The sequence below is a fragment of the Corynebacterium otitidis ATCC 51513 genome, assembly GCF_000296405.1.
Classification (GTDB): domain Bacteria; phylum Actinomycetota; class Actinomycetes; order Mycobacteriales; family Mycobacteriaceae; genus Corynebacterium; species Corynebacterium otitidis.
Genome location: NZ_JH815193.1, coordinates 442,286 through 484,532 on the forward strand (window position 1 = coordinate 442,286; position 42,247 = coordinate 484,532).

Sequence of the window (42,247 nt, forward strand, 5' to 3'; positions counted from 1 at the left end):
CCTCCAGCTTCGGCGCACCCGACTGCCAACCATCGGCCTCCGGGTCCTGATCCTCAACAACCGGCTCGTAAACCGGATCCAGCTGCTCACCGATCTCCGCGAACTCGGGGAGCGCGGGCTTCGCGGCGATGCTCACCGAGCCATTCGCCGCGGGCGCCTCGCCGCCGTCGAGGACGACGGGCAGCTCCACGCCGCCGTCGGGGAGCTCCGCGTCCTCGCCGGCGGTGACGGTGACGACGCCGGTCTCCGGGTCGATCGTGGCAGTAATGCCCTCGGGGTTGTCAGCGCCGCCCTTGAAGGTCGCGACCGTCGGGTCGTCCTCGGAGACCTCGAAGCCCTCGGGGAGCTCGTCGCCGAAGCGGAAGGTCTGATCCTCGCGCGGCTCGGCGGGCTTGCCGCTGAGCGCCTCGAGAGTCGGCTCGACCTTCGCCTCGCGCTCCTTGTCCTCGGGGCCGAAGCTCACCTCGTCGTAGGAGATGGACACCGGGTCGGCGACGACGAACGAGTCGGCGGCGACGATGTTGCCGGCGGCGTCGCGCAGCTGGGCGGTGTAGACGTCGCCGTCCTTGGCGTCCTCGGGCACGGGGAACGACGCGCACTCGCCGAGGTCCTCGGGCGTGACGTCCTCGCAGGTCTGCAGCTCGTCGCCGTTGGGGCCGACCCACACGATGGTGCTCTGCAGCGGGGTGGGCTGGCCGGAGAGCTCGAGCTTCGCGGTGTCGCCCGGGCGGGCCGGGTTGTCCTCGGTGTCGTGGTTGACGATGTCGAGCACCGACTCGTTAAAGGGCACGACCGCGAAGTTGACGTTGTGCCAGCGCTGGAACGGCTTACCGGCCAGCCCGGCGTTGTTCTTGGCGGGGTCGACGGCGGGCGACCACTGAAGGTTGCGCCGCGCGTTCTGGAAGACCGGCTGGGTGAACGTGCTGTAGGCGGGCACGACCTCGCCGGCGGGGTTCTCCACCCACAGGTAGAGGTAGTCCTGGTTGTAGTCGCGGTCGTCCGGGAAGCGCAGCGTGTACCGGCCGTCCTCGGCGACCGGCGCCACGACGGTGGCGGAGATGTATTCGGGGTGCTCCTCGAGGAGCTCCTTCGTCGCGGCGGCCTGCTCCTCGGGCGGGAGGCTCTCGACGGCCTCCTTGTACGCTTCAACACCCTCGTCGGTGAGGGTGCTGCCCCACACGTGGAAGCCGGTGGCCGGGGTGTCGCCGGAGTAGGTCGCGCCGCTGAAGAGCTGGCGCTCGTTGCCGTGCTCGTGCCACACGCGGCCGGAGACCGAGTACAGGGCGTTGTCGTCGTAGTGCGTGGCGGGGTTGCCGAGCGGGCCCTCATCGTCGCGGATGGGCTCCTCGTGGCGCACGTAGTCGCCGGGGCGCTAGTAGAGCCACACGCCGGTGCGCTGCAGGTTCGAACCGGTCAGCGCGAACTCGCCGAGGCCCTCGCCGGAGCCCGAGGCGAAGGTGTAGGGCAGGTAGCCGCCCGCGGCGCGCAGCTGGACGAGCTCGTTGCCCGTGGCCGGGTTGACGGTGGGCTCGACCCAGATCCGGTAGCGCTGGTTGGAGTGCGCCAGGAAGCGGTGCTCGTTGCCGTCGGCGTCCGTCCAGACGGGCAGCTTGAACGCGTAGGTGCCAGGACCGCCGGAGCCGGCGGCGCCCGGCAGGTCGTGGGTCTCCGCGGAGTACACCGGGGAGACCGCGCCGTCCTTGTCGATCCACTGCGCGTAGACCGTCGTGCCCTCCGGGACCGGCTCAAAGGAGTCGTAGGTCGGGGTGAGCTGCCCGCCGCCCTTAGGCGTGACGATCTGGGCGCGCCCCGAGATCACCCGCGCGCCCTGCTCCTCGGCGGCGTTGGAGAGCTGCGTGGCGTTGGTGATCGCGCCGCTGGCAATGGCGTCGGCGTCGATGATCTCGCGGCCCTGCGGGGCCGCGTTCTCCGACTGGCCGGCCTCCTGGGCGACGGCGCTGGGGACGAGGGGGCTGTTAGGCAGGACCACCGCGCCGCTGGCGGCCACGGCGATCGCCACGCTGCCGCCGAGCAGCGCCCGGCGCCAGGCCGGGTTAGACCCGGAAATACGAGAAGACATAGACAGATAGCCTCACTAACTACGTGGAACAGTGCGTGCCCGAGGACCCCGGCGCGGGCGGCAGGCCTCGGCAGCCTGCGTCCCCGACGCGTGCAACGACGCGGACACTGCAGCATAAGATAGCTTTAAGCGCTGGCCACAACAACGCCATACGGCACTCACAGTTAACTGCCAGATCAGCGCGCTTTCCTTGGCAGTGCTTATATATTTGTTTGCATAGAAACTATTCGCGGCGTACGCGAGCCCGTCACCCCGCATCAGGGGATAAATGCACAGCGACGCGGCGCCCGAAGGAACCGGTGTCCTCGAGGCGCCGCGTCGTGTCTTAGTTGCCCAGGCTCGCGCCCGGGCCGCGGCTGAGGGGCTAGCGCTCTCCGCCGCTGTTCCCGTCGTCGCGGTCGGAAGCCTTTCCGGACTCCGCCTTCGGCGACTCGGTGTCCTTACCGCCCTGCTCGACGGGGCCGGTCGCCCCAAACGAGAAGCCGCGGGCCGGCTCCTCGGGCGACGGCGTAGCGGCCTCGTCGTCGCGCCCGGTCCACTCGCGGTCGACCTGCTCTGCGCCGGGGCCCGCAAGCGGCGTGTCGCCCACCGGCGGGGTCTGGGTGCGCTGGGAGTTGGCGATGAGGTCGCGGGCCTCCTCGGCGTTCGCCGGGGCGCAGAGCACGTCGTAGCGCCCGGCGACGATCGTCGTCGCCGAGGTGAAGTCGCGCTTGCCCTGGCTCATGCCGTAGGGGATCGCGGAGAAGATGAGCCCGAAGATCACGCCGATAACAACGCCGACGACGAGCGGGCCGAGGATGAAGCCGGGGCTAAACAGGGAAAGCAGAAGCCCGACGAAGAGGCCGAAGATCCCGCCGGAGAGCGCCCCGCCGCCGAGGACCTTCGGCCAGGTGAGCCGGCCGGTGACGTTCTCGACCTGGAGGAGGTCGACGCCGACGATGGTGAGCTGTTCGACGGGGAAGCCCCGGTCGGAGAGCATGTCGACGGCCTGCTGGGCCTCGGCGTAGGTGTGGAAGCTGCCGACCGGCCAGCCGCTGGGGCGCTGCCGTTCCGCGGCGGCCTGCTGGGCCGCGACCGCGTCGCGGCCGCCCTGGGGTCCGTAATTAGGGTTCGCCATAGCGCTTGGTGCCACAACTCCTCTCGTCATCGCCGCCCTCCCCCTCCCCCATCGGTGTGGTGGCGAGGGGGTGGGCGGCGCGGCGCGTCGCCGCGCCGTCCACTAGGTCTTTCTTATTTCTTCTCTCGCCACGATACCGGCGCCCGCCCCGCCCCGTCGACGGGCGAGCGCCGCGAGCCGAAAACCCTATCGCCCCGTCTCACCGGGCGTCGGCTCGGGCCTGACGGTTGTCGTGGCCCCAGGAAACTTAAGGAATGTACTCGGGCCGCGGGCCGTACTAGGTTGAGTGCCATATGGCTAGCATCGACGAGTCGACCGTCAGGGAGGCGCTCTCCCGTGTCAACGACCCCGAGCTCGGCAGGCCGGTCACCGAGCTGGGGATGATCCCCGAGGTCCGCGTCTCGGGCGCGGACGTGACCGTGAAGCTCCTGCTCACCATCGCGGGCTGCCCGATGAAGGACACACTCAATACCAACGTGCGCGCCGCGGTCGAGGACCTCGAGGGCGTCGGCGAGGTCACCATCGAGACCGGGGTGATGAGCGACGAGCAGCGCCGCGAGCTGCGCACCAAGCTGCGCGGCCCCGAGCCGGAGATCCCCTTCGCCAAGCCAGACTCCACCACCCGGGTCTTCGCGGTGGCCTCCGGGAAGGGCGGGGTCGGCAAGTCCTCGGTGACGGCGAACCTCGCGCTCTCGCTCGCTTCCCGCGGCCTCGAGGTGGGCATTCTCGACGCCGATATCTACGGCCACTCCATCCCGGGACTGCTCGGCTCGGACCAGCCGCCGACGGTGATGGAGGAGGACATGATCCTCCCGCCGATCGCCCACGGCGTGCATTTCATCTCGGTGGGGCAGTTCGTCGAGGGCAACGCGCCGATCGTGTGGCGCGGCCCGATGCTCCACCGCGCGATCCAGCAGTTCCTCACCGACGTGTTCTGGGGCAGCCTGGACGTGCTGCTGCTCGACCTACCGCCGGGCACGGGCGACGTGGCGATCTCGGTGGCGCAGCTCATCCCGAATGCCGAGCTCGTCATCGTCACCACCCCGCAGAGCGCCGCCGCGGAGGTCGCCGAGCGGGCCGGCTCGCTCGCGCAGCAGACCCGCCAGCGCATCGCCGGCGTCGTGGAGAACATGTCCGCGATGCGCCTGCCGGACGGCACGACGCTCGACGTGTTCGGCTCCGGCGGCGGGGAGACCGTCGCCGAGCGCCTCGGGGTGCTCACCGGCGGGGACGTGCCGCTGCTCGGCCGGGTCCCGCTCGACCCGGCGCTGCGCATCCACGGCGACACCGGCACCCCGGTCGTCGCCTCCGAGCCGGACTCCCCGGCAGCCCAGGAGCTGCGCGCGATCGCCGACAAGCTCGCGGTGCGCCGCGACTCGCTCGCCGGCCGTCCGCTCGGCGTCACGCCCAACTAGCAGACAGCGAATAAACTCTCCCCGGCCCACCGGCCGGGGAGTTCGTCTTATCCGCTCCGCCGGCACGCCCGGGCGGCGCTTCCCGGGGCGCGGCTACCAGATGGCGTCCCAGTCGACGCCGCCCCCGCCGAGCGCCAGCCGGGCGCGGCCCTGCTGGGCGCCCCGAGCCTGAGCGGCGGGCGCCTCGCCCGCGGCGGAATTCTCGCGCCCGGGGCGGGCGGCGACCCCGGCATCGGAGTCCGCGCGCCGCGCCTCGGCGGCGCGGGGGCCGGCGCCCTTCATCGGGCTGGGCGTGCGCTCCTCGCTCCCGGAGCGGCGCGCCTGGCGGTTCTTCGCGCGGTAGGCCTCGCCGGCGGTGTCGCCGGCCATGATGCGCCGGGGATCGAAGTCGTCGAGGGCGGACTCATCGCCCTCGAAGAGGGCCTGGGTGAGCGCCGCGCGCGGGCCCATGCGCTGCCAGCGCGCCACCTCGGCGATGGGCTTGCGCAGCTCGTCGAATTCCTCGCCGAGGGAGCCGTCGAGCTCCGCGCGGGCGTTGCGGATCGCGCCGCGGGCCGCGTGCACCGCGGCCTGGATGTTCTTTACGAGCTCGGGCAGGCGCTCGGGCCCGATGACGATCGCCGCGATGACGACGCACACGAGGATCTCGCCCCACCCGATATTGCTGAACACGGGGCCTAGCCTATCGCTCGCGCCCTCGTAGCGCCGCATCCCCGCCGGCCCTTTCTGGGGCGGCCGGCAGACCCGGGCTGGGCCTAGTGGCGCATCATCCGCACGAGCGTCTCAATAAGGTCGGTGAGCGAGTTCGACCGGGCGGTCGGCGTGGCCTCGGCGCCCGGGCCCGGGCCCGGCGGCTGCGAGCCCATCTTCTTCAGCCTGGCGACGAGCTCGCTGGGGGCGCGCACGTCGTCGTTGCAGGAGTGGACGATATCGGCCGCACCCCACTGGGAGGACACCTCGCGGCGGCACTCCTCGCAGCGGGCGAGGTGATAGGCGGCCCGGCGCATCGCCCTGGGGCTGAGCTCGTGGTCGACAAACGCCGCGACCGCCTCGAGGCTTAGGTGCTCCACCGAGGCGAAGGTTTCGGCCTGCCTGTCCGACGCCCGGTCCGGCATCTCACACCGCCTCCCTCGCTCGCGCCGCGGGCGGGGCCGCGGCGCCTGTGGTCTCTTTCGCCTGTCGCCCTGTCAACGGGCGAGGGCCGCGCGCGGTTCCACGGGGCGGGAGGCAGACCGGCCGGGCGCGGGGTTTAGCGCTGGGAGACGGGCAGCAGCGCGTGGGCGTCGGCGCTGTTTTCGGCTGCGGCGTTGACCGCGGCGCGCAGCTGGCTGCGGGCCCGGTGGATGCGGGAGCGCACCGTGCCCATCTTCACCCCGAGGGTGTCGGCGATGTCCTCGTAGCTCATGCCCACGACGTCGCAGAGCACGAGCACGACGCGGAACTCGGCGCTCATCTCGTCGAGCGCCTCCTGGAGCACGGGGTGGAGGTTGTTGGCCTGGAAGGCCTGCTCGGGCGTGGGCTCGCTGCCCGGCACCCGGTCGTAGTCCTCGGGCAGGGCCTCCATCCGGATGGTCTGGCGGTGGCGCACCATGTCCAAAAACAGGTTGGTGGTGATGCGGTGCAGCCAGCCGCGGAAGCTGCCCGGCTTGTAGGTCTTCAGCGAGCGGAAGACGCGCATGAACGTCTCCTGGGTGAGGTCCTCGGCGTCGTGCTTGTTGCCCGAGAGCCGAAACGCGAGCCGGTAGACCCCGTCGGCGTGCTCCGCGACGAGGCTCTCCCAGTCGGGCATCTCGCCGCGGCCGGCGTCGAAGTCGTCCGTGCCGCCGGCGCCCGCGGCGTCCTCCCCCGCCTCGGGGGCGGGGCTGGCCTCGCGCTCGTTGGAACTCATACGCCACTATCGTGCCAGGCCGCGCTTCCCGGTTCCACCCGGTGACCAGTTATTATTCTGTGAGTCCGCTGAGACTTTCGCCGCCGCGCCTCGGCCGCGGCGCGCCCCGAAACTTCTATGCTGGGGCCCGTGACTGACAAAGCTAGTGATTCGTTGGCGGACTTCGTCGCGGCGCGCCCCGCCGCGGTCGGCGACGAGGAGGCCCTAGGCCTCGCGCGCCAAGAGGCCGAGGAGCTGGGCCTCGCGCTGCCCGACGAGCAGACCGGCCGGCTGCTCGCGACGCTCGCGGCGGCGGGCAGCCACCCCGACTCCTCCGGCGCGATCGCCGTGACCCCAGCCGCCGGCGTGGTGAGCCTCTACCTGCTGCGCGGGCTCGCCGAGGGGCTGACGGTCACCGGCATCGACCCCGAGGCCGAGCACAAGCGCCAGGCCGCGCTCGCGCTCAAGCGCGCGGGCTACCGCCCCGGCGCGGGCCGCTTCCTCACCTCCCAGCCGCTCGACGTGCTCGGCCGGATGGCCGAGGGCTCCTACCAGCTCGTCTACCTCGACGTCGATCCCAGAGACGCCTCCGCGCTGCTCGCCGCGGCGTGGCCGCTGCTCTCCCCCGGCGGCTCGCTCGTCGTCGCCGACCTCCTGCTCGACGGCACCGTCGCGCAAGCCTCCCGCACCGACCGGGTCACGGCCGCGGCGCGCGCCGCGATCGAGGAGGCCGAGGAGCTCGGCCGCGCCACCGGCGACGGCCCCGCTCCCGCGGTCGTCACCCACCTGCCCCTCGGCGCGGGCATGACGGTGGTGACCAGGCGCTAGCCGAAGGATAGCCGCGCTGAGCTGCGGCTTCTGCGAGCAGTCGCCGCTTGGGGCAACAATGGCGGGGCACGCCCGGCCGGCGCCTACCGGCCCGCGGCCCGGGCGACTCAAGCCCCAAGCACCCGACGATTGGTTTTCGACACAACAGGACCGGAGGAGAGAGACACCCCCATGGACGAGCCCCAGCCGACGACCCGGTTCCGCCCCGAGCTCCACATGATCCCGGAGCGGGGCGTGCTCAACGCCCCGGCCACGGTCGTCGTCGACGGGGCCACGTGGCACCTCTTCCACCAGTACCAGCCGGAGCTCGGCGCGCCGTCCCGGTGGGGCCACCAGGCCTCCGAGCAGAACCCCTTCGACTGGGAGGAGCTCGACGACGTGCTCGCCCCCGAGGACGGGGAGGACTCCCTGCGCGCCGGCGCGGGCGTCGTTGACGGCTCGGGCGTGAACCTCTACTTCACCTCCGTGCGGGGCGGCTCGCGGGAGGTGCACCTCGCCCGGATCGACGACCTCGCCGAGACGACCCTCGACCTCCAGTCCGAGGAGCTCGCCCTCGACCCCGGGGTGCTCCGCGAGGGCCCGGTCGTGACCGACGCCGCCGGCGAGGCCGAGAGCCTGCGCAACTTCCGCTCCCCCTGCGTCGTGCCGGCCTGGCGCGACGAGGACGAGCGTGCCGCCGGCCACGACGGCTGGCTCATGCTCGCCGTCGCGGACAACACCTCCGGGCCCAGGCTCGTCATCCTCGAGAGCCCCGACGGGCGCGACTTCACGCTGACCGGGGTGTTGTCCTTCACCGGCAAGGACAGCGGGCTGGAGAACGAGCACGCGGTCGTGAGCCCCAGGCTCGTTAGGCTCCGCGACGAGGTCGACGGCGGGATCCGCGACATCCTCTTGGTCAACCTCGAGCGCGACGGGGTGGACGTCTCCGGCTACCTGGTCGGCACGCTCAGCGGCGCGGAGTTCACCGTCGAGCAGCCCTTCCGCCGCATCGACCACGGCCACGACTTCACCCGGCCGCGCAACACGCACATCGCCGGGCGCGAGTTCAACGGCGGCAGCGTCTACGACACCGCCATCATCGTCGGGCTCATGGGCGGCGTGGGAAGGCTCGACGACCCGTCCAAGCACCCCTCCCTGAAGGCCGAGGGCTGGGCCAACGCCATCTCCATGCCCAGGCTCTTAAGCCTCCAGGGCGGGCTGGTCTACCAGACCCCCGTGCCGGGCATCTTGAGCGCCGTGAGCGACTCCAACCGGGCGCGCTCGTGGACCGGGCTCGCGGAGATCCCCGCCGACGGCGAGTCCTCGCTGACCCTCGACATCCTCGACAGCGAGGGCGAGGTCGCAGCCCGGGTCACCCACCGCGGCGACCGCCTCGAGCTGGACCGCTCGATGAACCCCTACCACGAGGGCTCCGAGCCCGCGGCCGCGAGCCTCGAGGAGGCCGACAGCGACTCGCTCACCGTCATCGTCGACGGCAAGACCGTCGAGATCTTCGCCGACTCCGGCCAGGTGACGATGGCCAGCCGCGTCTACATCGAGGGCGGCTGCTCCGGGCTGCGCCCCGCCACGACCGGCAACGCCGAGGTCGCCAACGAGATCACCCGCGCCGGCAGCGAAGCATAAGAAAAACCCCGGGGAGGCGCCTGCACGCCGATCCCCGGGGGGTCAAGAGGGCGCCCGCCGCGGGCGCCCTTTTTTCAGGGCCTCGTCCGGCTAGTAGGACCCGAACTCGCTGCCCGCGATGCCGGTGAACAACCCGGTGATAACGCTCGCTCCGGTGATGAGCAGCAACAGCCCGATAACCAGCGGGATCGCGCCCATGACGATGCCGAGGATCGCGAGGTCGCGGCGCTGGTAGGGCCCGTCGATGTGCGCGGCGCGGCGCAGCCCGAGGATGCCCAAAACGAGCGCGGCGAGCGCCACGCCCAGCGACGGCAGGATGCCGATCAGCGTGAGCTGCAGGATCGGCCCGGCGATGCCCAGCACCGCCGAGGCGAGCGCCACGCCGTTCTTGTGCGGCCCGGCGAGCACGACCGGGAGGAAGGGCTGCGCCTGGCCGCCGTTCGCGGCGCTCAGCTCGTGGCCGAGCGGGATCCCGCCGCCGGTGGGCTCCTGCGGGGCCGCCGCGTAGGCCGCCTGCTCCTGGCCCCCGCCCTGCGCGGGCTGCTGCGGAGCGGGCTGCTGCTGCCCCGCCTGCGCGGACTGCTGGGACGCGGCGGACTGCTGCCCGCCCGGCTGCTGGGAGTGGCGCGCACCCCCGGAGCGGCGCGAGGACTCGCCCTCTGGGCGCTGCCCGCCCGCGGGGGCCTGCTGCGCGCGCTGCTCCTGGGCGCCGGCGCCCTGGTTGGCCGCCGGGCGGTTGCTCAGCCAGAAGTTCTCGCCGCCGGGGCTCTTCTCGTCTGCCATCCTCGGTCTCCTCCTCGGTGTCTTCATCCCCGGCCGCGGGCCGGCTCGTCTCTCATTTCCCGGCGCCCGTGTCCGGCGCCACTGCAGGCGAGCATAGCCGGGCCGCCTAGCGCGGCGGCGCCGACCGCCCCGGCGCGGCACGAAGCCCGGGGCGGCCCGGCGCCCGGGGCCGAGCGTTAGGAGGCGGGGGCGAGCCGCGTGATCGTCGCGCGAGCGGTGACGCGCATCTGCTCGGGCAGCGTCTGGATCCGCTCGTTAAGCACCCCGGGCTCGAGGTGGCGCGCCGAGGGGCTCATGCCGACCTGCGCGGCGATGGACTCCTGGTCGAGGTCCATCTCGAACTCGACGAGCTCGGGCTCGCCGATGGGGCTGAGCAGCCCCTCGGCCTGCGCGATGAGGCGCTCGACCTTGCCCTTCTCGACGTCGATGATGCCCAGCGGGTCACGCAGCTCCTTCAGGTGCCCGGGGTCCGCGGTGAGGACCACGACCTCCCCGCCGGGCTTGAGGACGCGGGCGAACTCCGCGGCGTTGCGCGGCGCGAAGATCACGGTGATCGCGTCGATGGAGTGGTCCTTGAGCGGCAGGCGCTGCCACGCGTCGGCGACGACCGCGCCGACCCTGGGGTGGCACTTGGCGAGGTGCTTCGCCGCGGGCACCGACACATCCAGCCCCACGCCGCGCGCGCCCTCGATGGAGTCGAGGGTGTGGGCGAGGTAGTAGCCGGTGCCAGCTCCCACCTCGCAGACGACGGGCCGCTCGCCGGCCTCGGGGTTCTGGTCGATGCCGTCGGCGACGGCGCCGCTCACGGCCTCGACGAAGGGCGCGAAGTGCCCGCCGGAGAGGAACGCCTCGCGGGCGAGGAGCATCTCCATGTCGTCGCCCTGGAACTTGCGGCCCCCGCCCCCGACGAGGTTGACGTAGCCCTGCCGGGCGACGTCGAAGCTGTGGCCGGTCTCGGAGACGATGCGGGAGAAGTTGTCCTCCCCGCGCAGGGCGGACCCGTCCGCGGGGTCCGCGAGCACGTCAATGACGTCGGAGAGCATTGATCGAAAGCCCCTTACTCACCTTGAGGAACGACGAAGCCAGTCGCCTGTCACGAAGCCTTAAGGATAGCTCGACTACGAGCCAGGATATGTGACACCCCTCCCGGGCCGCGGTGGGATGCGGCACAACGCCGTCGCTCTGGGTGCGGCCGGGCGGGAGGGGTGGGTTGGCGGCGGCGGGGCCTTAGGGCTCCTCGCGGAGCCTCGTGGCGCGGTTCACGGCGGTGCTATGGGCCTTGAGGATGTAGTCCATCGCCTCGTCGACGGAGTCGGTGACGAGGAAGAGGTCGGGGTCGGTCTCGTCGATCATGTTCTCCTTGACGAGCCGCTCGCGGATCCAGTCGACGAGACCGCCCCAGTACTCCTTGTCGAGGAGCACCATGGGGTAGTCGGTGACCTTGCCGGTCTGGACCATGCAGAGCACCTCGAAGAGCTCGTCTAAGGTCCCGAAGCCCCCGGGCAGGCAGATGAAGCCCTGGGTGTACTTGAGGAACATGACCTTGCGGACGAAGAAGTAGCGGAAGTTGAGCCCCAGGCCGACGTAGGGGTTGAGCTCGTCCTCGTGGGGCAGCTCGATGCCGAGCCCCACGGACTTCCCGCCGGCCTCGTAGGCGCCGCGGTTCGCGGCCTCCATGAGGCCTGGGCCGCCGCCGGTGACGACGGCGTACTTCTCCTCGGCGAGGCGCCTCCCGGCGGCGCGGCCGAGCTCGTAGTACTCGTGGCCCTCCTTGACCCGCGCGGAGCCTAAGATGCTCACCGCGCGCGGCAGGTCGGCGAGCGCGTCGAAGCCCGAGACGAACTCCGACTGGATGCGCAGGATGCGCCACGGGTCGGCGTGCATCCAGTCGTGGTCGGCGGGCAGCTCCAGGAGCCGCTGGTCGTAGGTGGACTCCTTGGTGCCCTCGCTGTCGAGGAGCACGGGGCCGCGCAGCGTGCGCCTGGCGCGGTGGCGGCGCGGGTCGTCGGATCGATGAGGGGTGGTCGTCATGGGCTCGACGCTACCGGCAGCGGCGCCGCCTGTCGCCTAGGAGGTCAGGTAGGTCGACAGCGTCTCCGACAGGCCGGTGATCTCGGATGTGGGGCACTGCTCGTCGCGCTTGTGGGCGAACCCCGGGTCGCCGCAGCCGAGGTTGACCGCCGGGATGCCGAGCTCCCCGAAGCGGGAGACGTCCGTCCAGCCGTACTTCGCGCGGAACTCCCCGCCCACCGCGTGAAGCAGCGAGGCGGCGGCCGGCTCGTCGAGGCCGGGCGCCGCGGCCCCGGAGAAGTCCTCGACGCGGACGCTCAGGCCCTCGCCGGTGGCCTCCCCGCCGGGCTCGTAGCCCGGGTGCGGCACCCCGAGAACCTCGACGAGGTGGTCCATCGCGTCGTTCGCCTCCCGGTCGGGGGCGTAGCGGAAGTTGACGAGCAGGCTCGCCTCGTCGGGGATGACGTTGGTGGCCACCCCACCCTCGATGCCGACGACGTTGAGGCCCTCCCGGTAGGTGCAGCCGCCGACCTCGACGGCCTCGCGGGGCTCGTAGTCGGCGGTTTTCGCGAGCACCGGCGCGAGGCGGTGGATGGCGTTGTCGCCGAGCCACGCGCGCGCCGAGTGGGCGCGGGTGCCCGCCGCGTCGATCTTTAGCCGGATGGAGCCCTGGCAGCCGGCCTCGACGATGCCCTCGGAGGGCTCGCCGAGCAGGGCGATGTCGCCCGCGAGCCACTCGGGGTGGGCCTCGGCGACGTGGCGCAGCCCGTTGTGGCGCGCGTCGACCTCCTCGGCCTCGTAGGCCACGAGCGTGAGGTCCCGCTTGAGGTCCTCGGAGTCGTGGAGGGCCGCGAACGCGTGCAGGTAGACCGCCAGGCCGGTCTTCATGTCGACCGCCCCGCAGCCGAAAATCGCCTCCCGGCCGGCGTCGTCGGTGATCGCGCGATGGGGAACGTTGTCGGCGATGGGCACGGTGTCGACGTGCCCGGCGAGCACGACGCGCTCCGAAAGGCCCCGGTCGGTGCGCGCGACGACGGTGTTGCCGAGCCGGCGCACCCACAGGTCCCCGCCGAGTCCGCGGAGCGCCTGCTCGATGGCGTCGGCGATCGGCCCCTCGTGGCGGGAGGGGCTGGGGATGTCGATGAGCCGCCGGGCGAGCTCCACGGGATCGGCCCGCAGGTCGAGCGGCGCGGCGTCGGTCGGAATCTGGCGCTCGGAAGTCACCCGCCCCACCCTATTCGACCCGCCTCACCCCGCGGGCGCCCGCGCAGGCCAGGGGGCTAAACTTTCTGGCCATGAACGCAACCACGACCGCCGGCACGGTCAGCCCCGCCGAGGGCAAGGGCTTAAAAACCCGCCACCTCACGATGATGGGGCTGGGCTCCGCGATCGGCGCCGGCCTCTTCCTCGGCACCGGGGTGGGGATCAGCGCGGCCGGGCCCGCGATCCTCATCGCCTACGTCATCGCGGGCGCGCTCGTCGTGCTGGTGATGCAGATGCTCGGCGAGATGGCCGCCGCCAGGCCCTCCTCGGGCTCGTTCGCCACCTACGCCCGGCAGGCCTTCGGCCACTGGGGCGGGTTCTACCTCGGCTGGCTCTACTGGTTCATGCTCATCGGCGTCATGGGCTCGGAGATGACCGGCGCCGCGGCGATCATGGGCGCGTGGTTCGACGTCGAGCCGTGGATCCCCGCGCTCATCGCCGTGGTGTTCTTCGCGGTCGTCAACTTCGCGGCCGTGCGGGGCTTCGGCGAGTTCGAGTACTGGTTCGCGATCATCAAGGTCGCGGTCATCTGCGTGTTCCTCGTCATCGGCGTGGCCCTCATCTTCGGCTGGTTGCCGGGCCACAGCTTCGTCGGCACGGAGAACTTCCTCGGCGACGGGTTCATGCCCAACGGGCTGCCCGGCCTCGCCGCGGGGCTGCTCGCCGTGGCGTTCGCGTTCGGCGGCATCGAGATCGTCACCATCGCCGCCGCCGAGTCCACCGAGCCGGGCAACTCCATCAAGCGGGCGGTGCGCGCCGTGATCTGGCGCATCGGCGTGTTCTACGTCGGCTCCGTCCTCGTCATTAGCTTCCTTTTGCCCTACGAGCAGATCGGCGACGCCGACACCGCCGCCGAGTCGCCGTTCACCATGGTGCTTGGGCTCGCCGACATCCCCGGCGCCGTCGTCATCATGGAGGCCGTCATCGTCGTGGCGCTGCTCTCCGCGTTAAACGCGCAGATCTACGCCTCCTCGCGGGTGTGCTACAACCTCGCCGTCGACCGCGACGCGCCCGGCGTCTTCCGTCGCACCAACGACGCGGGGGTGCCCATCCCCGCGGTGGTGCTCTCCATGGTCTTCGCGTTCGGCTCCGTGGCGCTGCAGTGGTGGAACCCCACCGGGCTGCTCGACTTCCTCCTTAGCGCCGTGGGCGGCTGCCTCGTCGTCGTGTGGGTCATGATCGTTTTGAGCTACCTCAAGCTCCACCCCGAGCTCGAGCGCAACGGCGAGATCGCCCAGGTGCGGATGTGGGGCTACCCGTGGCTCGCGTGGACCACGCTCATCGCGCTCGCCGCGCTCATCCTGCTCATGCTCTTCGACGCGGACGCGCGCTTCCAGCTCGTCTCCGTCGCCGGCGTGAGCGTCGTGCTGCTCGTCGCCTCGGCGATCACCCACTACGCACAGCGCAACTCGCCCGCGCCGGTCTCCCCCTCCCGCCGCGGCAGGCAGTAGGGCCTTAGCGAGTCACGGCCCCGCCCGCCCCGCGGAGCGGGCGGGCGGGCGTGCGGTAGGTTCGGGGGCATGACTTCTGCCAACGCAACAGGCCTAGCGACGATCACCCACACCGGCGAGGTCCTCGACGTGTGGTACCCCGCGCCGAAGCTCGCAGACGAGCCGGCGCGCCCCGGCACGGAGCGCCTCGATACCGCGCCCGGGCACCTCGCCGAGCTCGTCGGCGCGGACGAGGACCGCGGCGTCGCGCGCGTCGCCGTGGAGACCACCATCGGGGACCTTGACGAGGCCCCGGCGGACACCTACGACGCGTTCCTGCGCCTCCACCTGCTCTCCCACCGGCTGGTCAAGCCCCACGGCCAGAACCTCGACGGGCTGTTCGGGAAGCTCAACAACGTCGTGTGGACGAACTTCGGGCCCTGCTCGACGACCGACTTCGAGCTCGTGCGCGCGCGGCTTACGCGCCGCGGGCCGGTCACGGTCTACCTCGTCGACAAGTTCCCTCGCATGGTCGACTACGTCGTGCCCTCCGGCGTGCGCATCGGGGATGCGAACCGCGTGCGCCTCGGCGCCTACCTCGCGGAGGGCACCACCGTCATGCACGAGGGCTTCGTCAACTTCAACGCCGGCACGCTCGGCCACTCCATGGTCGAGGGCCGGATCTCCGCGGGCGTCGTCGTCGGCGACGGCTCCGACCTCGGCGGCAGCGCCTCGGTGATGGGCACGCTCTCCGGCGGCGGCAAGGAGGTCATCTCCATCGGGGAGGGCTGCCTGCTCGGCGCGAACTCGGGCGTGGGCATCTCGCTCGGCGACAACTGCGTCGTCGAGGCGGGCCTGTACGTCACCGCGGGCGCGAAGGTCGTCGCGCGCGGCGCCGTCGCCGAGGCGCTCGGCGCGACGGACGGCGACTCGGTGAAGGCGTCGCGAATCTCCGGGGTGAGCGGCGTACTGCTTCGCCGAGACTCCATCAGCGGCGCGATCGAGGCGATCCCCAACGCCACCGAGGTCACCCTCAACGCGGAGCTCCACGCGAACTAGCGCTACCGCGCCGCGGCCACTGCGCGGCGCGGCACACGAACCAGGGCCCCGGCCCGCCGCTTGGGCGGGCCGGGGCCCTTTGCGCGTCTCGTCGAATCGGTGCCGGGAGGGACTCCCCTCCCCGCCGCGGGGAGGCGGGTTTCCGGTACCCCGGCCGCGGCGCGGGTCGTGCTAGCCGCGGCGGGCGGGCTCCGCGGGGACGGGCTCGGCGGGCTCGCCGGTGCCCATCACCCCGAAGCCGGGGGTCTCGCGCTCCTTCGGGGAGACGCGCTGGAAGCGCGGGCCGCGGAACGCCCAGAGCTTGTTGATGAGGAAGTTCACCGGCGTGGAGACGAGGATGCCGATCATCGTCGCCCAGTAGAGCTTCGTGCGGATGAACGACGAGTCGTCGAACACGTCGGCCGGCAGCGCGATGGGCGAGGTGGGGTTCATGAGAAGCGTGACGACCACCTGGCTCACGACGAGGGCGCCGACGCCTGTGAGGAGGAAGGGGATGAAGCCGCGCAGCCAGCTGCGCGCCACCCGCCCGCGGAACGTCCAGCACCGGTTGATCTGGTAGTTCGAGAGGTTCGCCACGAGGAAGCCGAGGACGACGAAGACGTGGTACCAGCGCACGTTGTACTCGGTGCCAAAGAGGTTGAAGAACACGTCGTGCTCGGAGACCCCGCCGATCGCGCCGGCGAGCGTGCGGGCGGCCGCGACGACGACGAGGTTGACGATCGTCCCGGAGCCGCCGACGATGCCGAACTTCACGAACTGCCGGGAGGTGTCCACGATGCGGCTCGCCGCCTGCCCCTCAACCAAACCGGATGCGCCCCTTAAAGCTCCTCGACTGCGCTGTCGGCCGGGGCGGCGCCTCCGCAAAACGGAGCGGGGCGGCCGCCGCGCGACCGGGGCAATTTTAGTCCCGGGCGGCGCGCGCGGGGAAATCCCTCGCCGCTACTTCGCGGCGGAGAGGCGCCGGTAGGCCTCGGAGATGGCCTCGTCGGTGGCGGTCAGGGAGAAGCGCACGAAGCGCTCGCCGTCGGGGCCGTAGAAGTCGCCGGGCGCGGCGATGATCCCCAGGTCGGCGAGCCAGGAGACGGTGTCGCGGCCGCTCTCCCCGCGGGTGGCCCACAGGTAGAGCCCGCCGGTGGAGTCGGCGATCGCCAGCCCCGCCTCGCCAAGCGCGCGGGCGAGGTCGGCGCGGCGGTTGGCGTAGCGCAGCTTCTGGAGGTGCTCCTGGTCGTCGTCGTTTAGAGCTGCGACCATGGCGGCCTGGATGGGGCCGGGCACGATGAGGCCCGCGTGCTTGCGCAGCAGCCGAAGCTCGGCGATGAGCTCCTCGTCGCCGGCGAAGAAGCCCGCCCGGTAGCCCGCGAGGTTCGAGGTCTTCGACAGCGAGTGGATGGCGATGAGCCCCTCGACGCTGCCGCCGGAGACCGCCGGGTCGAGGATGGAGCGCGCGGGGCGCGACTGGTCCCAGTTGAGCCCGAGGTAGCACTCGTCGGAGGCGACGACGACGTCGTTCTCTCGCGCCCACGAGACGATCTCCTTGAGCACCTCGGGCTCCAAGACCTTGCCGGTCGGGTTCGAGGGCGAGTTGAGGTAGATGAGCCCCGCGCCCGAAAGGTCCCGCTCGTCGCGGGCGGGGTTCTCGCTGCGCACGACGTCGACGCCCGCGAGCCGGGCGCCCACCTCGTAGGTGGGATACGCCAGCGGCGGGATGATGACGGTGGCTTCCGCGAGCTCCCCGCGGCCGAGGCCCAGAAGCGTCGGCAGCCAGGCGATGGCCTCCTTGGTGCCCACCACCGGCAGCACCGCCGAGGTGCTCAAGCCCTCGACGCCGTAGCGGCGCGAGAGCGACTCGACGATCGCGTCGATGAGCTCCGGGGTGCCGGCGGTCGTGGGGTAGCCGGGCTCGGCGGCGGCCTCGGAGAGCGCGAGCTGAATGCTCGGCGCCACCGGGTCGACCGGCGAGCCCACCGAGAGGTCCACGAGGCCGTCCGGGTGGGACTTCGCGCGCTCGCGGTCCTCGGCGATCGAGTCCCACGGGAAGTCGGGCAGGGCGGCGCTCAAGCGCGAGCGGTGGTGGGTCATCGTCCTAGTCCTGGTTCTGCGGCGGCAGCTCGGCGACGAACGGCGGGTCGAAGTCCTGCGGCCCGGTCCCCTGAGCCCCGCCCGGGGAGCCGAGGTCGTCGAAGAACGCGGCGTTCGCGTCGTTGTACTCGAGCCACTCGTCGGGCACGTCGTCCTCGTAGAAGATCGCCTCGACCGGGCAGGCCGGCTCGCAGGCGCCGCAGTCGACGCACTCGTCGGGGTGGATGTAGAGCGACCGCTTGCCCTCGTAGATGCAGTCGACCGGGCACTCCTCGACGCAGGAGCGGTCCTTGACGTCGACGCAGGGCTGGGCGATGGTGTAGGTCATCTGGCTTCAGATACTCCCATCACGGAAAACTTCGAGATTCAAAAATAGGGTTCCCAGCGGCGCGACCGGGCCCTTTTTACGTGAATAAAGGCCGTGTGCCCGGCCGTGCCGTACGGACTCTCAAGTATGTCACTTGCGCGCAATCAGTGGCCAACCGCCGCCGGCGGCGCCCGCGGCGAGCAGCGCGACCGAACGGATGGAGTCGAGCAGCCAGACGTCCCCGGTCGCCAGGGGGATAAGCAGGAATCCCACGTAGACCGCGAGCCAGACGAAAAGAGGCAGCCCGGCAAGCCCCGGCCGCCGGTCCCAGAGCAGCGCCGTGCGCGTGAGCACGAGGTTAAATGAAAATGCCAGGACAACCGTGATGGGCATGGCGATGGCCGCGCCGGCGGCCTCGACGCGCAGGCCCAGGTAGATCACCTCGAGCGCGCAGGACACCGCCGCCCCGAGGCTAAGGAAGCCCAGGCCGACGGCCTTCTCCCCGCGGGAGACGTCGCGGCGCACGACCGGGCGCGGCGCGTCGTCGGCCGCGCCGTTCGGCTCCCCCGGGTCCGGGGTGGAAGAAGGGTTGCTCGCCACCGCCGCCTCGCCTCCGTCGTTTGTCGTGTTCGCCGCTTGTCGCTTTTTTGGGAGCCGCCGCGCCCCGCGGGCTAGGGGAGCCCGGCCCCGCCGGGCACCAGGCCCGCCGCCGGGTCGCCGAAGCCGTCCGCGTCTCGGGCGTCCTCGGGCAGCGGCTCGCCGGCGCCGAGGATGACGTGCTCGGCGGCGGTGATCGGCTGGGCGATGAGGTTGGAGAGCGCGTAGCAGCCCACCGCCGCGTCGCCGTTGATCGCGGCGCGCGCCGGCGTGGGGTTCGTGCGGGAGACCCGCCCGTCGGCGACCCACACCTGCGTGGGGTGGCAGCCGAGCGCCTCGATCTTGCGGGAGACGTCCTGCCGGTCGAGCGCGACGTGGAGGTCGGGCTTGTCGACGGCGTCGAGCTCCCCGTCCTCGGGGCGGCGCCAGCCCTCGGGCAGCGTGCGGATCGCCGCGGAGCCCGCATCCAAGCTCTTGCGGTCGCGCACGGTCCACAGGACACGGCGCACCGGGCGCTCGGCGACCTCCGCCATGACGAGGCGGTGGATCTGCACGTGGTCGGGGTGCCCGTAGCCGCCGCGCTCGTCGTAGGTGACGACGACGTCGGGCTCGAGCTCCTCAAAGAGCTGCTTGAGGTCCTCGGCGGCCTCGTCGTAGCGGTTGCCGAAGGCCCGCGGGTCCCTCGAGGCGGGGTCGCCGGCCATGCCCGAGTCGCGGTACTTCCCCGGCGCGCCGAGGAAGCGGCCCTTCACCCCGAGCGCCTCGTGGGAGGCCATGAGCTCGGCGATGCGGAAGCCCCCGAGCTGGTCGGCACGGTCGGCCACCAGGTTCTGGTACGGCTCGCCGATGACCTCGCCCTGCTCGCCGAGGGTGCACGTGACGACGGTGACCTCGGCGCCGCGGCGCGCAAGATGCGCGAGCAGCCCGCCCCCGGCGAGCGCCTCGTCGTCGGGGTGGGCGTGCACGGCCACGACCTTTAAGCCCTCGAGCCGAGCGTCGGGGCTGGCCGGGGCCGGGGTGGCGGAATCGTCGCTTGCGCTCATCGTCTAGTCGGGCTCCTGTTCCTTGCGCAGGATCGCGCGGTTGTTGAGAAACTCCTCGTCGAGCTCCCACTCGCCGGCGGTGCCCACCCCGTCGGGCCAGTCCTTTAAATCCTCGGCCGGGCCGTGGAGCTCGTCCCTGGCGACTTCGAGGCGCTGCTCGCCGACGATCGGTGTGTAGAGCGCCTCCTCGTCCTCGAGGCCCGCGACGAAGGCGGCGAGCTCCTCGTCTCCCATGTCGCCGGCGAGCGCGGCCATGAGCCGCTGCTGGGTGTCCTCGTCGCAGTAGCCGGTGAGGTTGCTGCCCCAGCCGTCCGCGGCGGCGGCCTCCTCGTCGTCGCCCTCGTCGCCCTCGCCGGTCTCCTCGTCGCGGCTCTTCGCCTCGAGGCGGCGCTGTTCCGGGGTGGGGCACGAGTAGGCCGAGGCGACGTCCAGCGCGGTGGGGCTCGCCACTCCCCAGGAGAGGACCGCGTCGACCTCGCCGGCGGGCAGGAGGTCCTCGACGGCCTCGGTGAAGTCGACCGAGGACACCGCGGCCGGGATGCCCTTCGCCGCCGCGAGGTCGACGATCGCGCGGGCCGCGCGGGCGGCCTCCGGGTGGCGGGGGTCCGCCGCGATGGTCAGGGGCCGCTCGACGCTCGCCGCGCCCCTTAAGGCCTCCGGGTCCGAGCCGGCCGCCCGCTCGCTGGTGCGGTTGGCGCCCGCGGGCAGCGCCAGGTCCTCGGTGCGCCCGGTCGCGAGCTTCGCGACCTCGGGGACGTCGATGAGCTCGCGCAGCTCGCGGCGCGCCGCCGCGTCCCCCACCACCGGCGAGGCCGTCGACGCCGACAGCGTGAGCATCCGCCCGGTGGTGATGGTGCGGGTCTGCGCGCCGTCGACGAGCCGGTAGGCGTCCTCGGTGGTCTGGCCGGGGGCGATGTTGACGAAGGAGAGCTGCGTGTTGCGCACCTGGTCGAGCCCGTCGACACCGTCGCCGACCTCCTGGAAGCCGATGATCTCCGTCTTGGCGGGCTCGTCGCCCCAATAGCGGTCGTTGCGGTTGAGCTCGATCGCGCCGCGCTTGGGGTCGGCATGCGCGACAAGGAACTTCCCCGCCGATGCGGGGATCTCCTCGTCCATCGCCGTGGAGAACGAGCCCGACGACACGACGTGGGAGGGCAGCAGCGGGCTGAAGAGGCGCCGCCACTCGGCGACCTTGCTCGCGAGGTCCACCTCGACGCGCCGGCCGCCCTCGCTCACGCGCACGTCGGTGATCTGCTGGTAGCCCGCGGCCGAGCGCACCCCGTTCGTGGCGCTCAAGGTGCGCCACAAAAACACGAAGTCCGCGCCCGTGATCGGGGTACCGTCGGACCACTGGGCCGAGTCGTTGATGTCGTAGACGAGCGTCTGCGCCGCGCCCTCGGAGGGCTCGACGGGGCCCGCCCAGTCGAGCAGCTCGTCGTTGAGCTCCCCGCCGACGAACGTGCGGGGGAAGACGAGCTTGCTTAAGTCGTCGAGGAAGCTCGACGTGTCGCCGACCAAGTACGGGTTGAGCCCGGTGCGCAGCGGGTCGACGCCGATGTCGATGCGGGAGCGCCCCTCGTCCTCGGTGGTCGTCATCTCCGGGGTGGAGGTCTCCTCGCTGACGGTCTCGGTGACCGTCTCCTCGGTCTCGACGACGGGCGGGGGCCCCGGGTTCGCGACGCACGCGGCGGCCAGCCCCGCGACCGCGGCGAGGGAGCCGGCGGCCGCGAGGCGGGCGGGGCGGATGGGTGACGAGATGGGGCGGTCCTTAGATGTCGGGGCTCGGGGCTACTTCTTGTTCTGCTGCTTCTTCTTCGCGGCGGCGCGGCCGCGCTCCTTGGCGTCGAGGATGACCTTACGCACCCGGAGCGTCTCGGGGGTGACCTCGACGCACTCGTCCTGCCCGCAGAACTCCATCGCCTCGTCCAGGGAGAGGGTGTGCGCCTTGGCGAGCGTCACCGTGGACTCCGCGGTCGCGGAGCGCATGTTGGTGAGCTTCTTCTCCTTGGTGATGTTGATGTCCATGTCCTCTTCGCGGTTGTTCGCGCCGACGACCATGCCCTCGTAGGCCTCCACGCCGGGCTCGACGAAGAAGGAGCCGCGGTCCGCGAGCTGCTGGAGCGCGTACTGGGTGACCTGGCCGGAGCGGTCCGCGACCAGCGAGCCGGACGGGCGGTCCTTGATCTCGCCGGCCCAGACGTCCATCCCGTCGGAGTAGGAGTTCGCGATCCCCGCGCCGCGGGTCTCGGTGAGGAAGGTGGTGCGGAAGCCGATGAGCCCGCGGGCCGGGACGCGGAACTCCATGCGGATCCAGTCGGAGCCGGGCGTGGCGTCCATCGTCTGCATCTGGCCCTTGCGCTGCGCCATGAGCTGGGTGACCGCACCCTGGTGCTCGGCGGGGGTGTCGATGACCATGATCTCGTAGGGCTCGTGGACCTTGCCGTCGATGACCTTGGTGACGACGTCGGGCTTGCCGACGGTGAGCTCGAAGCCCTCGCGGCGCATGGTCTCCACGAGCACGGAGAGCGCCATCTCGCCGCGGCCCTGCACCTCCCACGCGTCCGGCTGGTCGGTGGGCAGCACCCGCATCGACACGTTGCCGATGAGCTCCTGGTCGAGGCGCGCCTTGATCACGCGGGCGGTGAGCTTGTCGCCGCCGCCGCGGCCCGCCATGGGCGAGGTGTTCACGCCGATCGTCATGGAGATCGCCGGCTCGTCGACGGTGATCTGCGGCAGGGGCCGGGGGTTGTCCGGGTCGGTAAGCGTGTCGCCGATCATGAGATCCGGGATGCCGGAGATCGCGCCGATATCGCCGGCGATGACCTCGTCGGTCGGGACGCGCTCGAAGCCCTCGGTGCGCAAAAGCTCCGCGATCTTCACGGTCTTGATCTTCTCGTTGCCGTCCTCGTCGTGGCTCACCCACGCGACCTGCTGACCCTTCTTCAAGGAGCCGGCGTGCACGCGCACCAGGCCGATGCGGCCGAGGAAGGACGAGGAGTCGAGGTTGGTGATGTGCGCCTGCAGGTCGCCATCCAGGTCCGCGGTCGGCTCCGGCAGGACGTGGTAGATGACGTCGAAGAGGTCCTGCAGGTCGTCGGTGTCCGGCACGTTGCCGTTGCCCGGGTTCGTCGTCGAGGCCTTGCCCTCGCGCCCGGACGCGTAGAGCACCGGCAGCTCGAGGAGCTGCTCGGCGGCCTCCATCGCCTCCGGGTCCTCGAGCCCCGAGGCGAGCTCCAAGAGCAGGTCCTGGGACTCCTCGACGACCTCGTCGATGCGGGCGTCGGGCCGGTCGGTCTTGTTGACGAGGATGATGACCGGCAGCTTCGCTTCGAGCGCCTTGCCGAGCACGAAGCGGGTCTGCGGCAGCGGCCCCTCGGAGGCATCGACGAGCAGCACCACGCCGTCGACCATGGACAGGCCGCGCTCGACCTCGCCGCCGAAGTCGGCGTGGCCCGGAGTGTCGATGACGTTGATGATGAGGTCGTTGCCGTCGCGGCCGAGCCCCTTGCGCCTGATCGCCGTGTTCTTGGCGAGGATGGTGATGCCCTTTTCCTTCTCCAGGTCGCCGGAGTCCATCACCCGGTCCGAGACCTCGCCGTGGTCGCCGAACACACCGGACTGCTCGAGCATCGCGTTGACCAGGGTCGTCTTGCCGTGGTCGACGTGCGCGACGATGGCTACGTTACGGAACTCAGGCTGAGACACTACTGGGGTACTCCTCGCATCACGATCGGGATCGCTTCGTTTTATTCGCCCCCGGGCCGCGGGCGCCAGGGATGAATTCCACCCGCCCCGGGTTTAAGCCGCCTGTATCCTACTCCCCCGCCCCAGCTCACGCACCCCGGCCGGGACCCCGCGGCGAGCGCGCGGCGCACCGGCGGCGGCCGCTCGGCGGCCGGCCGGTAAACGACTCGCGACCGGCGCGCGGGGCGCGCCGCTCTCGGCTACCGTCAGCCGGGTGAGCACCACCGCCCCCTCCCCCGGGACCGACTCGCCCCCGCCCCGGGCGCCGCGCGCCGGCCGCGGGCTCGTCGCCGCGTGGGCCTTCTACGACTGGGGCTCCGCGGCGTTCAACGCGGCGATCGTCACGTTCGTCTTCTCCGTCTACCTCACCGACACCGTAGGTAGCGAGCTCTCCTCGCCGTCGGCGGCGACGTGGCTGTCGATCTCCGTGGCGATCAGCGGCCTCATCATCGCGCTCACCGCGCCCGTCATGGGCCAGCGCGCCGACCAGCCCGGCCGCAGGTCGCGCCAGGTGGCCGTGTGGACTGCGCTCACCGTCGCGTGCATGGCCGCGATGGCGCTGGTGGGCGACGACACCGCCTACTTCTGGCTCGGCCTCGTCCTGCTCGCGGCCGGCTCCATCGCCTTCGAGTTCGCCGAGATCGGGTACTTCTCCATGCTCCCCGGGATCGCCACGCCGCAGACGGTCGGGCGGGTCTCGGGGCTCGGCTGGGGCATGGGCTACGTCGGCGGGATCGTCGTGCTCGGCATCGCGTTCGTCGGGTTCCTCGCGCCCGCCGCGGAACCCGGCCGCCACGGCATCCTCAACCTGCCCGCCGAGGGCGGGCTCAACGTGCGGGCCTTCTGCCTGCTCGCCGCGGCGTGGTTCCTTCTCTTCGCGCTGCCGCTGCTCGTCGCCGCGCGCCGCCGCGAACGCCGCCTCGCGCCGAACGAACCTCAGCGGCGGCTCGGGGTGCGCGCCTCCTACGCGGCGCTCTTCCGGGAGATCAAGGCCCTGTGGCGCGGGGACCGGCGCACCGCGCTGTTCTTCATCGCCGCGGCCGTCTACCGCGACGGGCTGGCCGGCGTGTTCGGCTTCGGGGCGGTGCTCGCCGCGACCGTGTACGGGCTCTCGCCCTCGGAGATCATCCTCTTCGGTATCGCCGGGAACGTCGCCGCCGCGGCCGGGGCGTTCGCCGCGGGCGTCCTCGACGACCGCTTCGGGCCGAAGCCGGTGATCTGCGCCTCGCTCGCGCTCATGGTCCTCGACGGTCTCGCGCTGTTCTTCATCGAGGGGCCGCCGGGTTCTGAGCCCTCGGGCTTGCGCTGTGCCTGCTCGTCGGCCCGGCCCAGTCGGCCTCCCGGACGTTTCTCGTGCGCGTCACCCCGAAGGGGCGGGAGGGCCAGTTCATCGGGCTGTACGCGACCTCAGGGCGGGCGGTGTCCTTCCTCGCGCCGGGCGCGTTCGCGCTGTTCACCGGGATCGGCGGCGACGACCGCTACGGGATCCTCGCGATCGCGCTCGTGCTCGCCGCGGGGCTCGCGGCGCTCGTGCCGCTCGCCCCGCCGGGGCGCTCCCGCTAGCGGTTGTTTTCTAGGCGCTGCCGACGAGCCCCGCGCCCGGCACCGCGTCGAGCAGCGCGCGGGTGTAGTCGGCCTCAGGGCTGGAGAACACCCGCTCGGTGGCGCCCTGCTCGACGACCTTCCCGGAGCGCATGACGACGACGTCGTCGGCGATCTCCGCGACGACGGCGAGGTCGTGCGTGATGAACAGGTAGCTTAGGCCCAGGTCGCGCTGCAGCCCCTGAAGCAGGCCCATGACCTGGTCCTGGACGACGACGTCCAGCGCTGAGACCGCCTCGTCGAGGACGATGACCTCCGGGTTTAAGGCCAGCGCGCGGGCAATCGCGATGCGCTGGCGCTGCCCGCCGGAGAGCTCGTTGGGGTAGCGCCGCGCCGTCGACGCCGGCAGCGCCACGAGGTCGAGCAGCTCGGCGACGCGCGCTCGGCGCTCCTTCTTCGTGCCCACCCGGTGCAGCTCGAGGGGCTCCTCGATGGTGCGGGCGATCGGGTAGGTCGGGTCCAGCGAGCCGTAGGGGTTCTGGAAGACGACCTGCACCCTGCGGCGCATCTCGGAGAGCCCCTTGCGGTCGAGCGAGGAGACGTCGTGCCCGCCGAGCCGCACCGTGCCCGAGGTCGGCTCGATGAGCCTCAAGATGAGGTTCGCGACGGTCGTCTTGCCCGAGCCCGACTCCCCCACCAGCGCGGTGGTCGTGCCCCGCTCGACGGAAAACGACACGTCGTCGACGGCGCGCAGCTTCTCCTTCTTGCCGCGCTTGCCGCGCACGTCGAACTCCTTGACGAGGTTCTCGACCTCGATGACCGGGGCCGGGGCCGGGGCCGACGGCTCCTCCTCGCCCTCGCCCGCGGCGGCGCGGGCCTGTGCGCGGACGCCGGCCGCCTCGAGGCTCGGGGCCGCGTCGACGAGGCGGCGGGTATAGGGGTGGCGCGGGGCGGCGAGGATCTCCCTCGAGGGGCCGGACTCGACGACCCGGCCGCGCCGCATGACCACGAGGTGGGAGGCGCGCTCCGCGGCGAGCCCGAGGTCGTGGGTGATAAAAAGCACCGCCACCCCGAGCTTGCCGGCGAGCTCCCCGATGTGGTCGAGGATCGTCTTCTGCACCGTGACGTCCAGCGCGGAGGTCGGCTCGTCGGCGATGAGCAGCTTCGGCCGCCCGGCGAGCCCCTGGGCGATGAGCGCGCGCTGGCGCATCCCGCCGGAGAACTCGTGCGGGTACTGCCGCGCGCGGCGCTTCGCGTCCGGCAGGCCCGCCTCCTCGAGCAGCTCGACGACGCGCTCGTCGGCCTCCTTGCCGCGGGCGAGCCCGTTGGCGGTGAGCGCCTCCTTGATCTGCGTGCCGATGCGCCACACGGGGTTCAGGTTGCTCATCGGGTCCTGCGGCACGAGCCCGATCTGCGTGCCGCGCAGCTCACGGAGCTGCTTCTCGCTGTAGCCCGCGATGTCCTCGCCGTTGAAGAGGATGCTCCCGCCGGTGACCTCGCCGTTCTTAGGCAACAGGCCGAGGATCGACATCGCGGTCGTCGACTTGCCCGAGCCGGACTCCCCGACGATCGCGACGGACTGGCCGGGGTAGACGGTGAGGTCCACGCCGCGCACCGCCTCGACGAGTCCGGTCGAGGAGCGGAACGAGATCGACAGGTCGCGCAGCTCGAGCAGCGGCTCGGCGGAGCGCTCGGAGTTGTGGGACATGGGTATCGCCACGCCAGCCTTCCTAGTTCTTCTTCGACTTCGGGTCGAGCGCGTCGCGCACGACGTCGGCCATCATGATGGAGCTGAGCACCGTGAGCGCCAGCGCGAGCGCCGGGTAGAACAGCACCATGGGGTCGTTGCGCAGCGAGGCCTGAGCCTGGGAGATGTCCCCGCCCCAGGACACGACGGTGCTGGGCAGCCCGATGCCGAGGAACGACAGGGTCGCCTCGGTGACGATGAAGTTGCCGAACGCGACGGTCGCGTAGACGACGACCGGGGGCAGGATGTTGGGCAGCACGTGGCTGGTGAGCACGCGGGGCTTCGACGCGCCGAGCGCGACCGCGGCGGTGACGAACTCGTCGTTCTTCACGCCCAGCACCGCGCCCCTGGTGATGCGGGCGATCTGCGGCCAGCCGAAGAGCGCGAGCACGAGCACGACGGTGAAGATCGTGCGGCTCTCGCGGAACATCTGCATGACCACGATCGCGGCGAGCACGAGCGGCACGGCGAAGAAGATGTCCGTGAGCCTGGAGAGCAGCGTGTCCCAGATGCCGCCGAGGTAGCCGGCGATCGCGCCGAGCGTCACCCCGAGCACGAGCACCGCGGCGGTGGTGAGCACGCCGACGAGCACGGAGGCCCTCGCGCCGTAGACGACGCGGGAGTAGATATCGCAGCCCTGCCGATCGAAGCCGAAGGGGTGGCCGGGCTCCGCGTCGCCGAGGCTGCGCCCCAGGTCGCAGACTGTGGGGTCCTGGGTCGCGAAGAGCTGCGGGAACGCCGCGAGCGCGAGCGCGCCCAAGATCAGGGCCGCGGCGGCCCAGAACATCGGCCGGCGGCGCAGCCTGCGCCACGCGATCCCCCACTGGGAGCGCGGCGCGGAGCCCTCGGGCACGGCGTCGACGGCGCCGAGCCCCGCCTCGTCGTGCTCGGCGACGGCGTGGGCCTGGCCGGGCAGCGGCGCGCCGGCGGCCTCGGCGGCGGACTCGGCCTCGCGGCCGGCGAAGAACTGGCCCCGGCCCCTGGGGCGCGCGGCCTCGGCGGCGTTGTTGTCCGGGGTGGTGCGATCAGACATAGCGGATCCTCGGATCTAGCACGGCGTAGAGCAGGTCGACGAGCAGGTTGGCGGCGATGTAGACGACGACGAGCACCGTGGTGAACGACACGACGGTGGTGGGCTCGCCCTTAATGATCGCCTGGTAGATCGCGCCGCCCACCCCGTTGATGCCGAAGATGCCCTCGGTGACGATGGCGCCGCCCATGAGCGCGCCTAAGTCGGCGCCTAAGAACGTGACGACGGGGATGAGCGAGTTGCGCAGCACGTGCCGAGACATCAGCCGGCCGGGGCCTAGGCCCTTGGCCTTGGCGGTGCGCACGTAGTCGGCCTCGAGGTTCTCGGCGACGGACTGGCGGGTAAGCCGCAGCACGTAGGCGAACGACAGGGCCCCGAGCACGATCGCCGGCATGAGCAGGGAGATGAAGTCCTCGTTGCTGCCCACGGTGACCGGCAGGAGCCCCCAGCGCACGCCGATGAGGAACTGCAGGACGAAGCCGATGACGAAGGAGGGCACGGCGATGACCACCAGGGAGAGCACGAGCACCGTGGAGTCGAAGATCCCGCCGCGGCGCAGCCCGGCGATGAAGCCGAAGGCGATGCCGAAGATCGCCTCGAAGACGAGCGCCATGAGCCCGAGCTTGATGGTCACGGGGAAGGCCTGGGCCATCGCCTCGCCCACCGGCTGGCCCGAGAACGTCGTCCCGAAGTCGAGCGTGAGGATGCCCTTTAAGTAGAGCAGGTACTGGACGATGAAGGGCTTGTCGAGGTTGAACTCCTCGGTGATGCGGGCCCTGGCCTGCTCGGAGAGGCCCCGATCGCCGCCCAGTGCGGCCACCGGGTCGCCGGGCATGAGGAACACCAGCGCATAGAGCAGAAGCGTCGCCCCGAGAAACACGGGGATCATCTGCAGCAGCCGCCGGCCTACGTATCTCAGCATCGCGTGGCGTCTTTCTACGCGGCGCGGGCCCGTCCGCCGCCGCGTCGGCGCCCGAAAGATGGGCGTCGGCGGCGGCGTGGCGGGCCCACGGCGCGGCGGGTGTCGGCCCCGGGGCTTTTACGCCTGGCGGCGGGCCCGGGGCGGCGGTGGGTGGGGAGTTCTAGCGCTTGACCACGTCGAAGAGGCGCGGGACGCTGTTCCAGCCGAACTGGACGTCCTCGACGGTGTCGGCCCAGCCGCCGGTGGTGTTCGAATACCACAGCGGGATGACCGGCAGGTCCTTAAGCAGGATCTCCTGGGCGCGGTTGAAGATCTCCTCGCCCTCCTCGGGCGTCTCGGCGCGCTTCGCCTCGCCGATGAGCTTGTCGAACTCCTCGTTGTCGTACTTGGAGTAGTTCGACGAGCCGGTGGCGGTGTAGAGCGGCTCGAGGAAGTTGCTCGAGAGCGGGTAGTCGCCCTGCCAGCCGGTGCGGAACGCGCCGGTCATGGAGTCGGAGTCGAGGTCGTCCTGGAAGGACTTGAAGTCCGGGTAGGGATCGCCGTGGGCGTCGATGTCGAGGTTGTTGCGCAGCTGGTTGGCCACGGCGTCGACCCAGGCCTGGTGGTCGCCGTCGGCGTTGTAGCCGATAGTGAGCTCCCCGTCGAACGTGGAGATCTCGTCGGCCTCCTCCCACAGCTCGCGGGCGCGCTCGGGGTCGAACTCGAGGACCTCGGAGCCGGGCAGGTTCTCCTCGAAGCCCGGGATGACCGGGGAGGTGAACTCCCGGGCGGGGCTGCGGGTGCCGCCGAAGATCGTCTCGGTGATGTCGTCGCGGTCGATGGCCAGGGAGATGGCCTGGCGGCGCAGCTTGCCCTCCTCGCCGTCGAAGTGCTCGAGGTAGTGCGGGATGGTCAGCGACTGGAAGATCGCGGCCGGCTGGTTGACCGAGCGGCCCTCGAGGTCGTCCTCGAACGCGGCCTGGGAGGACTCGGGGATCGTGTCGATGACGTCGAGGTTGCCCGCGAGCAGGTCGTTGTAGGCGGCATCGACCTGCGCGTAGAAGACGTACTCGACGCCGTCGTTCTTCGCCTCGCGGTCGCCGTCGTACTCGGGGTTCGGCTCGAGGCTCGCGCCCTGGTTGTGGGTCCACTCGACGAGCTGGTAGGGCCCGTTGCCCACGGGCTTCTCGCCGAAGGCCTCGATGTCCTCGAAGGCGGACTCGGGCAGCGGGTAGAACGCCGTCTGGCCGAGCCGGTCCTGGAAGTCGACCTCCGGCTCCTCGAGCTCGACGGTGAAGGTGCGGTCGTCGACGACCTTGAGGCCCTCCATTTCGTCGCCGCCCTCCTCGTAGCCGGCGATCGACTCGAAGTTGTAGGCGCCGACCAGGGCGTTCTCGACGGCGTAGTTCCACGCGTCGACGAAGCTGTTCGCCGTCACCGGGGTGCCGTCGGCGAAGGTCTCGCCCTCCTTGAGGGTGATCGTGTAGTTCTTCTGGTCCTCGGTCTCGATGGACTCGGCGACCTCGAGCTGGGTCTCGCCCTCGGCGTCGTAGTAGACGAGCCCGGCGAAGATCATCTCGACGATGCGCCCGCCGCCCACCTCGTTGGTGTTCGCGGGGATGAGCGGGTTCTGCGGCTCGGTGCCGTTGGCGGAGACGACCCCGCCGTCGGCGTTGGCGCCGCCGTCCTCCCCGCCGGAGCAGGCAGTGAGCGCCAGGGACGCCGCGGCGAGCGCCGCGACGCCCGCGCGCGTGGCTCGCCGCGCGGTGCGCGGCGCGCTGTGATCCACCATCGAGTTGTCTCCTATCCGGTTGTCTCCACGAAGGTACCTAGACACTACTGTGCGGTGGCTCATAGACAAAAATTCAGATGTTTTAACGCATATTAAGTTGCTCCAATGGGCCCGATCTCGCAGCGGGCGCACACAAAAGGCCCCGGGCGGCGCGGGGCCGCCCGGGGTTAACCCAGGGGGTAAGGAGGGGGCCGACAGCCGGCCTGCCGGCGTTAGGCCCCGAGAGAGGCGCGCGGGTTAGTTGGCCGCGTCCTTCTCCCAGCCGATCGTCTCCCTAGGCAGGACGGCGAAGGAGCTGGGGCCGAAGTTCGCGAGACCCGGCTTGAGCGCCGTGATGATCGGCCCGTTGGCGAACGGGATGAGGCCGTACTGCTCGAGGGCCTCCTTCTCGATCTCGTGGCCGGCCTCGGTCTGCTCCTCGGCGGTGGGCAGCTCGACGAGCTCGGCGATCGCCGCGTCGATCTCCTCGGAGTTGACGCCGGAGCGGTTGAGCTGCGAGTCCGAGCGGTAGATCTGCCCGATGTAGGCCACCCCGAACGGGTCGGAGGCGCTAAAGCCCATGGGGAAGATGTCGAAGTCGCGCTCGTTGGCGACCTTCGAGAAGTCCGCGGCCGGGCGCTCCTCGATCTTCACGTCGACGCCGACGTCGCGCAGGAGCTGCTGGACCGCCTGGGCAGTGGCCTTGGTGTTGGGATCGTCGCAGATGGACACGTAGCGCAGGGAGAGCTTCTCGCCGTCCTTCTCTCGGACGCCGTCGGAGCCTTCCTCCCAGCCGGCCTCGTCGAGGATCTTCTTGGACTTCTCTGCGTCGAAGCCGCCGGCCTCGGTGTAGTTGTCCTTGTACTCGTCCTGGAACGGGTACCAGATGAGCGAGCCGGGCAGCTCCTCCTCGTACTCGAGGCCGTTGTAGCGGATCTCGGCGAGCTGGGAGCGGTCGATGGCGCGGGCGACGGCCTCGCGCACGCGCACGTCGTCCAGGCCCGGTGCCTCGGAGTTCAGGGTGATGAGCGCGACGAACGCGCGGGTGGAGGTGCGCAGCTCGATCTCGTCGCCCATCTCGCGGGCCTGCGCGAGGCGGTCCTTGGTGGCGACACCGGTGGCGTCGATCTCGCCGGCGCGGAAGGCGTTGATGCTCGCCTGGTCCTCGAGCTGGCGCAGCGTCACCTTCTCGAGGCGCGCCTCGCGGCCCCACCACTTCTCGTTGCGCACGAAGGTGAAGGTTCCGGAGTTGAAGTCGGCCGAGTCGACCTTGAAGGGCCCGGCGCCCCACTCGGGGCGCAGCTGCCGGACGTAGGCCTCGGAGAAGTTCTCCGGCTCCGCGGCCTCGGGGTGGAGGACGCTGCCGTAGAGCGCGGCCCACCACGGGTAGGCGCGCTTGAAGGTGACGACGACCTGCTTGTCGCTGTCGCCGGCCTCGACGGACTCGACCTCGCTCCAGCCCTCGGTGCTGTTGACCGTGTAGGCCTCGTCCTCTCCGTTGTTGGCGCGCCACGTGGCCTGGAAGGCCTCGATATCGATCGGGGTGCCGTCGTTGAACTCGGCATCCTCGTTGAGGTCGTAGGTCACCACGGTCTTGCCGTCGACGAGCTCGTCGTCGATGTTGGTGATGTACTCGGGGTTGGGGTACGTCGTGCCGTCGCCCTCGGCCAGGAGCAGCTGGGGGTTGTACCAGTTCCAGACGTCCCTGGAGTAGGCGGTCATGTCGGCGTGGAAGACGTTCTGCTGCTCGGCGGCCTCGGCGATGGCGAGGGTGAGCTCGCCGCCGTCGGCGACGTCCTCGTAGTCGGTGACGTTCTGGTCGCCCTCGGGGCTGATCTCGAGGGTCTCGCCGGAGCCGCCGTCGGCCCCGGGGCTGCCCTCGCCGCCGTCGCCGCAGGCCGCGAGGAACAGGGCCGCGGCGGCGGTCACCGCGAGGGCGGGACGGTATGCATTTCTCATCGGTCGTGGTTCCTTTTCTAGTCCAGGTATGAGTGACCAACCTGCGCTATGAAGTTGTGCCGGCCCGAGGGGACAGGGCTGTACGGGCGCGCTATTTCAGCGGCGCCTACCGCCCCGCCTCGGGCTCGTCTGGGTGGTAGTCGAGGCGCCGGCGGGCGCGCTCCTTCTCCGGGTCGGGGATGGGGATCGCCGAGAGCAGCGCCTTGGTGTAGGGGTGCACCGGGTTATCGAAGACCGACTCGACGTCGCCGGACTCGACGAACTCGCCGCGGTACATGACCGCGACCCGGTCGGCGATGTGGCGCACGACGGAGAGATCGTGGGCGACGAAGACGAGGCTGATGCCCAGCGAGCGCTTGAGCTCGACAAGCAGGTTGATCATGCCCGCCTGGATGGAGACGTCCAGCGCCGAGACCGGCTCGTCGAGCACGATGACCGAGGGGCTGGTCGCCAGCGCCCGGGCAAGCCCGATGCGCTGGCGCTGCCCGCCGGAGAACGCACCCGGAAAGCGGTCGATCTGGTCGGGCACGAGCCCGACGAGCCGCATGAGCTCCGCGACGCGGGCGTCGACATCCCCGTCGTAGCCGAGCGAGTTGAGCGGCTCGGCGAGGATCTCCCGGACGGTCATGCGGGGGTTAAGAGAGCTCATCGGGTCCTGGAAGACGATCTGGATCCCGCGGCGCGCCGCGCGGCGCTGCCGGGCGGTCATCTCCCCGGCGTCCTCGCCGTTGAGCACGATCCTCGAGCCCTCCTGCGGCTCGAGACCCATGATCTCGAGCAGGGTGGTGCTCTTGCCCGAGCCGGACTCCCCGACGATCGCGAAGCACTCCCCCGCCCGCACGTCGAAGCTCACGTCCTTCACCGCCTCGACGGTGCCGACGCGGCGCTTGACGAGCGCGCCCTTGGTGATGGGGAACGAGCGCGAGAGGTTCTCCACCTCGAGCGTGGCTGGCCGCTCCTCGCGCGGCACGCCGGCGTACTGGTCCTCGGTGAGCTCCGGGAGGGGGTAGACGTCCTCGCCGAGGTACGTGCCGCGCACGAGCTTCTCGGAGCGCAGGCACGCCGCGCGGTGAGCCGTGCCCGCCCGCCCGGCGCCGACGTCCGCGAGCTCCGGCTCGGCCTCCCTGCACTCGGGCTTCACCATGGGGCAGCGCGCCGCGAACGGGCAGCCGGCCGGCAGGTCGACGAGCGTGGGCGGAGTGCCGGGGATCGCGACGAGAGCGTCGCCGCGCTTCTCGTCGACCCTCGGCGTCGAGTTGAGCAGCCCCACCGTGTACGGCATCTTCGGGTCGGCGAAGAGCTCGTCGACGGGCGCGTGCTCGACCGGGCGGCCGGCGTACATGACCATGACGTCGTCGGCGGTGCCGGCGACCACGCCCATGTCGTGGGTGATCATGATCGTCGCCGCGCCGGTCTCCTGCTGCGCGACCTTGAGCACGTCGAGGATCTGCGCCTGGATGGTGACGTCCAGCGCGGTGGTCGGCTCGTCGGCGATGATCACCCTGGGATCGTTGGCGATCGCCATGGCGATGACGACGCGCTGGCGCATGCCGCCGGAGAACTGGTGGGGGAAGTCGCGCAGCCGCAGCTTCGGCTCGGGGATGCCGACCAAGTCGAGGAGCTCGGCGGCGCGGTTCCACGCCTGCGACTTCGAGATCCGCTGGTGCGCGCGCAGCGCCTCGACGATCTGGGTGCCGACGTCGAAGACCGGGGTGAGCGCGGAGAGCGGGTCCTGGAAGACCATGGCGATGTCGCTGCCCCGCAGCTTGGAGAGCTCCTTGTCGCTCAGGCCCAGGATCTCGCGCCCGTCGTAGGTCACCGAGCCCTCGACGCTCGCGTAGTCGGGCAGAAGCCCCATGATCGCGAGCGAGGTGACGGACTTCCCCGAGCCGGACTCGCCGACGATGCCAAGGCTGCGGCCCGGGTAGAGGTCGAAGTCGACGCCGCGCACCGCGTTGACGATGCCCGCCTCGGAGGGGAAGGAGGCGCGCAGGTCGCGGACCTGGAGCAGCGGCTCGGGCCGGCCGGGGCGCGCGGCGCCGGCGTGCTGGGCCCGGTTCCTCGTGTCGATGGTCATGCTTGTCCTCCGGAACGAGAGTTGGGGTCGAGGGCGTCGCGCAGGCCGTCGGCGATGAACGCCATCGACACGGTGAGCAGGGTGAGGATGCCGGCCGGGAAGTAGAACTGCCAGGGCGCGGCCTGGGTGGCGTTCGCGCCGGCGGCGAGCAGGGTGCCCAGCGACACGTCGGGGAGCTTCACGCCGAGGCCGAGGAAGGACAGTGCGGTCTCGGACATGATGACCCCGACGACGCCGAGGGCGAACTGGATGATGAGCAGAGAGCCGATGTTCGGCACGAGGTGGCGCACGACGGTCCGCGGCCTAGAGACACCCATGAACCTTGCTGCGCGCACGTAGTCGTTCTGCTTAATGCTCAGCGACATCGACCAGATGACGCGGGCGGGGAACATCCACCCGAAGAGCACGAGCACGACGATGAGCAGCTTCCAGTCGCCCTGCGCGTCGCCGACGACGAGCGCGATGAGCAAAAACGTCGGGATGGCGAGGAGGAAGTGGATCGCGCCGATGACGATCTTCTCCGGCAGGCCGCCGTAGAGCGCCGCGCCGGCGCCGAGCACCGCGGAGATCACCGAGGTGCCCAGCGAGGCGAGCACGCCGATAATCAGCGAGCGGCCGAGCCCGTGGACGACCTGGGCGTAGAGGTCGTGGCCGACGTCGGTGGTGCCGAACCAGTGCTCGGCGCTCGGCGGGCTCGAGAGGTTGAGGAAGTCGGCCTCGTCGTAGGCCCAGGGGGTGAGGAACCCGCCGAAGATGGCGACGAGCGCGAGGAGGGCGAAGACCGCGAGCCCCACGACGGCCATCCGGTTGCGCATGAAGCGCCGCACGTAGAGCCGGGTCTTGCTCGTGCCGCGCCCGGCGCCCGGCAGGTCCTCGGCCACGCCGGTGGTGTCGGTGGCGCTCGGCTGGGTGCCGGTGACGACCGAGCCGGGGTCCTCGCGCAGGCCGGCGGCAGGCGCCTGGCCGGGGCCGGGCACGGCGGGCCGCGCGCCGCGGGTGTCGGTGTTGTCGCTCATGGTCTAGCTCACTCTCACTCGCGGGTCGAGGGCGACGACGACGATGTCCGCGAGAATCGCGGAGACCGCGACCATCGCCGAGCCGAAGGCGGCGACGGCGACGGCGCCGTGGACGTCGTTGCGCTGGATGGTCTGGATCGTGTACTGCCCCATGCCGTTCCAGGCGAAGATCACCTCCGTCATGACCGCGCCGGTGAAGATTCCGGGCACGGAGAACGCCACCGAGGTCGCGACGGGGATCAGCGAGGTGCGCAGCGCGTGGCGGCGGATCGCCTGGGGGCGGGTGAGCCCTTTCGCCCGCGCGGTGCGCACGTAGTCGGCGCCGAGGTTGTCGAGCAGGAGGGTGCGCTGCATCATGTGGTATCCCGCGTAGCTGATGATCACCAAAGAAATCGTCGGCAGGATGAGGTGCTGCAGCGCGTCGACGAGCCAGGCGAAGAATCCGCCGCCCGGATTGGACGAGGACCCCACCACGTAGAAGACGCGGGTGCCGGTGAGCTCGTTGATCCAGATGCCGAGCGCGACGACGATGATCGAGATGACCACCACGTGGGTGTTGATCGTCACGATCGACAGGCCCTGGAAGAACCGGTCGGCGAACTTGTACTGCCTGGCCGCCGTGTAGACGCCGAGGCCGACGCCGATGATCACGGAGAGGATCGTCGAGAGGAACAGCAGCTGCGCGGAGACCCCGATGCGGAAGCCGACCTGGTCGTTGACCGAGTCGCCCACCGGGGAGAGCCCCCAGTCCCAGTGCAACAGGACGCCCTGGATCCACGTCCACCACCGCTCGAGGAGCGGCGTGTCCGGGTGGAGGTTGCGCGGCTCGAGCAGCCTGTAGATCTCCTCCTCGGTGGGCGCGGGGTTGCGCTCCCGGTAATTCGACCTGGGTTCGAGAAACGTCGCCGCGAGGAAATAGGCGATGTTGGTAGCGAGAAAGGCAACGAGAAGCCACGTCGCCGCCTTTTTAACAACGTATTTCAACAAGCGCTACCGCCTCCGTCCGTAAATCGTCCAGATCACAGTACGACGACGTTGTGAGGTGCGAGGCGTTTTTCATGCACGAGTTGAAAAAACCTTGTGAACCCCTCCCGAGCAGCGCAAAACCCCCGGGCAAGCCCGGGGGTGGGGGGTAGCCGCGAGGGGGGCGTCAGGCGCCGAGGAAGCGGAACTCCCCGGTCGCGACGGCCACCCCGATCGCCACGGCGGGCACCGCCGCGCACGCGAGGATCGCGAGCGCGTCGCGCCACGTCATCACCGAGCGCCTGGCCCACGTGCGGGGCTGTCCCGCCCGGCCGAAGCCGCGGGCCTCCATCGCGGTGGAGAGCCGCCCGCCGCGCCTAAGCGCGAGCACGAGCAGCGCGAAGCACTGCCCCGCCGCGCGCCTGATGCGGCCCCGGTCGCCGAGGCCGCGGGCCCGGCGGGCGCGCTCCATCGCCGCCCAGTCGTCGCGGAAGAGCACGACCATCCGGGTGCCTGCCACGACGCTGATGACGAAGCGGTGCGGAAGCTTCAGCACCTGCGCGAGCGCGTCGCCGAGGTCCGTGGGGTCGATGTCGCGGATGAGCACCATGACCGGCAGCGCCACGGCGAGCACGCGCAGCACGATCGCGACGGAGAGCTCGATCGAGTTGTCGGTGACCTTCGCTAGCCCGAGCTCAAAGTAGACCTCGCCCTCGGGGCGGGCGTAGAGCATCATCGACACCCCGCCGAGCAGGGCCATGGCGAGGATCGGCCAGCTGCGCCGCGCGAGCTCGAGCCAGCCGACCCCGCAGGCCGGCGAGGCGATGAGGATCGCCGCGAGAGCCACGCTCGCCGAAACCCAGTCGACGCTAACGAGCAGCGGCACGGTGAGCACGAGGAGCCCGATGACGCGGCTCGCGGGGTTGAGCCCGGCGAACAGTCCCCTGCCGCGGCGCGCCGCCGGGGCTGGGGCCGTAGCGCTAGCTGCCTGGCTCAAGGCGCACCTCCTTGTCGCCGAGCGCCGCGCGGAACGCGCGGTCGTGGGTGATCGAGCAGACCGTCACGCCGTCGTCGGTGAGCTCCCTGATGAGCCGTGCTAGTTCCGCGAACGTGTGGTCGTCCTGCCCGAAGGTCGGCTCGTCTAAGAGCACGACCTCGGGGGCCGCGGCGAGCGCGGTCGCCACGGACAGGCGGCGCTTCTCCCCGCCGGAGAGCGTGAACGGGTTCGCCCCGGCGAGGTGCCCGAGCCTAAGCCTCGCCATGAGCTCCTCGATGCGCTCCCCGGCGTCGAGCCCCATGACCCGCGGGCCGACCTCGAGCTCGTCTGCGACGGTGCGGGCGACGAACTGGTGCTCGGGCTCCTGGAAGACGGTGCCGATACGCGTGGCGATGTCCTTGGAGGACCACTCGTGGGGCGCGCCGCGTGCGCCGCGGCGCACCCGCTCGGCGACCGCGACCGCGCCGCTCTCGGGGCGCACGAGCCCGCCGAGCGCGGAGAGCACGCTCGTCTTGCCCGCCCCGTTGGGCCCGGTGATCACCGTGGAGGCCGCCCGCGGCAGCGACAGCGTCCGCGCGGGAAGCCCGTTGACGACCACGCCTGCGGCCTCGACGTCGGGCTCGGCGGCGGCGCGGCCCGGCTCGGCGGCGAAGCCCGCGGCGCGCTCCGGGAGGTCGGAGCCGGCGATCTCTACGAGCCCGCCGGAGCCGCCGCTCAGCCTCGCGACGCGGTCGACGTGGGGCAGCCAGGAGCGCGCGTCGTGCTCGACGACGATGAGGCTCGCGCCCGTCTCGCGGGCGACGCGGGCGACGGCCTCGCGCACGAGGGCCGCGCCCTCGGGGTCGAGGTTCGCCGTCGGCTCGTCCAAGAGCAGCACGTCGGCGCCCATGGCGAGCACCCCGGCGAGCGCGAGGCGCTGCTTCTGCCCGCCGGAGAGCCTCGCCGTCGGCCAGTCGAGCGGCACGCTGAGGCCCACGAGCTCCTTGGCCTCCTCGACGCGGCGCCAGATCTCGTCTCTCGGCACGGCGAGGTTCTCGCAGCCGAAGGCGATGTCGTCGCCGACCCGCGTGGCGACGACCTGGGACTCGGGGTCCTGGAGCACGAGGCCGACGATCCCGTCGACCTCGCGGGAGCCGGCCTGGGAGCCCTCGCTCGCGTCGCCCGCCACCCCCGCGATCGCGGCGAGCAGCGTCGACTTGCCGGAGCCGGAGTCCCCGACGATGAGCAGCCGCTCGCCCCGGGCGAGCTCTAAGTCGACGTGGTCGAAGGCGGGCTCGGCGCGCGAGGCGTGCTTCCAGCCGAAGTCCTTGAGCCGCAGCGCCGGCGCGGGGGCGGTCACCGGGCCTCGCGGCCGGCGGCGAAGCGGTCGAGCGCCCCGGTCTTCGCCAGCCCGCGGACCACCGCCCAGCCGAGCGCCCCGGCGATGATCGCCCCGGAGACGACGACGCAGGCGAGATAGATGATGTTGAACTCGAGGCTGCGCGCGTAGTTCGCGGAGGTGACGAGCTCGAGGAGGAAGGCGCCGACCGCGGCGCCCACCCCGGCGAGCACGCCGACCGGCAGCTTGAAGGAGCGGTAGGCGAAGGCGAGGAAGACGAGCTCCGCGCCGAGTCCCTGCGCCGCGCCGGAGAGGATGACGGTCGCGCCCCACTGGTTGCCCAGCACCGCGGAGACGATCGACGCGATGAGCTCGACGAGGAGCGCCGCCCCGGGCTTGCGGATGATAAGCCCGCCGACGACGCCGGCGATGAGCCAGATCCCGATCGCCAGTCCCCCGAGCCCCGGGGTGACGGCGTCGAAGACCTCGTAGCCAAACCCGCCGATGAAGTTCCACACCCAGAAGATCAGCCCGCCGGCGACGCCGAGGACGGCGGCGACGACGATGTCGACGACCCGCCAGCTCAGCCTCGATCCGCCGGCCCCGGGCGCCTCCCAACGGCTGGTGTCGTCCTTGCCGGTGTTGTCTGTAGTCACGGTCGGCTGCCGCCTCCTTCTACACGTCCCTCGCGCCGGTACTAGCCGGATCAGGTTCCCCCGGTTCGCCTTTTCTTCGGTGGCGTCTCAGCCGCGCCCGCGCGCGGCACCCGTGTGCCAATGAAATGACATCCTATCCTATGCCGAACGACCCGGCGCCCGGCGCCCTCGAGGCCAAGGCCCGGGGCCCGCGGCGCCCGAGCCCGCGGTCCTCGCCGCCCGGCGCGCGGCCGGGCCCGGGGCTACGGTGGGGGCCGTGAATGATACCGGGCGAGACGTCGAACGAAACTTCCGCATCGACGCATCCGACACCGCCCTGATCATCGAGGGCGGCGGGATGCGCCTGTCCTACCTCGCGGCCGTCGTCGAGAAGCTCGTCACCAAGGGCGTGCGCTTCGGCTGGGTCGGCGGGGTGTCCGCCGGCGCGAGCCTCGCGGTAGCGTACCTGACCTCCCAGCCGGGCAACGCGTACACCCAGTTCGTCGAGGTCGCCGCCGATAAGAACTTCGCGGGCCTGGTTCCGCTCGTGCAGCGCAAGGGCTACTTCAACGCGGACTTCATGTACTCGGAGGCGCCGCTCGCGGCCTACGACGCGCCGCTCGACTTCTCGCGGATCGCCTCGCACCCGGCGGCGTTGCGGATCCCGTCGGTGCGGCTCGACACCGGGGAGACGGTGAACTTCGGGTGGCGCGATATCGATTCGCTCTCCGACCTGCTCGACCGGGTGCGCGCCTCGTCGAGCCTGCCGCTTCTCATGCACCCGACCGTCATCGACGGGGTGCGCTATATCGACGGGGCGCTGTCGGCCTCGGGCGGGGTGCCGCTGGACATCGCGCAGCGCGACGGGTTCGAGAAGTTCTTCGTCATCGCCTCCCACCGGCGCGGCTTCGTGCGCCCGGAGCAGAAGCCCACCCGCGCGCTGCGCACGGTGCTGCGCAACGAGCCGATGATCTACGACCTCACGCTCAAGCGCCCGCCGCGCTACAACGAGACGATGCGCGAGATCCAGGCCCTAGAGGAGGCAGGCGCCGCCTACGTCGTGCAGCCCACCGGCAGGCTCGTGTCCTCGACGGAACGCAACCCGCAGCGCATCCGCCAGTCGTACCGCGACGGCGAAGAGCAGGCCACGCGCGAGTGGCCGCTGTGGCGCGAGTTCCTCACCCGGCCGCGCTAGCCCCGCTCGGGCGGCCGCGCTCAACCCGATCACCCAGCCGCCGCGGGCCGGGCGCTGGGGGCAAACCGCGCCCCGTAGTGGCGGGGGCTAAGCCGGTCGCCCTCCCCGAAGAGCTTGTTTCGCAGGGTGCCGGGGCGGTACTCGGTCTTGTAGCGCCCGAGATCCTGCAGGGCGGGCACGACGTGCTCGACCAGGTCCTCGAAGGTGCCGGGCGTGATGTGGTAGGCGAGGTTGAAGCCGTCGACGTCGGTTTCGTCCTGAATCCGCGCGAGCTCGCGAGCGACGGTCTCCCCGGAGCCGACGAGCACGCGGCCCACCCCGCCGATGCCCGCCCACTTCGCGATGCGGCGCACCGTCCACTCTTTATCGTCGCCGGCGAGTGCCTGGAAGTTCGCGACCGTCGAGCGGATCGCGTTGGATTCCACGTCGCCTAAGGGCTCGTCGGGATCGAAGCGGGCGAGATCCACCCCCAGCCAGCCCGAGAGCAGAGCCAGCGCGCCCTCGATGTCGACGTACGAGGCGAGCTCCTCGAGCTTCTCTTTAGCCTCGGCGTCGGTCTTCCCGGTGACGACCGTGATGAGGGTGAAGACCCTGATGTCGTAGGGCTCCCGGCCGGCGGCGACGGCCGCCGCCCGCAGGTTCGCCGTGGCCTTCTTCGCCAACGCATCGGTGGGCGAGTTGATGAACGAGGCCTCCGCGTGACGCCCGGCGAAGCGCTGCCCGCGAGGCGAGGCGCCGGCTTGGAAGATGAGCGGCACCCGCTGCGGGGAGGGCTCGACGATCGCCGCGCCCGGCACCGTGAAGAACCGACCCCGGTGCCCGATGTCGTGGACCTTGTCGGGGTGGGTGAACACCCCGGTTGTCGGGTCGTCGGCGACGGCGTCGTCCTCCCACGAGCCGCCAAGCAGCTGGTAGATGACATCCAGGTACTCGTCGGCGTGGTCGTAGCGCTCGTCGTGCTCGCGCTGGTCCGCCTCGCCGAGGTTGCGCGCCGCAGACGGCAGGTAGCCGGTGACGGCGTTCCAGCCGACCCGCCCGTCGCTCAGGTGGTCGAGGGTCGCGAGCCGGCGCGAGAACGGGTACGGGTGCTCGTAGGCGGTGCCCGCCGTCACCCCGAAGCCCAGGTTCTTCGTCGCGGCGGCCATCGCGGGCACGAGCAGGATCGGGTCGTTGACCGGCACCTGCGCCCCGGAGCGCAGCGCCGCGCGCGGGGAGCCCTCGTACACGTCGTAGGGCCCCAACACGTCGGCGATGAACAGCGACTCGAAGAGCCCCTCCTCGAGGGTGCGGGCGAGCCCGACCCAGTAGTCGAGGCTGCGGTACTCGCGGGAGCGGTCTTCCGGGTGGCGCCACAGGCCCGGCGACTGGTGGCCCACGCAGTTCATGTCGAAGGCGTTGAAGAACACCTGTCGCTCTCCGTCTGGGGTGGTGGGCGGTTGGGTTGCCACGTGGGCCTCCTCACAAGGGTCTGTTCGGGATCGCTTCTCCGCCCCGGCGCCTCGGGAACAACCCGCCCGCCGGGGCGCGCCGCCTTTAGGCGGCGTGCCCGCAGAGCTACCGGCCCGCCCGCTACCCGGTCAACGGTTTTCACCCCGCGGGAGCGCTTCGCGCCGGTGATATTGCGCGCCGCGCGACGAATGGGCGATCCCCCGGCCGCCCTCCCCCGCCGACGCGCGGGGCTCGCGCCTCGCCGCAACGCCTACGGCCCCGCCCGCTCCCTCGCCGAGGAGGGAACGAACGGGGCCGCGTGATCGGTTCGCGGGGCGGCGCTCCCCGCCGTGGGGAGCGCGACGCCTCGCGGGGCTTAGCCGCGGGAGCGGCGCTTGCCGAGCGCCACCGCGCCCGCGCCGG

32 protein-coding genes and 4 pseudogenes are annotated in these 42,247 nt (G+C 71.3%); 7 read left to right on the forward strand and 29 right to left on the reverse strand.

Annotation, left to right across the window (positions count from 1 at the left end):
• The 3 genes and pseudogenes from HMPREF9719_RS04795 to HMPREF9719_RS09810 form a co-directional block, all read right to left on the reverse strand.
• Nucleotides 1-1,357 (reverse strand): annotated as a pseudogene (locus HMPREF9719_RS04795) (hypothetical protein); the annotation flags it as partial.
• Nucleotides 1,358-1,372: 15 nt separating this feature from the next.
• Nucleotides 1,373-2,080 (reverse strand): hypothetical protein, encoded by a 708-nt coding sequence (locus HMPREF9719_RS04800; RefSeq protein WP_004600850.1) that lies wholly within the window; start codon nucleotides 2,078-2,080, stop codon nucleotides 1,373-1,375.
• Nucleotides 2,081-2,696: 616 nt separating this feature from the next.
• Nucleotides 2,697-3,197, reverse strand: a pseudogene (locus HMPREF9719_RS09810) (general stress protein); the annotation flags it as partial.
• A 293-nt stretch (nucleotides 3,198-3,490) separates the two neighbouring features.
• Between HMPREF9719_RS09810 and HMPREF9719_RS04810 the strand changes: the two are divergent.
• On the forward strand, nucleotides 3,491-4,612 hold the full coding sequence (locus HMPREF9719_RS04810) for an Mrp/NBP35 family ATP-binding protein (RefSeq protein ID WP_004600852.1): 1,122 nt from the start codon (nucleotides 3,491-3,493) through the stop codon (nucleotides 4,610-4,612).
• Between the two features lie 252 nt (nucleotides 4,613-4,864).
• Here HMPREF9719_RS04810 and tatB read toward each other — a convergent pair.
• The 3 genes and pseudogenes from tatB to sigE form a co-directional block, all read right to left on the reverse strand.
• Nucleotides 4,865-5,284 (reverse strand): annotated as a pseudogene (gene tatB / locus HMPREF9719_RS04815) (Sec-independent protein translocase protein TatB); the annotation flags it as partial.
• Between the two features lie 83 nt (nucleotides 5,285-5,367).
• Entirely contained in the window at nucleotides 5,368-5,727 is a 360-nt protein-coding gene (locus HMPREF9719_RS04820; protein WP_004600854.1) for a zf-HC2 domain-containing protein, read from the reverse strand.
• A 134-nt stretch (nucleotides 5,728-5,861) separates the two neighbouring features.
• Nucleotides 5,862-6,500, reverse strand: a complete 639-nt coding sequence (gene sigE / locus HMPREF9719_RS04825; protein ID WP_004600855.1) for an RNA polymerase sigma factor SigE — start codon at nucleotides 6,498-6,500, stop codon at nucleotides 5,862-5,864.
• A gap of 117 nt (nucleotides 6,501-6,617) precedes the next feature.
• On the opposite strand from sigE, the gene HMPREF9719_RS04830 reads away from it, so the two are divergent.
• Together HMPREF9719_RS04830 and HMPREF9719_RS04835 are read left to right on the forward strand one after the other, a co-directional pair.
• The gene (locus HMPREF9719_RS04830; RefSeq protein WP_004600856.1) at nucleotides 6,618-7,307 is read left to right on the forward strand and encodes an O-methyltransferase; all 690 of its coding nucleotides are present in this window, start codon (nucleotides 6,618-6,620) and stop codon (nucleotides 7,305-7,307) included.
• 171 nt (nucleotides 7,308-7,478) lie between these two features.
• Complete coding sequence (locus tag HMPREF9719_RS04835) at nucleotides 7,479-8,930, forward strand: glycoside hydrolase family 32 protein (protein ID WP_004600857.1); 1,452 nt, start codon at nucleotides 7,479-7,481, stop codon at nucleotides 8,928-8,930.
• A 90-nt stretch (nucleotides 8,931-9,020) separates the two neighbouring features.
• Here the strand turns inward: HMPREF9719_RS04835 and HMPREF9719_RS04840 are convergent, their stop codons facing one another.
• The 4 genes from HMPREF9719_RS04840 to dapE all read right to left on the reverse strand — a co-directional run bounded on the left by HMPREF9719_RS04840 (nucleotide 9,021) and on the right by dapE (nucleotide 12,956).
• Nucleotides 9,021-9,713 (reverse strand): hypothetical protein, encoded by a 693-nt coding sequence (locus HMPREF9719_RS04840; RefSeq protein WP_004600858.1) that lies wholly within the window; start codon nucleotides 9,711-9,713, stop codon nucleotides 9,021-9,023.
• Nucleotides 9,714-9,889: 176 nt separating this feature from the next.
• Nucleotides 9,890-10,756 (reverse strand): methyltransferase domain-containing protein, encoded by an 867-nt coding sequence (locus HMPREF9719_RS04845; protein WP_004600859.1) that lies wholly within the window; start codon nucleotides 10,754-10,756, stop codon nucleotides 9,890-9,892.
• Nucleotides 10,757-10,940: 184 nt separating this feature from the next.
• Nucleotides 10,941-11,744 (reverse strand): LOG family protein, encoded by an 804-nt coding sequence (locus tag HMPREF9719_RS04850; protein ID WP_004600860.1) that lies wholly within the window; start codon nucleotides 11,742-11,744, stop codon nucleotides 10,941-10,943.
• Nucleotides 11,745-11,780: 36 nt separating this feature from the next.
• Nucleotides 11,781-12,956 carry a succinyl-diaminopimelate desuccinylase gene (gene dapE, locus HMPREF9719_RS04855; protein ID WP_004600861.1) on the reverse strand — a complete coding sequence of 392 codons (1,176 nt, stop codon included), beginning with the start codon at nucleotides 12,954-12,956 and terminating at the stop codon, nucleotides 11,781-11,783.
• 62 nt (nucleotides 12,957-13,018) lie between these two features.
• On the opposite strand from dapE, the gene HMPREF9719_RS04860 reads away from it, so the two are divergent.
• Entirely contained in the window at nucleotides 13,019-14,437 is a 1,419-nt protein-coding gene (locus HMPREF9719_RS04860; RefSeq protein WP_004600862.1) for an amino acid permease, read from the forward strand.
• A gap of 69 nt (nucleotides 14,438-14,506) precedes the next feature.
• Complete coding sequence (gene dapD, locus HMPREF9719_RS04865) at nucleotides 14,507-15,475, forward strand: 2,3,4,5-tetrahydropyridine-2,6-dicarboxylate N-succinyltransferase (RefSeq protein ID WP_004600863.1); 969 nt, start codon at nucleotides 14,507-14,509, stop codon at nucleotides 15,473-15,475.
• Between the two features lie 171 nt (nucleotides 15,476-15,646).
• On the opposite strand, the gene HMPREF9719_RS04870 is transcribed toward dapD, so the two are convergent.
• The 7 genes from HMPREF9719_RS04870 to typA all read right to left on the reverse strand — a co-directional run bounded on the left by HMPREF9719_RS04870 (nucleotide 15,647) and on the right by typA (nucleotide 23,206).
• Entirely contained in the window at nucleotides 15,647-16,279 is a 633-nt protein-coding gene (locus tag HMPREF9719_RS04870; RefSeq protein WP_004601850.1) for a GtrA family protein, read from the reverse strand.
• Nucleotides 16,280-16,414: 135 nt separating this feature from the next.
• Nucleotides 16,415-17,554 (reverse strand): succinyldiaminopimelate transaminase, encoded by a 1,140-nt coding sequence (dapC, locus tag HMPREF9719_RS04875; RefSeq protein ID WP_004600865.1) that lies wholly within the window; start codon nucleotides 17,552-17,554, stop codon nucleotides 16,415-16,417.
• A 4-nt stretch (nucleotides 17,555-17,558) separates the two neighbouring features.
• Nucleotides 17,559-17,882 carry a ferredoxin gene (gene fdxA / locus HMPREF9719_RS04880; RefSeq protein WP_004600866.1) on the reverse strand — a complete coding sequence of 108 codons (324 nt, stop codon included), beginning with the start codon at nucleotides 17,880-17,882 and terminating at the stop codon, nucleotides 17,559-17,561.
• Nucleotides 17,883-18,011: 129 nt separating this feature from the next.
• Nucleotides 18,012-18,461, reverse strand: coding sequence for a hypothetical protein (locus tag HMPREF9719_RS04885; protein ID WP_004600867.1), 450 nt, complete (start codon nucleotides 18,459-18,461; stop codon nucleotides 18,012-18,014).
• 71 nt (nucleotides 18,462-18,532) lie between these two features.
• Complete coding sequence (gene mshB, locus HMPREF9719_RS04890; RefSeq protein WP_004600868.1) at nucleotides 18,533-19,501, reverse strand: N-acetyl-1-D-myo-inositol-2-amino-2-deoxy-alpha-D-glucopyranoside deacetylase; 969 nt, start codon at nucleotides 19,499-19,501, stop codon at nucleotides 18,533-18,535.
• 3 nt (nucleotides 19,502-19,504) lie between these two features.
• Nucleotides 19,505-21,097 (reverse strand): ABC transporter family substrate-binding protein, encoded by a 1,593-nt coding sequence (locus tag HMPREF9719_RS04895; protein WP_004600869.1) that lies wholly within the window; start codon nucleotides 21,095-21,097, stop codon nucleotides 19,505-19,507.
• Nucleotides 21,098-21,289: 192 nt separating this feature from the next.
• On the reverse strand, nucleotides 21,290-23,206 hold the full coding sequence (typA, locus tag HMPREF9719_RS04900; protein ID WP_004600870.1) for a translational GTPase TypA: 1,917 nt from the start codon (nucleotides 23,204-23,206) through the stop codon (nucleotides 21,290-21,292).
• Nucleotides 23,207-23,459: 253 nt separating this feature from the next.
• On the opposite strand from typA, the pseudogene HMPREF9719_RS09410 reads away from it, so the two are divergent.
• A pseudogene (locus HMPREF9719_RS09410) lies at nucleotides 23,460-24,808 on the forward strand (MFS transporter).
• 10 nt (nucleotides 24,809-24,818) lie between these two features.
• Here the strand turns inward: HMPREF9719_RS09410 and HMPREF9719_RS04910 are convergent.
• The 11 genes from HMPREF9719_RS04910 to HMPREF9719_RS04960 all read right to left on the reverse strand — a co-directional run bounded on the left by HMPREF9719_RS04910 (nucleotide 24,819) and on the right by HMPREF9719_RS04960 (nucleotide 39,222).
• Nucleotides 24,819-26,495 (reverse strand): ABC transporter ATP-binding protein, encoded by a 1,677-nt coding sequence (locus tag HMPREF9719_RS04910; protein WP_038082775.1) that lies wholly within the window; start codon nucleotides 26,493-26,495, stop codon nucleotides 24,819-24,821.
• Between the two features lie 22 nt (nucleotides 26,496-26,517).
• The gene (locus HMPREF9719_RS04915) at nucleotides 26,518-27,567 is read right to left on the reverse strand and encodes an ABC transporter permease (protein WP_004600873.1); all 1,050 of its coding nucleotides are present in this window, start codon (nucleotides 27,565-27,567) and stop codon (nucleotides 26,518-26,520) included.
• Nucleotides 27,560-28,486, reverse strand: a complete 927-nt coding sequence (locus HMPREF9719_RS04920; protein ID WP_004600874.1) for an ABC transporter permease — start codon at nucleotides 28,484-28,486, stop codon at nucleotides 27,560-27,562. Before HMPREF9719_RS04920 ends, HMPREF9719_RS04915 begins: the two co-directional genes overlap by 8 nt.
• Before the next feature lie 160 nt (nucleotides 28,487-28,646).
• On the reverse strand, nucleotides 28,647-30,257 hold the full coding sequence (locus HMPREF9719_RS04925; protein ID WP_004600875.1) for a peptide ABC transporter substrate-binding protein: 1,611 nt from the start codon (nucleotides 30,255-30,257) through the stop codon (nucleotides 28,647-28,649).
• Between the two features lie 237 nt (nucleotides 30,258-30,494).
• A complete protein-coding gene (locus HMPREF9719_RS04930; RefSeq protein WP_004600876.1) occupies nucleotides 30,495-32,195 on the reverse strand; it encodes an ABC transporter family substrate-binding protein in 1,701 nt (566 codons plus the stop codon).
• Between the two features lie 106 nt (nucleotides 32,196-32,301).
• The gene (locus tag HMPREF9719_RS04935; protein WP_004600877.1) at nucleotides 32,302-34,272 is read right to left on the reverse strand and encodes a dipeptide ABC transporter ATP-binding protein; all 1,971 of its coding nucleotides are present in this window, start codon (nucleotides 34,270-34,272) and stop codon (nucleotides 32,302-32,304) included.
• Nucleotides 34,269-35,288: an ABC transporter permease gene (locus HMPREF9719_RS04940; RefSeq protein ID WP_004600878.1), complete on the reverse strand. Its 1,020-nt coding sequence runs from the start codon at nucleotides 35,286-35,288 to the stop codon at nucleotides 34,269-34,271. The genes HMPREF9719_RS04935 and HMPREF9719_RS04940 overlap by 4 nt, the downstream gene beginning before the upstream one ends.
• A gap of 3 nt (nucleotides 35,289-35,291) precedes the next feature.
• Complete coding sequence (locus HMPREF9719_RS04945) at nucleotides 35,292-36,275, reverse strand: ABC transporter permease (RefSeq protein ID WP_004600879.1); 984 nt, start codon at nucleotides 36,273-36,275, stop codon at nucleotides 35,292-35,294.
• Between the two features lie 163 nt (nucleotides 36,276-36,438).
• Nucleotides 36,439-37,248, reverse strand: coding sequence for an energy-coupling factor transporter transmembrane component T family protein (locus HMPREF9719_RS04950; protein ID WP_004600880.1), 810 nt, complete (start codon nucleotides 37,246-37,248; stop codon nucleotides 36,439-36,441).
• The gene (locus tag HMPREF9719_RS04955) at nucleotides 37,232-38,587 is read right to left on the reverse strand and encodes an ABC transporter ATP-binding protein (protein WP_004600881.1); all 1,356 of its coding nucleotides are present in this window, start codon (nucleotides 38,585-38,587) and stop codon (nucleotides 37,232-37,234) included. The genes HMPREF9719_RS04950 and HMPREF9719_RS04955 overlap by 17 nt, the downstream gene beginning before the upstream one ends.
• Nucleotides 38,584-39,222: an ECF transporter S component gene (locus HMPREF9719_RS04960; protein ID WP_004600882.1), complete on the reverse strand. Its 639-nt coding sequence runs from the start codon at nucleotides 39,220-39,222 to the stop codon at nucleotides 38,584-38,586. The genes HMPREF9719_RS04955 and HMPREF9719_RS04960 overlap by 4 nt, the downstream gene beginning before the upstream one ends.
• 256 nt (nucleotides 39,223-39,478) lie before the next feature.
• On the opposite strand from HMPREF9719_RS04960, the gene HMPREF9719_RS04965 reads away from it, so the two are divergent.
• The gene (locus HMPREF9719_RS04965; protein ID WP_004600883.1) at nucleotides 39,479-40,396 is read left to right on the forward strand and encodes a patatin-like phospholipase family protein; all 918 of its coding nucleotides are present in this window, start codon (nucleotides 39,479-39,481) and stop codon (nucleotides 40,394-40,396) included.
• 29 nt (nucleotides 40,397-40,425) lie between these two features.
• On the opposite strand, the gene HMPREF9719_RS04970 is transcribed toward HMPREF9719_RS04965, so the two are convergent.
• On the reverse strand, nucleotides 40,426-41,844 hold the full coding sequence (locus tag HMPREF9719_RS04970) for an LLM class flavin-dependent oxidoreductase (RefSeq protein WP_004600884.1): 1,419 nt from the start codon (nucleotides 41,842-41,844) through the stop codon (nucleotides 40,426-40,428).
• Between the last annotated feature and the right edge of the window lie 403 nt (nucleotides 41,845-42,247).

Excerpts from the sequence above, each read along its gene's own strand:
- HMPREF9719_RS04810 (WP_004600852.1), top strand. The coding sequence starts at position 3,491 with ATGGCTAGCATCGACGAGTCGACCGTCAGGGAGGCGCTCTCCCGTGTC.
- HMPREF9719_RS04835 (WP_004600857.1), top strand. The coding sequence starts at position 7,479 with ATGGACGAGCCCCAGCCGACGACCCGGTTCCGCCCCGAGCTCCACATG.
- dapC (WP_004600865.1), bottom strand. The coding sequence starts at position 17,554 with ATGACCCACCACCGCTCGCGCTTGAGCGCCGCCCTGCCCGACTTCCCG.
- HMPREF9719_RS04915 (WP_004600873.1), bottom strand. The coding sequence starts at position 27,567 with ATGTCTGATCGCACCACCCCGGACAACAACGCCGCCGAGGCCGCGCGC.
- HMPREF9719_RS04800 (WP_004600850.1), bottom strand. The coding sequence starts at position 2,080 with ATGTCTTCTCGTATTTCCGGGTCTAACCCGGCCTGGCGCCGGGCGCTG.
- HMPREF9719_RS04910 (WP_038082775.1), bottom strand. The coding sequence starts at position 26,495 with ATGTCCCACAACTCCGAGCGCTCCGCCGAGCCGCTGCTCGAGCTGCGC.
- HMPREF9719_RS04935 (WP_004600877.1), bottom strand. The coding sequence starts at position 34,272 with ATGACCATCGACACGAGGAACCGGGCCCAGCACGCCGGCGCCGCGCGC.
- HMPREF9719_RS04930 (WP_004600876.1), bottom strand. The coding sequence starts at position 32,195 with ATGAGAAATGCATACCGTCCCGCCCTCGCGGTGACCGCCGCCGCGGCC.
- HMPREF9719_RS04860 (WP_004600862.1), top strand. The coding sequence starts at position 13,019 with ATGAACGCAACCACGACCGCCGGCACGGTCAGCCCCGCCGAGGGCAAG.
- HMPREF9719_RS04920 (WP_004600874.1), bottom strand. The coding sequence starts at position 28,486 with ATGCTGAGATACGTAGGCCGGCGGCTGCTGCAGATGATCCCCGTGTTT.
- HMPREF9719_RS04940 (WP_004600878.1), bottom strand. The coding sequence starts at position 35,288 with ATGAGCGACAACACCGACACCCGCGGCGCGCGGCCCGCCGTGCCCGGC.
- HMPREF9719_RS04845 (WP_004600859.1), bottom strand. The coding sequence starts at position 10,756 with ATGCTCTCCGACGTCATTGACGTGCTCGCGGACCCCGCGGACGGGTCC.
- dapD (WP_004600863.1), top strand. The coding sequence starts at position 14,507 with ATGACTTCTGCCAACGCAACAGGCCTAGCGACGATCACCCACACCGGC.
- fdxA (WP_004600866.1), bottom strand. The coding sequence starts at position 17,882 with ATGACCTACACCATCGCCCAGCCCTGCGTCGACGTCAAGGACCGCTCC.
- HMPREF9719_RS04850 (WP_004600860.1), bottom strand. The coding sequence starts at position 11,744 with ATGACGACCACCCCTCATCGATCCGACGACCCGCGCCGCCACCGCGCC.
- HMPREF9719_RS04820 (WP_004600854.1), bottom strand. The coding sequence starts at position 5,727 with ATGCCGGACCGGGCGTCGGACAGGCAGGCCGAAACCTTCGCCTCGGTG.
- HMPREF9719_RS04925 (WP_004600875.1), bottom strand. The coding sequence starts at position 30,257 with ATGGTGGATCACAGCGCGCCGCGCACCGCGCGGCGAGCCACGCGCGCG.
- HMPREF9719_RS04830 (WP_004600856.1), top strand. The coding sequence starts at position 6,618 with ATGCTGGGGCCCGTGACTGACAAAGCTAGTGATTCGTTGGCGGACTTC.
- HMPREF9719_RS04895 (WP_004600869.1), bottom strand. The coding sequence starts at position 21,097 with ATGACGACCACCGAGGACGAGGGGCGCTCCCGCATCGACATCGGCGTC.
- sigE (WP_004600855.1), bottom strand. The coding sequence starts at position 6,500 with ATGAGTTCCAACGAGCGCGAGGCCAGCCCCGCCCCCGAGGCGGGGGAG.
- mshB (WP_004600868.1), bottom strand. The coding sequence starts at position 19,501 with ATGAGCGCAAGCGACGATTCCGCCACCCCGGCCCCGGCCAGCCCCGAC.
- HMPREF9719_RS04840 (WP_004600858.1), bottom strand. The coding sequence starts at position 9,713 with ATGGCAGACGAGAAGAGCCCCGGCGGCGAGAACTTCTGGCTGAGCAAC.